At 72.7% G+C, this 56,568-nt stretch carries 48 protein-coding genes and 1 tRNA gene (2 of these 49 cut by a window edge); 25 read left to right on the top strand and 24 right to left on the bottom strand.

Annotated features, from left to right (window positions below; translation table 11 throughout):
- Nucleotides 1–614, bottom strand: the 5' portion of a protein-coding gene (locus ACWCYO_RS13915) for a maleylpyruvate isomerase N-terminal domain-containing protein (protein ID WP_449784366.1). The gene continues 16 nt to the left of window position 1, outside the view; 614 of the gene's 630 nt are visible here — the first part of the coding sequence; its start codon is at nt 612–614; its stop codon lies beyond the left edge, outside the window.
- 125 nt (nt 615–739) lie between these two features.
- Between ACWCYO_RS13915 and ACWCYO_RS13910 the strand changes: the two genes are divergently transcribed.
- Nucleotides 740–1,678, top strand: coding sequence for a DUF2797 domain-containing protein (locus tag ACWCYO_RS13910; protein WP_270149481.1), 939 nt, complete (start codon nt 740–742; stop codon nt 1,676–1,678).
- 5 nt (nt 1,679–1,683) lie between these two features.
- On the opposite strand, the gene ACWCYO_RS13905 is transcribed toward ACWCYO_RS13910, so the two are convergent.
- The 4 genes from ACWCYO_RS13905 to ACWCYO_RS13890 all read right to left on the bottom strand — a co-directional run bounded on the left by ACWCYO_RS13905 (nt 1,684) and on the right by ACWCYO_RS13890 (nt 5,756).
- A complete protein-coding gene (locus ACWCYO_RS13905) occupies nt 1,684–1,995 on the bottom strand; it encodes a hypothetical protein (protein WP_270149482.1) in 312 nt (103 codons plus the stop codon).
- Between the two features lie 382 nt (nt 1,996–2,377).
- The gene (locus ACWCYO_RS13900; protein ID WP_270149484.1) at nt 2,378–3,115 is read right to left on the bottom strand and encodes a succinate dehydrogenase/fumarate reductase iron-sulfur subunit; all 738 of its coding nucleotides are present in this window, start codon (nt 3,113–3,115) and stop codon (nt 2,378–2,380) included.
- Entirely contained in the window at nt 3,112–5,055 is a 1,944-nt protein-coding gene (locus ACWCYO_RS13895) for a fumarate reductase/succinate dehydrogenase flavoprotein subunit (protein ID WP_270149485.1), read from the bottom strand. The genes ACWCYO_RS13900 and ACWCYO_RS13895 overlap by 4 nt, the downstream gene beginning before the upstream one ends.
- A complete protein-coding gene (locus tag ACWCYO_RS13890) occupies nt 5,052–5,756 on the bottom strand; it encodes a succinate dehydrogenase cytochrome b subunit (RefSeq protein WP_270149487.1) in 705 nt (234 codons plus the stop codon). Before ACWCYO_RS13890 ends, ACWCYO_RS13895 begins: the two co-directional genes overlap by 4 nt.
- Before the next feature lie 96 nt (nt 5,757–5,852).
- Here ACWCYO_RS13890 and ACWCYO_RS13885 point away from each other — a divergent pair, with 96 nt between their 5' ends.
- On the top strand, nt 5,853–6,776 hold the full coding sequence (locus ACWCYO_RS13885; protein ID WP_270149488.1) for a LysR family transcriptional regulator: 924 nt from the start codon (nt 5,853–5,855) through the stop codon (nt 6,774–6,776).
- 220 nt (nt 6,777–6,996) lie between these two features.
- Here the strand turns inward: ACWCYO_RS13885 and ACWCYO_RS13880 are convergent, their stop codons facing one another.
- Nucleotides 6,997–7,671, bottom strand: a complete 675-nt coding sequence (locus ACWCYO_RS13880; RefSeq protein ID WP_449784365.1) for a formylglycine-generating enzyme family protein — start codon at nt 7,669–7,671, stop codon at nt 6,997–6,999.
- Between the two features lie 641 nt (nt 7,672–8,312).
- On the opposite strand from ACWCYO_RS13880, the gene ACWCYO_RS13875 reads away from it, so the two are divergent.
- Both ACWCYO_RS13875 and ACWCYO_RS13870 read left to right on the top strand, forming a co-directional pair.
- Nucleotides 8,313–9,452 carry a DUF3800 domain-containing protein gene (locus tag ACWCYO_RS13875; protein WP_449784364.1) on the top strand — a complete coding sequence of 380 codons (1,140 nt, stop codon included), beginning with the start codon at nt 8,313–8,315 and terminating at the stop codon, nt 9,450–9,452.
- Nucleotides 9,453–9,483: 31 nt separating this feature from the next.
- Nucleotides 9,484–9,924, top strand: a complete 441-nt coding sequence (locus tag ACWCYO_RS13870; RefSeq protein WP_270149491.1) for a hypothetical protein — start codon at nt 9,484–9,486, stop codon at nt 9,922–9,924.
- 221 nt (nt 9,925–10,145) lie between these two features.
- Here the strand turns inward: ACWCYO_RS13870 and ACWCYO_RS13865 are convergent, their stop codons facing one another.
- Both ACWCYO_RS13865 and gcl read right to left on the bottom strand, forming a co-directional pair.
- Nucleotides 10,146–10,634 carry a glutathione peroxidase gene (locus ACWCYO_RS13865; protein ID WP_270149493.1) on the bottom strand — a complete coding sequence of 163 codons (489 nt, stop codon included), beginning with the start codon at nt 10,632–10,634 and terminating at the stop codon, nt 10,146–10,148.
- A 183-nt stretch (nt 10,635–10,817) separates the two neighbouring features.
- Nucleotides 10,818–12,599, bottom strand: a complete 1,782-nt coding sequence (gene gcl, locus ACWCYO_RS13860) for a glyoxylate carboligase (protein WP_449784363.1) — start codon at nt 12,597–12,599, stop codon at nt 10,818–10,820.
- A 785-nt stretch (nt 12,600–13,384) separates the two neighbouring features.
- On the opposite strand from gcl, the gene ACWCYO_RS13855 reads away from it, so the two are divergent.
- Nucleotides 13,385–14,866 carry a SulP family inorganic anion transporter gene (locus ACWCYO_RS13855; RefSeq protein WP_449784373.1) on the top strand — a complete coding sequence of 494 codons (1,482 nt, stop codon included), beginning with the start codon at nt 13,385–13,387 and terminating at the stop codon, nt 14,864–14,866.
- A gap of 28 nt (nt 14,867–14,894) precedes the next feature.
- On the opposite strand, the gene ACWCYO_RS13850 is transcribed toward ACWCYO_RS13855, so the two are convergent.
- Nucleotides 14,895–15,560, bottom strand: a complete 666-nt coding sequence (locus ACWCYO_RS13850; protein WP_449784362.1) for a hypothetical protein — start codon at nt 15,558–15,560, stop codon at nt 14,895–14,897.
- A 131-nt stretch (nt 15,561–15,691) separates the two neighbouring features.
- Between ACWCYO_RS13850 and ACWCYO_RS13845 the strand changes: the two genes are divergently transcribed.
- The gene (locus tag ACWCYO_RS13845) at nt 15,692–15,988 is read left to right on the top strand and encodes an MTH1187 family thiamine-binding protein (RefSeq protein WP_449784361.1); all 297 of its coding nucleotides are present in this window, start codon (nt 15,692–15,694) and stop codon (nt 15,986–15,988) included.
- Nucleotides 15,989–16,168: 180 nt separating this feature from the next.
- On the opposite strand, the gene ACWCYO_RS13840 is transcribed toward ACWCYO_RS13845, so the two are convergent.
- Nucleotides 16,169–16,825 (bottom strand): SMI1/KNR4 family protein, encoded by a 657-nt coding sequence (locus ACWCYO_RS13840; protein WP_449784360.1) that lies wholly within the window; start codon nt 16,823–16,825, stop codon nt 16,169–16,171.
- A 189-nt stretch (nt 16,826–17,014) separates the two neighbouring features.
- Here ACWCYO_RS13840 and ACWCYO_RS13835 point away from each other — a divergent pair, with 189 nt between their 5' ends.
- Genes ACWCYO_RS13835 through ACWCYO_RS13825 form a run of 3 tightly spaced genes read left to right on the top strand, consistent with a single transcriptional unit; the run spans nt 17,015 to nt 20,270 of the window.
- Nucleotides 17,015–17,923, top strand: a complete 909-nt coding sequence (locus ACWCYO_RS13835; RefSeq protein ID WP_270149501.1) for a carbohydrate ABC transporter permease — start codon at nt 17,015–17,017, stop codon at nt 17,921–17,923.
- A complete protein-coding gene (locus tag ACWCYO_RS13830) occupies nt 17,920–18,819 on the top strand; it encodes a carbohydrate ABC transporter permease (protein WP_270149502.1) in 900 nt (299 codons plus the stop codon). The genes ACWCYO_RS13835 and ACWCYO_RS13830 overlap by 4 nt, the downstream gene beginning before the upstream one ends.
- Nucleotides 18,820–18,875: 56 nt before the next feature.
- Complete coding sequence (locus tag ACWCYO_RS13825; RefSeq protein WP_270149504.1) at nt 18,876–20,270, top strand: ABC transporter substrate-binding protein; 1,395 nt, start codon at nt 18,876–18,878, stop codon at nt 20,268–20,270.
- A 90-nt stretch (nt 20,271–20,360) separates the two neighbouring features.
- On the opposite strand, the gene ACWCYO_RS13820 is transcribed toward ACWCYO_RS13825, so the two are convergent.
- On the bottom strand, nt 20,361–20,630 hold the full coding sequence (locus ACWCYO_RS13820; RefSeq protein ID WP_270149505.1) for a helix-turn-helix domain-containing protein: 270 nt from the start codon (nt 20,628–20,630) through the stop codon (nt 20,361–20,363).
- Between the two features lie 98 nt (nt 20,631–20,728).
- Here ACWCYO_RS13820 and map point away from each other — a divergent pair, with 98 nt between their 5' ends.
- Nucleotides 20,729–21,496, top strand: coding sequence for a type I methionyl aminopeptidase (gene map / locus ACWCYO_RS13815; protein ID WP_270149507.1), 768 nt, complete (start codon nt 20,729–20,731; stop codon nt 21,494–21,496).
- Nucleotides 21,497–21,563: 67 nt separating this feature from the next.
- On the opposite strand, the gene ACWCYO_RS13810 is transcribed toward map, so the two are convergent.
- Nucleotides 21,564–22,847, bottom strand: a complete 1,284-nt coding sequence (locus ACWCYO_RS13810; RefSeq protein WP_405000756.1) for a YibE/F family protein — start codon at nt 22,845–22,847, stop codon at nt 21,564–21,566.
- 194 nt (nt 22,848–23,041) lie between these two features.
- Between ACWCYO_RS13810 and ACWCYO_RS13805 the strand changes: the two genes are divergently transcribed.
- The 7 genes from ACWCYO_RS13805 (at nt 23,042) to ACWCYO_RS13775 (ending at nt 30,926) form a co-directional block, all read left to right on the top strand.
- A complete protein-coding gene (locus ACWCYO_RS13805) occupies nt 23,042–24,520 on the top strand; it encodes an alpha/beta hydrolase (protein ID WP_449784359.1) in 1,479 nt (492 codons plus the stop codon).
- Nucleotides 24,521–24,689: 169 nt separating this feature from the next.
- Nucleotides 24,690–27,017 carry a transglycosylase domain-containing protein gene (locus ACWCYO_RS13800; RefSeq protein WP_449784358.1) on the top strand — a complete coding sequence of 776 codons (2,328 nt, stop codon included), beginning with the start codon at nt 24,690–24,692 and terminating at the stop codon, nt 27,015–27,017.
- Nucleotides 27,018–27,095: 78 nt separating this feature from the next.
- Nucleotides 27,096–27,392 (top strand): hypothetical protein, encoded by a 297-nt coding sequence (locus tag ACWCYO_RS13795; RefSeq protein ID WP_449784357.1) that lies wholly within the window; start codon nt 27,096–27,098, stop codon nt 27,390–27,392.
- 58 nt (nt 27,393–27,450) lie between these two features.
- Nucleotides 27,451–27,576, top strand: coding sequence for a hypothetical protein (locus ACWCYO_RS13790; protein WP_449784356.1), 126 nt, complete (start codon nt 27,451–27,453; stop codon nt 27,574–27,576).
- A complete protein-coding gene (locus ACWCYO_RS13785; protein ID WP_449784355.1) occupies nt 27,573–27,944 on the top strand; it encodes a fic family toxin-antitoxin system, toxin component in 372 nt (123 codons plus the stop codon). Before ACWCYO_RS13790 ends, ACWCYO_RS13785 begins: the two co-directional genes overlap by 4 nt.
- Before the next feature lie 220 nt (nt 27,945–28,164).
- On the top strand, nt 28,165–28,365 hold the full coding sequence (locus tag ACWCYO_RS13780; RefSeq protein ID WP_270149517.1) for a hypothetical protein: 201 nt from the start codon (nt 28,165–28,167) through the stop codon (nt 28,363–28,365).
- A 98-nt stretch (nt 28,366–28,463) separates the two neighbouring features.
- Complete coding sequence (locus tag ACWCYO_RS13775; protein WP_449784354.1) at nt 28,464–30,926, top strand: helicase C-terminal domain-containing protein; 2,463 nt, start codon at nt 28,464–28,466, stop codon at nt 30,924–30,926.
- A 201-nt stretch (nt 30,927–31,127) separates the two neighbouring features.
- Here ACWCYO_RS13775 and ACWCYO_RS13770 read toward each other — a convergent pair whose 3' ends face one another.
- The 3 genes from ACWCYO_RS13770 to ACWCYO_RS13760 form a co-directional block, all read right to left on the bottom strand.
- Nucleotides 31,128–31,565 (bottom strand): PPOX class F420-dependent oxidoreductase, encoded by a 438-nt coding sequence (locus ACWCYO_RS13770; RefSeq protein WP_270149521.1) that lies wholly within the window; start codon nt 31,563–31,565, stop codon nt 31,128–31,130.
- Between the two features lie 323 nt (nt 31,566–31,888).
- Nucleotides 31,889–32,578 carry a hypothetical protein gene (locus ACWCYO_RS13765; protein ID WP_449784353.1) on the bottom strand — a complete coding sequence of 230 codons (690 nt, stop codon included), beginning with the start codon at nt 32,576–32,578 and terminating at the stop codon, nt 31,889–31,891.
- A gap of 430 nt (nt 32,579–33,008) precedes the next feature.
- Nucleotides 33,009–33,368 carry a hypothetical protein gene (locus ACWCYO_RS13760; RefSeq protein ID WP_449784352.1) on the bottom strand — a complete coding sequence of 120 codons (360 nt, stop codon included), beginning with the start codon at nt 33,366–33,368 and terminating at the stop codon, nt 33,009–33,011.
- A gap of 131 nt (nt 33,369–33,499) precedes the next feature.
- Between ACWCYO_RS13760 and ACWCYO_RS13755 the strand changes: the two genes are divergently transcribed.
- From ACWCYO_RS13755 to ACWCYO_RS13740, 4 genes are all read left to right on the top strand, one after another.
- On the top strand, nt 33,500–34,837 hold the full coding sequence (locus ACWCYO_RS13755; protein WP_449784351.1) for a hypothetical protein: 1,338 nt from the start codon (nt 33,500–33,502) through the stop codon (nt 34,835–34,837).
- A 219-nt stretch (nt 34,838–35,056) separates the two neighbouring features.
- The gene (locus ACWCYO_RS13750) at nt 35,057–36,133 is read left to right on the top strand and encodes a hypothetical protein (protein WP_449784350.1); all 1,077 of its coding nucleotides are present in this window, start codon (nt 35,057–35,059) and stop codon (nt 36,131–36,133) included.
- A 237-nt stretch (nt 36,134–36,370) separates the two neighbouring features.
- Nucleotides 36,371–36,442, top strand: a tRNA-Arg gene (locus ACWCYO_RS13745).
- A gap of 3 nt (nt 36,443–36,445) precedes the next feature.
- Nucleotides 36,446–38,758 carry a hypothetical protein gene (locus ACWCYO_RS13740; protein ID WP_449784349.1) on the top strand — a complete coding sequence of 771 codons (2,313 nt, stop codon included), beginning with the start codon at nt 36,446–36,448 and terminating at the stop codon, nt 38,756–38,758.
- Between the two features lie 403 nt (nt 38,759–39,161).
- Here the strand turns inward: ACWCYO_RS13740 and ACWCYO_RS13735 are convergent, their stop codons facing one another.
- Nucleotides 39,162–39,422: a hypothetical protein gene (locus tag ACWCYO_RS13735; RefSeq protein WP_449784348.1), complete on the bottom strand. Its 261-nt coding sequence runs from the start codon at nt 39,420–39,422 to the stop codon at nt 39,162–39,164.
- A 495-nt stretch (nt 39,423–39,917) separates the two neighbouring features.
- Here ACWCYO_RS13735 and ACWCYO_RS13730 point away from each other — a divergent pair, with 495 nt between their 5' ends.
- The gene (locus tag ACWCYO_RS13730) at nt 39,918–40,505 is read left to right on the top strand and encodes a restriction endonuclease (protein WP_449784347.1); all 588 of its coding nucleotides are present in this window, start codon (nt 39,918–39,920) and stop codon (nt 40,503–40,505) included.
- Between the two features lie 18 nt (nt 40,506–40,523).
- Here ACWCYO_RS13730 and ACWCYO_RS13725 read toward each other — a convergent pair whose 3' ends face one another.
- The 6 genes from ACWCYO_RS13725 to ACWCYO_RS13700 form a co-directional block, all read right to left on the bottom strand.
- The gene (locus ACWCYO_RS13725; protein WP_449784346.1) at nt 40,524–42,701 is read right to left on the bottom strand and encodes a peptidase domain-containing ABC transporter; all 2,178 of its coding nucleotides are present in this window, start codon (nt 42,699–42,701) and stop codon (nt 40,524–40,526) included.
- On the bottom strand, nt 42,701–45,493 hold the full coding sequence (locus tag ACWCYO_RS13720; RefSeq protein WP_449784345.1) for a DUF4135 domain-containing protein: 2,793 nt from the start codon (nt 45,491–45,493) through the stop codon (nt 42,701–42,703). Before ACWCYO_RS13720 ends, ACWCYO_RS13725 begins: the two co-directional genes overlap by 1 nt.
- Nucleotides 45,494–45,573: 80 nt before the next feature.
- Entirely contained in the window at nt 45,574–45,762 is a 189-nt protein-coding gene (locus tag ACWCYO_RS13715) for a class II lanthipeptide, LchA2/BrtA2 family (protein ID WP_449784344.1), read from the bottom strand.
- 91 nt (nt 45,763–45,853) lie between these two features.
- On the bottom strand, nt 45,854–48,871 hold the full coding sequence (lanM, locus tag ACWCYO_RS13710; RefSeq protein ID WP_449784343.1) for a type 2 lanthipeptide synthetase LanM: 3,018 nt from the start codon (nt 48,869–48,871) through the stop codon (nt 45,854–45,856).
- An 89-nt stretch (nt 48,872–48,960) separates the two neighbouring features.
- A complete protein-coding gene (locus tag ACWCYO_RS13705; protein ID WP_449784342.1) occupies nt 48,961–49,209 on the bottom strand; it encodes a plantaricin C family lantibiotic in 249 nt (82 codons plus the stop codon).
- Nucleotides 49,210–49,374: 165 nt separating this feature from the next.
- Entirely contained in the window at nt 49,375–52,278 is a 2,904-nt protein-coding gene (locus ACWCYO_RS13700) for an AfsR/SARP family transcriptional regulator (RefSeq protein ID WP_449784341.1), read from the bottom strand.
- Nucleotides 52,279–52,573: 295 nt separating this feature from the next.
- Between ACWCYO_RS13700 and ACWCYO_RS13695 the strand changes: the two genes are divergently transcribed.
- Nucleotides 52,574–53,416, top strand: a complete 843-nt coding sequence (locus ACWCYO_RS13695) for a polysaccharide deacetylase family protein (protein WP_270149554.1) — start codon at nt 52,574–52,576, stop codon at nt 53,414–53,416.
- Between the two features lie 23 nt (nt 53,417–53,439).
- Here the strand turns inward: ACWCYO_RS13695 and ACWCYO_RS13690 are convergent, their stop codons facing one another.
- Both ACWCYO_RS13690 and ACWCYO_RS13685 read right to left on the bottom strand, forming a co-directional pair.
- Nucleotides 53,440–54,078: a hypothetical protein gene (locus tag ACWCYO_RS13690; protein ID WP_449784340.1), complete on the bottom strand. Its 639-nt coding sequence runs from the start codon at nt 54,076–54,078 to the stop codon at nt 53,440–53,442.
- A 4-nt stretch (nt 54,079–54,082) separates the two neighbouring features.
- Nucleotides 54,083–54,631: an RBBP9/YdeN family alpha/beta hydrolase gene (locus ACWCYO_RS13685; RefSeq protein WP_449784339.1), complete on the bottom strand. Its 549-nt coding sequence runs from the start codon at nt 54,629–54,631 to the stop codon at nt 54,083–54,085.
- 328 nt (nt 54,632–54,959) lie between these two features.
- Between ACWCYO_RS13685 and ACWCYO_RS13680 the strand changes: the two genes are divergently transcribed.
- Both ACWCYO_RS13680 and ACWCYO_RS13675 read left to right on the top strand, forming a co-directional pair.
- Nucleotides 54,960–55,526 carry a DJ-1/PfpI family protein gene (locus ACWCYO_RS13680; protein WP_270149558.1) on the top strand — a complete coding sequence of 189 codons (567 nt, stop codon included), beginning with the start codon at nt 54,960–54,962 and terminating at the stop codon, nt 55,524–55,526.
- A 179-nt stretch (nt 55,527–55,705) separates the two neighbouring features.
- A protein-coding gene (locus ACWCYO_RS13675) for a serine hydrolase domain-containing protein (RefSeq protein WP_449784338.1) crosses the window boundary here: on the top strand, nt 55,706–56,568 show its 5' portion. 472 nt of this gene lie beyond the right edge of the window; only the first 863 of its 1,335 coding nucleotides appear in the window; its start codon is at nt 55,706–55,708; its stop codon lies beyond the right edge, outside the window.

The raw sequence follows: 56,568 nt of genomic DNA, 5'->3' as shown, positions 1-56,568 counted from the left end.
GCGTACCAGCGCCAGTCGGTGCGGAGCGGGAGGCCGGGGAGGGTGGCGCGGCCGGTGGCCCAGAGGAGGGTCGGCCAGGGGTCCGCGAGGGGGACGTCGGGGAAGAGGCGGGTGAGGACGCGGGTGCAGACATCGGCGGGCGGGGTCCAGGGGACGCCGAGGCCCTGGGTGACGTCGTGGAGGTGGACCAGGGTCTCCACCAGGCTCATGGCCACGAAGCCGGAGGCGTCGGCGAGGCCCCACGGGTGGTGGGCCCGGGTGTCCGGCGGCGCGACCCGGGCGATGGCGACCATCAACCCGCCGCTGGCGTCCAGTACTTCGAGCAGACCCGGCACCCCGTCGGCCGGCTTGGCGCGGACGAAGTTGTTCGGGGCACCGGGCGAGCGGCGGGTCGCCTCGAAGGGCACGTACCGGTCGCGCGGCGGCCGGGCCGGGCCGAGCTGGGCGGCGTAGGCGAGGAGGTCGTCGGCGAGGTGTTCGACGGTCTCCCAGCAGCTCCAGTCGAGGGTGCCGGCGGGCCGCGACCAGTCCGCGTCCGCGGGGGCGCCGGCCAGGGTGTCGACGGCGAGGCGCAGGGTGCGGGCGAGGTCGTCCGGGGTCGGTGAGTCGATCATGGACGGGACGCTAGCAGCGGCGCGGGGCCACTGGGGTCCGGGTCCCCGCATTCTCCGGGATGCGGTCGTTGTCAGTGGCAGCGGGTAGCCTCACCTGGGTCGTGGACCTACAGGGAGGGCTGCCCGTGACGATCCCCGCACCCCAGCACCCGGAGCGGCCGGCCGGCTGGATCTCCACCGGCCTGAGCTGGCACGACGGCCGGGCCCTGCTCGGTGCCGTGCGCGGCACCCGGGTGCACGAGCGCGCCGTCGCACCGGGTACGGAGGTCGGCTGGCTGCTCGGCGGCCCGCGCCGCTGCACCGGGGCCTGGCTGGCCGGGGCGACGGAGCGCACGCCCTGCCCGCACCACGCGGTGATCGCCCCGGACGGCGGCGCCACCCAGTGCCCGGCCTGCCAGAGCGTGGACCGCGGCCTGGCGCTGGCCCGGGACCAGATCCTGGACGACGGCCGGACCTACCTGCTCTACCTCGCCTGGTTCGGCGAGGGCCTGCTGAAGGTCGGCCTGACCGCCGAGCAGCGCGGTGACAGCCGACTGCTCGAACAGGGCGCGCTGGCCTACGCGTTCACCGCACGCGGCGGCCTGCCCGCGGTGCGCCGCGCCGAACTGACCGTCGCCGCCTCGGGGTTGGCCCGGGAGCGGTACAAGTCCCGGCTGAAGACGGACCACTGGTGGGCGCACGGCGACGCCCCGCACCGCCGTGCCGTGCTCGCCGAGGCCCGCGCCCAGGCGCACCGGCTGCTGGACGGCCACGCGGTGGAACTGCTCGCCGACCGCCCGGTGGTGGACCACGTGGAGCGCTTCGGCCTGGCCGACGGCGCCCCCGAGGCCTACCGGGAGATCACCGGCCTGGCCGCCGGCGCGGTGATCGCGGGCACGCTGCGCCCGCCGGTGGGCCGGCACCTCTTCCTCGACCAGCCGGACGGCTCCGGCCCGCTGCTGCTGGACACCCGGCGGCTCACCGGCTGGACGCTCGTGCCCGTCACCGGCCGGCCCTGCGAGGGCCTCGCCCTGGAGGAGCGGAGCCGCCCGCCGGAGCCGGACACCCAGGAGGCACTGTTCTGAAGGCCCTAACCGAGCCGGCCGCGCACCCCGCCCGGCCCCGAGCGGGCCCGGCGGGACAGTGGCGGGCGGGACGGGCGGACGTCGCCGCGACCGGCGGCGACCGGCTCGGCGGCCTCGGCGGCGCGCCGGGCCAGGGCGGCCCGGGCGGCGGCCAGGGCGAGCCGGGCGAGCAGCGGGTCCTCCCGCAGGCCCGCCGTGAGCTTGGACGTCTGGCAGGGGGAGCACCAGACCGGCGAGGCCGGCCCGTCCGGGTACACCATGCCCTCCGGTGGCAGGTAGTGCCCACCGCACTCGACGCATTCGAAGACCAGTCTCATCCGACGATCACCGTCCCGGATCCGTGGCACCGACCGCAGGGTGACCAGAAGGTGTGAACCCTGGGCACCATGCTCCCTTCCTCGTCCAGTTCGACCGTTGCCTCGGTCTTCTGGGTCCCCCCGGACCCGCCGCAGCCGGAGCAGGACTGAACCTCGGGCATATGCCGTCCTTCCGTAGCGGAGCACCACCGTAGCGCGATTCTCCGTCGGGAAGCACCGCCCGCAGCCATCCACCACCCGTTCGGGTAGCGCGAACTCCCGTCGCGCGCCCCGGAGAAGGGCTCCGGAGAAGGGCTCCGGAGAAGGGCTCCGGTTAACGGCGAGACGGCGTCGGCCCCTCGCCTGAGCACCAGAGCGAGGGGCCGACCGATCAGGGGGAGTCTCAGCCGCGGGCGGCCCGCAGGAACTCCCGGTTCATCGCCGCGATGCTGGGCAGCGGGATGCCCTTGGGGCAGGCGGTGGCGCACTCACCGGTGTTGGTGCAGCCGCCGAAGCCCTCGGCGTCCATCGCCGAGACCATGTTCCGCACCCGGGCGGCGCGTTCGGGCGCGCCCTGCGGCAGCACGTTGAGGTGCACCACCTTGGCGGAGGTGAACAGCATCGCCGAGCCGTTCGGGCAGGCGGCCACGCAGGCGCCGCAGCCGATGCACTCGGCGTGCTCGAAGGCGGTGTCCGCGGCCTCCTTGGGGACGGGCGTGGCGTGCGCCTCGGGGGCGCTGCCGGTGGGGGCGGTGATGTAGCCGCCGGAGCCGATGATCCGGTCGAAGGCGGAGCGGTCCACCACCAGGTCCTTGACCACCGGGAAGGCCGCCGCCCGCCACGGTTCGACGTCGATGGTGTCGCCGTCCTGGAAGTGCCGCATGTGCAGCTGGCAGGTGGTGGTGCGTTCGGGGCCGTGCGCCTGGCCGTTGATGACCATGCCGCAGGCGCCGCAGATGCCCTCGCGGCAGTCGTGGTCGAAGGCGACCGGCTGGTCGCCGCGGGTGATCAGCTCCTCGTTGAGGGTGTCGAGCATCTCCAGGAAGGACATGTCCGGGCTGATGCCGCTGACCTGGTAGGTGGTCATCGAGCCGGGTGCGTCCGGGCCCGACTGGCGCCAGATGCGCAGGGTGAGGTTCACGCGTAGCTCCGCTGGGTGGGGTGGACGTGCTCGAAGTCGAGGTCCTCGCGGTGGAGGACGGGTGCCTCGCCGGTGGCGGTGAACTCCCAGGCGGCGGCGTAGGAGAACTCCTCGTCGCGCCGGGCGGCCTCGCCGTCGGGGGTCTGGCTCTCGGTGCGGAAGTGGCCGCCGCAGGACTCGGCGCGGTGCAGCGCGTCCAGGCACATCAGTTCGGCCAGTTCGAAGTAGTCGACCAGCCGGTTGGCCTTCTCCAGCGACTGGTTGAGCTCCCGGCCGGTGCCGGGCACCTTGATCCGGCGCCAGAACTCCTCGCGCAGCCGGGGGATCCGCTCCAGCGCGCGCTTGAGCCCGGCCTCGTCGCGGGCCATTCCGCACTCGTCCCAGAGGAGTTCGCCGAGCTCGCGGTGGAAGGAGTCCGGGGTGCGGTCGCCGTCGACGGAGAGGATCAGGTTGAGCCGGTCCGCGACCTCGGCCTCGACCTCGGTGAGCACCGGGTGGTCGGCGGGCACCGCGGCGACCGGGTTGCGGGCCAGGTAGTCGTTGATGGTGGGCGGCAGCACGAAGTAGCCGTCGGCGAGGCCCTGCATCAGCGCGCTGGCGCCGAGCCGGTTGGCGCCGTGGTCGGAGAAGTTGGCCTCGCCGATGGCGAACAGGCCCGGGATGCTGGTCTGCAGGTCGTAGTCGACCCAGAGCCCGCCCATCGTGTAGTGGATCGCCGGGTAGATCCGCATCGGCACCTGGTACGGGTCCTCGGCGGTGATCCGCTCGTACATCTCGAAGAGGTTGCCGTACTTGGCCTCGACGGCGTCGCGGCCCATCCGGCGGATCGCGTCGGCGAAGTCCAGGTACACGCCCTGCCCGCCGGGGCCGACGCCGCGGCCCTCGTCGCAGACGTTCTTGGCGGCCCGGGAGGCGATGTCGCGGGGCACCAGGTTGCCGAAGGAGGGGTAGATCCGCTCCAGGTAGTAGTCCCGCTCCTCCTCCGGGATCCGCGCGGGCGGGCGGGTGTCGCCCTGGGCCTTGGGCACCCAGATCCGGCCGTCGTTGCGCAGCGACTCGCTCATCAGGGTGAGCTTGGACTGGTGGTCGCCGGAGCGCGGGATGCAGGTGGGGTGGATCTGGGTGAAGCACGGGTTGGCGAAGTAGGCGCCGCGCCGGTGGGCCCGCCAGATCGCGGTGGCGTTGGAGTTCTTGGCGTTGGTGGACAGGTAGAACACGTTGCCGTAGCCGCCGGTGGCGAGGACGACGGCGTCCGCGGTGTACGAGCTGATCTCGCCGGTGACCAGGTCGCGGGCGACGATGCCGCGGGCCCGGCCGTCGACCACCAGCAGGTCGAGCATCTCGGTGCGCGGGTGGATCTCCACGTTCCCGGCGGCGATCTGCCGGGAGAGCGCCTGGTAGGCACCGAGCAGCAGCTGCTGCCCGGTCTGGCCGCGGGCGTAGAAGGTGCGGGAGACCTGCACGCCGCCGAAGGAGCGGGTGTCCAGCAGGCCGCCGTACTCGCGGGCGAAGGGCACGCCCTGGGCCACGCACTGGTCGATGATCTCCACCGACACCTGGGCGAGCCGGTGCACGTTGGACTCGCGGGCCCGGAAGTCGCCGCCCTTGACGGTGTCGTAGAACAGCCGGCGGATCGAGTCGCCGTCGTTGCGGTAGTTCTTGGCCGCGTTGATGCCGCCCTGGGCGGCGATCGAGTGAGCGCGTCGCGGGGAGTCCTGGAAGCAGAACTGGACCACGTGGTAGCCCTGTTCGGCGAGGGTGGCGCCGGCCGCGCCGCCGGCCAGGCCGGTGCCGACCACGATCACGGTGTGCTTGCGCCGGTTCGCCGGGTTGACCAGCTTGGCCTCGAACCGCCGCTGGTCCCAGCGCTGTTCGATCGGCCCGGCGGGGGCCTTGGTGTCGGCGATCGGCTCGCCGACGGCGTAGTCCAGGTAGCTCATTTGACGACTCCGAACATCACGGCCAGGGGGACGGACAGGAAGCCGGCCGTCAGCAGCAGCGCCAGGCCGTTGGCGGTCAGCTTCAGCGCCCGGTCGCGGCGGGCGTTGTTGGCGCCGAGGGTCTGCGCGGCGCTCCAGAAGCCGTGCCGGATGTGGAAGCCGAGGGCCAGCATCGCGACGATGTAGATCACGTCGCTGTACCAGCGACCGAAGGTGCCCACGACGTTCTGGTAGACGTGGCCGTGCTCGGCGACCGGGTTCACGGTGAGCGTGGTGAGGTCGAGGATGTGCCAGACGATGAACAGGCCCAGGATCACCCCGCCCCAGCGCATGGTCCGGGTCGCGTAGCTGGCGCGGCGGCGCTGGTGCACGTACTTGCTCGGGCGGGCGGCGAGGTCGCGGCGGCTGAGCTGGTACGCGGACACCCCGTGCAGGACGACGGAGGCCAGCAGGGCGGTGCGGGCGATCCACAGGAACCACTCGTGGCCCAGGAACGGCTGGCCGATGGTGCGCAGCCAGGCCGCGTAGCCGTTGATGTCGTCGGGGCCGAAGAACACCTTGAGGTTCCCCAGCATGTGCGCGACCAGGTACAGCAGCATGACCAGGCCGGTGACGGCCATGACCGCCTTCTTGCCGACGGTCGACCGCCACAGGGTCGCCAGGGTGGACGGATGCCGGCCCGTCCGAGTCGCGGTTGTCATGGCAGCAACGGTAGGGAGGGCGGCAAGGGGGCGTCCAAGACATGCTGCGGCTGGTGACGATAGCCGGGTCCTATCGTTGCGGCGTAGCCTGGTCGCGTGCAGCTGCAGCAACTCCGCTACTTCCTGGCCGTCGCCGAGACCCGGCACTTCACCCGGGCGGCCGAGGCCGCGCATGTCGCCCAGCCCTCGCTCTCGCAGCAGATCCGGGCGCTGGAGCGGGAGTTGGGGGCCGAACTGTTCCACCGCACCCGGGGCAACATCACCCTCACCGACGCCGGGGACGCCCTGCTGCCGCTGGCCCGGCGCATCCTCGCGGACACCGAGAGCGCCCGCCTCGCCGTCCAGGAGACGGTGCAGCTGCGCCGCGGCCGGGTCCGGCTGGGTGCGCCGCCGAGCCTGTGCACCAGCCTGGTGCCGGACGTGCTGCGGGTGTTCCGGGACCGCTACCCGGGCGTCGCGCTGGGGGTGCGCGAGGGCGGCTCGCGGGACCTGGTGCGCTGGCTGGCGGCGGGCGAGCTGGACCTCGCGCTGATCATCACCCCGCCCAGCGGGGAGGCCGCGCCCGCCCTGGCCGTCACCGAACTGCTGCACGAGGAGCTGGTGCTGGTCTCGGCCGCGGGGCGTGCCCGGCGCACCGTGCGGGTGGCCGAACTCAAGGAACGGCCACTGGTGATGTTCCGGGAGGGCTACGACCTGCGCGAGGCGACCCTGGCGGCCTGCCGGGCGGCCGGGTTCGAGCCGGAGTTCGCGGTGGAGGGTGGCGAGATGGACGCGGTGCTGGGCTTCGTGCGGGCCGGGCTCGGACCGGCCGTGCTGCCCGGCATGGTGGCGGCACGCTCGGGGCTCGCGGTGACGGCCTTCGCCGGCCCGGGCCTAGCACGCACCATCGCCGTGGCGCACGCCCACGACGTGCCGCTGACCCGCGCGGCGGAGGCCCTGCGTACGACCCTGCTGGCCCACCTGCGCGACGCCGCCCGCAGCGGCGAACTCCCGCCGGGCACCAAGCTGCTGCTGCCGTGACCCCCGTCCAGAACCTGCGCGTGGCGCGGGAGGAGGTGTGGGTTCGACGCGCGTGGGGTTCGACGTAGCGCGGCAGCACCGATCTCAGCCGTACAGCCCCGGATCGCGGAGGACCCCCGGCGTGGTCCGGGCCCTGCGTCAACGCCCGCAGGACTTCGAAGCCTCCACCAGCACGCCAGACGAGGGTGCCCGCAGCGTGCGGGCCGGGCATCACAAGCGATCAGCGAGTCGCAGTGCGCGCAACGCGGAATCCTACGTCGTCGACTCGGAAGGTCGGGTGGCTGCGGCGTCGGACGGAGGCCCTGCAGCTCCAGTGCTCGTCGAACCAGCCACCGCCGCGCAGTACCCGGTAGGTGCCGTACACCTCGGCGTCGTAGATGTCCCAGCACCACTCCCACACGTTGCCGAGCGTGTCGTGAAAGCCCCACGGATTGTGCCGCTTACGGCACACCTCATGGATGCGCTCGGTCGAGTTGCCTCGGTACCAAGCGATCTCGTCGAGGGGGCCGTACCGCGGTCCCGTGGTACCGGCGCGGCAGGCGTACTCCCACTCGGCTTCTGTCGGCAGTCTGTACCCATCGGCGGATGCGTCCCACTCGATTTCCTCACCGCCGGCCTGGAAGTGGTAGACGGGGGAGAACCCGTCGCGCTGGGACAGCGCGTTGCAGAATCGGACGGCATCCCACCAGGAAACGCTATCGACGGGTAACCGGTCCCCGTAGGCCGCGATCGGATGCTGGTCGGCGATCCGGGCGTAAAGCGCCTGGGTGATCGGATACGCCGCGAGCTGGTAAGGCGCAAGCTCAACCGCCCAGCTGCGCTGCGTGCGCCGGTCTGACAAGACGATCTGTCCGGCGGGAATGTCGATCATCTTGGGCTCTGCACTCGTATCCATACTTCGAGGACATTACCGGAATCTCCTGGACCGGATACGGCAGGCTGCGACCCGATGTGATCCACTTCTCTCGATTGGCCTGCCTGCCTTGCCCGTTGCCACCGCCCGTCCGATCACCTTGCACGCTGCCGAGCGCAAGCGGCTGAAACTGATGGCCTACGGCCACAAGACCGAGTACCGGCTGCGGATGCGCGCGCAGATCGTCCTGCACGCAGGCGGACACGCCAACGCGCGCATCGCCCGGGAGACCGGCCTGCACCTGGACACGGTCCGGTGCTGGCGCGGCAGCGCCCGCACTTGGCAAGGCGTCCCGCTCGGCGAGGACGAGTACGTGATCAGCGCGGACGAGAAGACCTCCATCCAGGCCCGCTGCCGCTGCCACCCCACCCTCGAGCCTTCGAAGACCGCTACAACGCCACGGCACAGCCGTTCCAGTGGAGGTTCACCACCTCCGACCTGGACGATCTGCTGGCCAGGCTCGATCAGCACACCACCGACCACCAGGAAGAATCCTCGCTCCGCCTCGCCGCATGATCAACCCCCGAAGGACTTCCGGAGCCGACCGCTAAGCTGCTGCACCGTGCGCGGTTCACGGCGGCGGGCGTGTCGGTCCGCGCTGCCGGGGCAGGAACGGGGGGCGGATGCGCGAGGATCAGCGGCGGGCGGAGGCTACCCGGCAGCAGGCGCTGCTTGAGCGGTGGGTTGCCCCGCGCCGGACACGGGCGGCGGGGAAGGCGCTCGATGCGTACCGCGCGAGTGGGCAACGGCTGACCGCTGCCCGCCGGGCCGGAGACCTGTCGGCTGCACAGGAGTCACTCGCCCAGCAGCTGGCCGCACAGCAGGAGTTGGGCGAGCTGATCGGTGCGAGGGAGGCGGGTTGGCTGCTGGACGCCGCCGACCGTCCGGCGGAGCTGGTGACCGTCTTCGTCGACGAGACCACCGTGCGCGCGCAGCACGTGCAGCGTGCCGGGTTGGGGACTCTGCAGGCGTACGGCGCGGTCGCGCTGCCGGGCGAGCTGCTGCCGGTCTTCGCTGCCCGCGCGGCCGGGATCCAGGCCGAGTTCGGGATCGGTGGCGAGGAGTTGAAGTGGTCGCCGGACCGGAAGCGGCAGCCGGCGCAGTTCGCACTCGGCGCCCGCGGGCGCGAGCCGGTGCAGCGGGCTCTGCTGGCAGTGGCCGCCGAGTGCGGGGCTTGGACGGCGACCGTGGTGTGGGACCAGGAGCGCGATCCGAGTCCGGATGCCCACCGAGAGAAGTGGATGCTGAAGCTGCTCTACGAGCGGATCAGCATGGGTCTGTCCGATCGGGACGGTCTCGGCACAGTGGTCTTCGACCAGAAGCACTCCCTGCGCGGGCACGACGCTGACTGGCTCGCTGCCACCCGGAAGCTGACGGACCATGGAACCGAGTACACCAGCGCCTCCCGGATCGTGAACCGCTTCGTCATGGGCCCGTCCGACCATCTGCCCGGCCTCCAGCTCGCCGACCTGGTCGTCGGCGCCACCACGGCCCTGGTCGCCGGCCAGAATAGCGGGCTGGCGCTGCGGGAACCGCTGCTGGAGCTGATCCACCGCCGCGAGGACGGGGATCTGTCCGGCGCCGGACTGAAGTTGTGGCCCAACTCGTTGGAGAACCTGTATTCCTGGATCCAGCACGGCCGGCCTGCCGAGCCGAAGGGTGAGCTGTACGAGCTGCTGCGGTCGTTCGGCGACGACTCCCTGGACTCGCTCCGGGACCATCGGCCGTTCGCCCGGGATGACGGCCTGACCGAACGTCATTGATTCTCCGTCGTGTTGGAGGCAGCATGCACTCATGGCTGACGAACGCTGTGATCACGGGCTGATAGTCGGGCAGTGCGGTCACTGCAAGCCGGTTCCCCCGGGTCTGACCGCATCCGTCTGGACCACCCGGGGCGGCTCCGTGTTCCACCGATCGGTGGCGTGCGACGCGCTCGCCGACGGACAGGCCCGCGCCGCCCGCACGGGCAGGGACGTGCACCAGCCGACCCGCGTCGCACTGGCCGACGCCATGGCACAGGGGCGCGGTGCCTGCATCCCCTGCTTCCCTGGCTACCGCCCGACCAGCACCACCAAGCCCTGCCTCGTCCGGGTGGGCACGCAATGGCTGGGCGGCCTGCTCACCGAGTGGCGGCGCGGCGCCGACGGGCGGTGGAGCGGGGTGGTCTCGTACGTCGCCGACGGCGAGCAGGTGACTGTCGTCAAGGACCAGGAGGATCTGCGCCCGGCGTCCTGAGGCCTCCCGTGCCGACTCCCGGCCGCCATCCTTGATCATCTTCGTGGTCGGCGTGCGGGTCGACCCGGCCGACCGGTGCGGTCGGGGCCAGCGTTTGCCCAGCTGGGCGGAGGCGGAGGATACGAGATTCGAACTCGTGAGGGGTTGCCCCCAACACGCTTTCCAAGCGTGCGCGAGCGCGAAGGCCCGGGGCTGGCCCCGGGCCTTCGTCGTGCGTGCGCTCAGGCCGGCAGCACGGCCTCGATCGCGGCGATCAGCTCCGCCGACTCCGGCTCGACGCGCGGACGCAGACGCGCGGCGACGGTGCCGTCCGGGGAGATCAGGAACTTCTCGAAGTTCCAGCTGACGTCCCCGGCCTGGCCCTCGGCGTCGGCGACCTGGGTCAGCTGCTGGTACAGCGGGTGCCGGTCGTCACCGTTGACGTCGATCTTCTCGAACAGCGGGAAGGTCACGCCGTAGGTGGTCGAGCAGAAGCTCCGGATCTCCTCGGCGCTGCCCGGCTCCTGCCCGGCGAACTGGTTGCACGGGAAGCCCAGCACGGTGAACCCGCGCGCGGCGTACCGCTTCTGGAGGTTCTCCAGACCGGTGTACTGCGGGGTCAGGCCGCACTTGGACGCGACGTTGACGATCAGCAGCGCCTCGCCCTTGTGGTCGCCCAGCGAGGTGGCCTCGCCGGACAGGGTGCGCAGCGGGATGTCGTACAGGCTCACGGTGGTGGTCCTTTCGGCAGGTCGGCGGGGGATGACGCCGGGGCACACGGTAGCGGGCCCCGGACGGCTCAACCGTGGCGGCACCGCCGGTGTTCCGTCCGGGCCCGCCGGTGTTCCACAGGTGCGGGGGCGTACGGAGCGGCTCGTACGCCCCCGCACCTGCAGGCTCGCGGCGTCGACCGGTCAGAGGGCCAGCGGCTTGATCGCGGTCGGCGCGTGCTCGGGCAGGGAGGCCAGCTCCTCGAACTCGTTGACCTTGTCGATGTCGGCGGCGGCCATCGAGATGTTGGTGACCCGCTCCAGGATCGCCTCGACCACGACCGGGACGCGGAACTCGGCGGCCAGCTTCTTGGCCTCCTCGAAGGCCGGCAGCAGGCCCTCGGGCTCGGTGACCCGGATCGCCTTGCAGCCCAGGCCCTCGGCGACCTTGACGTGGTCCACGCCGTAGACGCCCAGTTCCGGCGCGTTGATGTTCTCGAACTCCAGCTTGACCTGGAAGTCGATGTCGAAGTTGCGCTGCGCCTGGCGGATCAGGCCCAGGTAGGAGTTGTTCACCAGCACGTGGACGTACGGGATCCGGTGCTGGGCGCCGACCGCCAGCTCCTCGATCATGAACTGGAAGTCGTAGTCGCCGGAGAGGGCGACGATCCGGCCCTCCGGGTCGGCGGTGGCGACGCCCAGCGCGGCCGGGATGGTCCAGCCCAGCGGGCCGGCCTGGCCGCAGTTGATCCAGTGCCGCGGCTTGTAGACGTGCAGCATCTGCGCGCCGGCGATCTGGGACAGACCGATGGTGGTGACGTACCGGGTCTCCGGTCCGAAGGCCCGGTTCATCTCCTCGTAGACGCGCTGCGGCTTGAGCGGCACGTTGTCGAAGTGGGTGCGGCGCTGCAGCTGGGCCTTCCGCTCCTGGGTGGAGGCGGCCCACGCGCTGCGGTCCTTGAGCGTGCCGGCGGCCTTGAGCTCCTTGGCGACCTGGACGAACAGTTCCAGGGCGGCCTTGGCGTCGGAGGCGATGCCGAGCTCGGGGGCGAAGATCTTGCCGATCTGGGTGGGCTCGACGTCGACGTGGACGAACTTGCGGCCCGCGGTGTAGACGTCCAGGCCGCCGGTGTGGCGGTTGGCCCAGCGGTTGCCGATGCCGAGGACGAAGTCGGAGGCGAGGAAGTTCTCGTTGCCGTAGCGGTGCGAGGTCTGCAGGCCGACCATGCCGGCGTTCAGCTCGTGGTCGTCCGGGACGATGCCCCAGCCCATCAGGGTCGGGACCACCGGGACGCCGGTCAGCTCGGCGAACTCCAGCAGCAGTTCGGAGGCGTCGGCGTTGATGACGCCGCCGCCGGCCACGATCAGCGGGCGCTCGGACTCCTGGAGCAGCGCGATGGCCTTCTCGATCTGGATCCGGTTGGCGGTCGGCTTGTAGACCGGCAGCGGCTGGTAGGCCTCCGGGTCGAAGTCGATCTCGGTCAGCTGGACGTCGATCGGCAGGTCGATCAGGACCGGGCCGGGGCGGCCGGAGCGCATCAGATGGAAGGCCTGCTGGAACACGCCGGGGACCTGCGCGGCCTCCAGGACGGTGGTGGCGGCCTTGGTGACCGGCTTGGCGATCGAGGCGATGTCGACGGCCTGGAAGTCCTCCTTGTGGAGGCGGGCGACCGGGGCCTGGCCGGTGATGCACAGGATCGGGACGGAGTCGGCGATCGCCGAGTACAGGCCGGTGATCATGTCGGTGCCGGCCGGGCCGGAGGTGCCGATGCACACGCCGATGTTGCCGGCCTTGGCGCGGGTGTAGCCCTCGGCCATGTGGGAGGCGCCCTCGACGTGCCGGGCCAGGGTGTGCCTGATCCCGCCGGAGGCCTTGAGGGCGGCGTAGAAGGGGTTGATCGCGGCGCCCGGCACGCCGAAGGCGGCGTCGACGCCTTCGAGCTTGAGGATCTCCACGGCCGCGCGGGCGGCTGTCATACGAGGCATCGGGTCTCTCCTGCGTCGGCCCGCAGTGGCTCGGAGGGCTCATCTCCTGAATTCCACCATACGGAAGAGCGGTTTCTGTATGTGGAAACACGGTAGGGTCGGGTCCGGCGGGGAGTCAAGGGGGACTTCAACAGAATGTGTAACGCCGGATCGCGACCTCCCGGACGGCCGTGGTTCGTACACCAGAACCGCGTTCGCGCCGGTGTACCCGGGGAAGCGGAGCCTCCGGCCCGGAAAGCGCACCCGCCGTGCAGTGCCGGTGAAGGGACGGTGCCCGAGGTCGGCCCGCCCCGCGGAGCTGGGTACCGTCGGTGCCACGCCGGGCCCGTGGCGTCCGACCGGGGCCGCGGCAGGGGGATCCCGGGCGCGCCGGAACGGGGGGACACCGTCGGCGGGCCCGTCCAGGACCGGCGCCCGGTCCGCCGCAGCCTCCGGTCGTGAGACGCACCTCCCGACCGCGCCGACCCGAGACCCGTCGTCCGTCGTCCGTCGTCCGTCGTCCGTCGCCCGACACCCGTCGTCCGTTCGGACCCGGTGCCGTACCGCTGTCGCCTGCCGCGGTCAGCCCTCACCGCCGTCGTCCCACGCCCCATCCCGCCTCCCGCCTCCCGCCCCGCAACGGCGCGCCCGCAGCGGCGGGCGCGCGGAAGGAACGCCGCCATGCGCCGCACCCCTGCCCGACCCCCGGCGGTGACCGGGTGAACCGTCCGCCCCGCCGCCAGGGCCCGCCGGGCCGCCCCCGCAAGAACGCCCCGCCGGGCCGCCGCCGACCCCCGCTCGCCACGCTGCGCGCCGTCCCCTGGCGGCACGACCTGCCCGCCTCGCTGGTGGTGTTCCTGGTCGCGCTCCCGCTCTGCGTCGGGGTCGCCGTCGCCTCCGGCGTCCCGGCCGAACTCGGGCTGGTCACCGGCATCGTCGGCGGCCTGGTCGTCGGCCTGCTGCCCGGCAGCAGCCTCCAGGTCAGCGGGCCCGCCGCCGGACTGACCGTGCTGGTCGCCGAGGCCGTCCAGCGCTTCGGCATCGACGCGCTCGGCCCGCTGGTGCTCGGCACCGGCCTGCTCCAGCTGGCGATGGGAGCGCTACGGCTCGGCCGCTGGTTCCGCGCGATGTCCGCCTCGGTGGTGCACGGCATGCTGGCCGGCATCGGACTGACCCTGGTGTCCGGCCAGCTGTACGCGCTCGCCGACCGCCGCGCCCCCGGCACCGGCCCGCAGAAGCTCGCCGGACTGCCCGCCCTGCTGACCGACGCGGCCACCGCCGCCGCCAACCCGAGCGCCGTCGCCCTCGGCCTGGGCACCCTGCTGGTGCTCGTCGGCTGGAAGCACCTACCGGCCCGGGCGGCCCGCAGCGTTCCCGCGCCGCTCGCCGCCGTCGGCCTCGCCGCCGCCGTCACCACCGCGGCCGACCTGCCGGTCGCCCGGGTCCGGGTCGCCGGTCTGCTCGACGTCGTCCAGCTGCCCGAGCCCGCCACGCTCGGCGCCCTGGTCGGCACCGCCGGGCTCGGCACGGTCGTCGCCTTCACCCTGATCGCCTCCGCCGAGACGCTGTTCAGCGCCGCCGCCGTGGACCGGATGCACCACGGCCCGCGCACCGACTACGACCGCGAACTCACCGCCCAGGGCCTCGGCAACACCGTCTGCGGACTTCTCGGCGCCCTGCCGATGACCGCCGTGATCGTGCGCAGCGCCGCCAACGTCCAGGCGGGCGCCCGCACCAAGGCCGCGCGCTTCCTGCACGGGCTGTGGCTGCTGCTGTTCACCGCCCTGCTGCCCGGCGCGCTCGGCTTGGTCCCGCTCACCGCGCTGGCCGCGGTCCTGGTGCACGCCGGAGCCAAGCTGGTGCCGGTGCGCCGGATCGCCGCGCTGTGTCGCGGGCACCGCGGCGAGGCGTTGGTGCTGGGAGCGACAGCGGTCGCGATCGTCGCCACCGACCTGTTCGAGGGGGTGCTGATCGGCGTCGGCCTGGCCGTGGTCAAGTCCGCCTGGCAGACCTCCCACCTGCAGATCGCCGTGGAGGAGGTGGTGCTGACGAGTGGTCGGCCATTGCGCCGGGTCCGGCTCAGCGGCAACGCCACCTTCCTGCGGCTGCCCCGGCTGCTGGACACCCTGGAACGGCTGCCCGGCGACCGGCCGGTGGAACTGGACTGGTCCGGACTGCGCCACCTGGACCACGCCTGCACCCTGGCCCTCACCTCCTGGGCCGACCAGCACCGGGCTCGCGCCAGCGCCCCGCTGGCGGTGGAACCACCGCTGCCGACGGTCGTCTGAGGGCGGGTCGGGAGCCCCGATGCGGCGCTCAGGGCCGGCGGACCTGTGCCGGCAGCGAGAGCGAGGGCAGGTCCGCCGGCCTGCCGTCGTCATCCGTGGAGGTGCCGCCGGGGTAGCGGATGCACTCGGAGGACGCGCCGACGGCGAGCCGGCCGGTCGAGTCCGTGTAGCTGATGCCGATGGCGTAGGAGGCGGAACCGGGGGCGGTGTCCGGCGGGTTCAGCTGCAGCCGGAAGCCGTCGAACTCCTGGTAGGAGCCGACCGTCCAGCCCTGTTCGGTCAGGGCCTGGCGGGCCCGCTGGACTCCCTCCGCCGCCTGCTGGTGGGTGACTCCGCGGAGGGTGAAGCGCGCGGCGATCACGGCGGTGCGGGGTTCGAGGGGAGGACTGTCCGACAGGTCGCCTCCGAAGTGTGCCAGCCCGCGCCGGCGGCAGTTGCTCGGGCGGGCCTCGATGCCGGTGCCGACGTCCGGCTCCAGCACCGGCGCCTGCGGCAGGGCGAGGGCGTCGTAGGCGGTCACCGCCCGGTCGTTCAGGTGCCGGGCGGTGGCGGCCGGATCCGCCACCGGGAACGGATCCCCCTCCCAGGCCCGGCCGAGCCCCACCGCACCGAGCAGCACGGCGGCCGAGAGCACCGCGGCGGTGGACAGGACGGCCGCCTTGCGGCGCGGGGTGATCTGCTGCGAACTCTCCATGGCCCGCATCGTGCCGGGGGCCGTCGGGCCGCCGCATGAGTACGGGTACTCAACGGGCTGCGGGCCGATCCTCAGTGCAGGGCCTAGCCTGGCCGCGACCGGTGTCGTCGGGAGACAAGGAGCGCAGAACCGTGATCGCAGCATTTTCGGTGACCCCGTTGGGGATCGGCGAGGACGTGGGGGAGGCGGTGGCCGCGGCCGTCCGGGTGGTCCGGGCCAGCGGGCTGCCGAACCGCACGGACGCGATGTTCACCAGCATCGAGGGGGAGTGGGACGAGGTCATGCCGGTGATCAAGGCGGCGATCGAGGCGGTGAAGGCGCACAGCAACCGGGTGAGTACGGTCATCAAGATCGATGACCGGGCCGGGGTCACCGACGGCCTCACCGCCAAGGTCGCCTCGGTCGAGCGGCACCTCGCGGACGGTTAGGGCCTCGGGGTCGGCGTGGGCCGCGCGGCGGCCGGTTCGGCCGGCCCACCAGCCCGGCCTCGCCGGCGGCGGGCTGCACCGTCGGCGCGGACCTGGTGCTGGACGGCGGCGTCACCGCCTGAGTCCGCCCGAAGCAGCCTCAACGGTCGTTCAGTGAACGGCCGTTGAGGCAACTCACGATTACAGTGCGTCCAGCGCCTGTTCGGTGCGTGCCCGCGCGAACGCATAGTCGTCCGCCGCCACCAGCAGGACCAACCCCTCCGGCCCCGCGAACCAGCGGCAGCCGCGACCGAGCGCGGGCAACTCCACCAACTCGTCCGGAAGTTCCTCATCGGGCTCGAAGAAGAGGCTCAGCCCGTCGTCCTCCATCAGCTTCTCGCTCATCGCCATCACCGCCGCCGCCGTCGAGAAGCGCTCCTCCCAGGGCTCCCAGCGCTCCTGTGACTTGTCCGCGAGGTCCAGCCGTTCCACCGTCGGCGGGTCCGCCTGCGCCAGGTCGTCCAGCAGTACGCCCCAGCGCGCGCAGGCCTGGTTCTCCACCCGGTACACCAGCGCGCCGTCCAGCACGTAGAGCTCGTCCGGCGTCAGCAGCACGTCCTGGCAGCTGGTGAGGTCGGCCCGGCGCCCGAACAGCCGGTACGCCTCGCGCAGCGCCACCGGCAGCCGCAGCCCGAGCCGCTGCTCGGCCGCGTCCAGTTCGGCGTCGGTGAAACCGTCGGCCGGCGTCAGCGGCTCGCCCCAGTGCGCGGCGAAGCCCCGGACCAGGGCCCAGGCGCCCTCGCGGCCGCGCAGGGTTTCGGCCATCGCGGCCGGCATGTCGAAATCCGTGTCGTTCACCCGCGCACGGTACGACACCCCGCTGACATCGCCCCGGGTCCGAACCCTCGTCAGCGCACGACCGGCCGAATCTGACGCGAACGCGTAATCCCGAGGACACCGGTTGATCACCACGGGGTTTCCGCGCCGTCGTTCGGGCAAGACACGGTTTCGGCCGGAACCGACACACGAAAGGCGGACGCGCGACAGATGCCGACCGCACCGCACACCGCACGCCGGAACCGCTGGGGCGAGCACGGGCTCGCCTGGGCCTTCCTGCTGCCCTCCCTGGTGGTCTTCGCCCTGTTCATCGGCTATCCGTTGGGACGGACGATCTACCTGAGCGGGCACGCCAACGACCTCTTCGGCGCGCCCTCCCGCTACGTCGGGCTGAAGCACTACACCGACCTGCTGTCCTCGGCCGACTTCGGCCGGACGCTGGTCACCACGGGGCTGTTCACCCTGCTCACCGTGGTGCCCGGGGTGCTCGGCGCGCTGGTGCTGGTGCTGCTGCTGGAGAACCGGATCCGGGGCGTGCGGCTGCTGCGCTCGGCCTTCGCGCTGCCCTTCGCCTTCTCGGTGGCCAGTGCCTCGGTGGTCTTCGCGGTGTTCTTCAACCCCGCCAGCGGGGTGCTCAACGGCCTGCTGTCGCACGTCGGCCTCGGCCCGATCGGCTGGCTCACCGACTCCCGGTACGCGCTGGTCTCGGTGGCACTGACCACGGTCTGGATGAACCTCGGCTACAACGTGCTGGTGCTCTCGGCGGGCATCGGCTCGATCCCCGGCGAGATCGTCGAGGCGGCCCGCATCGACGGCGCCTCCGGCCTGCGGCTGGCCCGCTCGATCACCGTCCCGATGCTCGGCCCGAACCTGTTCTTCCTGACCGTGGTCTCCACCGTCCAGGCACTGCAGAGTTTCGGCCAGATCCACATCCTCACCAAGGGCGGGCCGGACGGCTCCACCCGGACCCTCGTCTACTCCGTCTACGAGAAGGCGTTCGCCTACAACTCCAGCGACTTCGGCACGGCGAGCGCCCAGGCCGTGGTGCTGCTGGTGGTCGTCCTCGCCTGTACGGGCGTCCAGTTCGGCGTCCTGGAGCGGAAGGTGCACTACGCATGAGCGTTCTCGCCACCGAAGTCGAGACGAAGAAGGCCGACGCGCCCCGCCCGCGCCCCCGGACCCTCGCCGGGCGCTCCCCGCGCGACCTGCTGGGCCGCGCCGTCGTCCACCTGCTGCTGGCCGTGGCCCTGGTCACCGTGGCCTTCCCGGTGTACTACGCGATCGCCGGTGCCTTCATGGGCCCCGCCGAACTCTCCTCCTACCCACCGGCGTTGGTGCCGCACTCGGTCACCGGGCGGAACTTCTCCGGCGCCGTGGACACCATCCCGCTGTTCCGGCAGTACGCCAACTCGGCGATCACCGCCACCGCGATCACCCTCGCCCAGCTGTTCACCTCGATCCTGGCCGCGTACGCCTTCGTCTTCCTGCCGCTGAAGGCGCGGGCGGTGGTGTTCGGGGTGTTCCTGGCCACGCTGATGGTCCCGTGGGAGGCCATCATCATCCCCAACTACCTGACGCTGTCGGACTGGGGCTTCGGCAACACCTACTTCGGCCTGGTCCTGCCGTTCCTCGCCTCCGGCTTCGGCACCTTCATGCTGCGCCAGGCCTTCCGGCAGCTGCCCGGCGAACTGCGCGACGCGGCCCGGATCGACGGCGCCGGCCACTGGCGCTTCCTGTGGCGGATCGTCGTCCCGCTGAACAAGCCGGCGCTGGCCGCGCTGTCGATCTACGTGTTCCTGTCCGCCTGGAACCAGTACTTCTGGCCGCTCATCATCACGCGCACGGCCGACATGCAGACCCTCCAGATCGGCCTCACCTCGCTGCGCGACTCCGAGATGGCCGACCCCGGCCTGATCCTGGCCGGAGTCGTGCTCTCCCTGTTGCCCACCCTCGCCCTGGTGGTCTTCGGTCAGCGCTTCATCGTCCGCGGCCTCACCGCGGGCGCCGTCCGCTGACCCACCCCGCTGACCCGTTCACGCCCGCCTCCCCTCCTCGGAAGAAAGAGAACCTCGTGAAGAAGAGTGCACGCGCGCTCGCGGCCCTGCTGGTGGCCGGCCTCTCCCTGACCGCCTGCGGCTCCGGCGACTCCGGCTCCGGCTCGGGCGGCTCCGCCGACGCGGGCGCCCCCGGGGCCCAGGCGCTCGACCAGGCCTCCGGCGTGACCACCGTCGAGTTCTGGCACTCGATGACCGGCAAGAACGCCGACGTGCTGAACGGGCTGGTCAGCCAGTTCAACGCCGCCCACCAGGGCAAGATCGAGGTCAAGGCGCAGTTCCAGGGCAAGTACGACGAGCTGGTCACCAAGTACAAGGCCGCGGTGCAGCAGAAGGGCACCCCCGCCCTGGTGCAGGTCTACGACATCGGCACCCGGTTCATGATCGACTCCAGGCAGACCGTCCCCGTCCAGGCCTTCGCCGACAAGGACGGCTACTCGCTGGACGACCTCGACCCCAACATCCGCAACTACTACTCGGCCGGCGGCAAGCTGGTCTCGATGCCGTTCAACTCCTCGATGCCGCTGCTCTACCTGAACACCGACGCCTTCAAGGAGGCCGGCCTCGACCCGGCGCAGCCGCCCAGGGACCTCAACGAGCTGGCCGACCTGGCCAAGAAGCTCACCAAGAAGGACGCCGACGGCAAGACCGTCCGCTACGGCTTCGGCGCGGCGATCTACGGCTGGTTCGTCGAGGAGCTGATCGCCGAGTCCGGCACCATGTACTGCGACAACGACAACGGCCGTGGCAACAAGGCGGGCAAGGCCGTGTTCGACTCCGCGCAGGGCGCGCAGATCGTCCAGTGGTGGGCGGACCTGGTCAAGGGCGGCTACGCGGCCAACACCGGCCGGGTCACCGACGACGCCCAGGGCGCCTTCAAGTCCGGCACGGTCGCGATGCACCTGGAGTCCACCGGTGTGCTGCGCGGCTACACCGAGGCCGCCAAGTTCACCGTCGGCACTGCGGCCTTCCCCAAGGTCACCGCCGCCGACCAGGGCGGCCCGGTGATCGGCGGCGCCTCGCTGTGGATCAGCGGCCCCGGCCACTCGGACGCCGAGAAGCGCGCCGCCTGGGAGTTCGAGAAGTTCCTGACCGGCCCCGCGCAGCAGGCCGCCTGGCACACCGGCACCGGATACTTCCCGGTGAACCGGAAGGCCCTGGACGACCCCGAGGACAAGGAGTGGGTGGCCAAGTACCCGCAGTTCCAGACCGCCATCGACCAGCTGAAGGCCACCAAGCCCACCCCGGCCACCGCCGGCTGCCTGCTCGGCGTGATGCCGCAGGCCCGCAAGGGCGTGGAGACCGCCATCGAGCAGACCATCGCCGGTGGCAAGACCGCCCAGCAGGCGCTCGCCGACGCGGCCAAGGAGCTCCAGCCCGCGATCGAGAGCTACAACAGCTCGGTCGGCTGACGCCCCGCTCCCCGCACGACGGACGGCCCGCCCGGCGCACCACGCGCCCGGCGGGCCGTCGCCGTCGCGCCGGGAGTGCCGGGAGCGCCGTCAGGCCGAGAGCGCCTCGCCGTCCTCCGGCAGCGCGCACGCGCCCGCCAGCTCGTCCAGCGACAGCCCGAGCGCGTAGGCCAGCGCCGCGATGGTGAAGAACGACGGCGTCGGCGCCCGGCCCGTCTCGATCTTCCGCAGCGTCTCCGCCGAGACACCGGCCACCGCCGCCACCTCGACCATGCTGCGCTCACCACGCGCCTCACGCAGCAGCGCCCCGAAGCGCTCCCCACGCTCGCGCTCCCACGGGGTCAGCGGAGTCCTCACCATGCCGTCGAGTCTAGGCCCTGCCCGTCCTCTCGAGGCCAGCTCCCTTGACCGTGATACAAATACCGGTATAAGAATTGGATCCAGGGGAGTGATTCACCATGGTCGAACTCAAGTCGGACGCCGCCCTCGCCGCGATGCGCGAAGCCGGGCGGGTGGTCGCCAACGCGCTGGCGGCCGTACAGCGGGAGGCCGCGGTGGGCGTCAGCCTGCTGGACCTGGACGAGGTGGCGCGGGGCGTCCTCGCCGCCGCCGGGGCGAGCTCGCCGTTCCTCGGCTACCGCCCGTCCTTCGCGCCCGTGCCCTTCCCCGCCGTCATCTGCGCCTCCGTCAACGACGCCGTCGTGCACGGCATCCCGACCGGCTACCGGCTGCGCGACGGCGACCTGGTGAGCATCGACTGCGGCGCCGTCCTGGACGGCTGGTGCGGCGACTCCGCCGTCAGCTTCACCGTCGGCGCCGCCCGCCCCGAGGACGACGAGCTGATCGCCGCCACCCGGCGCGCTCTGGAGGCCGGGATCGCCGCCGCCGTGGTCGGCAACCGGATCGGCGACATCGCCCACGCCATCGGCAAGGCCGCCCGGGCCCGGCGGTACGGGCTGCTCGACGGCTACGGCGGGCACGGCATCGGCCGCCGGATGCACGAGGACCCGCACGTGCCCAACGAGGGCCGCCCGGGCCGGGGTTACCCGCTGCGCCCGGGCCTGGTGCTGGCCATCGAGCCGATGCTGACGGCCGGCGGCCGCGACGACTACGACACCGACCCCGACGGCTGGACCCTGCGCACCACCGACGGCACCCGCGCCGCCCACGTCGAGCACACCGTCGCCATCACCGAGGACGGCCCGCGGATCCTCACCCTGCCGTAGGTGACGGACGCCACGCGGTGCCCCTCCGTCCGGCGGGAGTACCGTCCGGTGCCCGCCAGGGCCTGCCCTACGCGTGCCGGTGCCGCCCGACGGGGGCCGGCGCCGGGCGGGGGTGGTCGGCGGCGGCGATCAGGGCGGCCAGCCCGGTGGTCACCGGCACCGCGGCGACCAGCCCGATGCTGCCGACCAGGGTGCGGGCGATCTCCTCCGCGACCAGTTCGCTGGTGGCCACCGACACCACGGTCCGGTGCGCGACGGAGAACAGCAGGAGCAGCGGCAGCGCCGCGCCCGCGTACGCGAGGACCAGGGTGTTGACGGTCGAGGCGATGTGGTCGCGGCCGATCCGCATGCCCGTCCGGTACAGCCGGCCGGCGCCCATCGTCGGGTCGGCCTCGTGCAGTTCCCAGATCGCCGAGGTCTGGGTGACCGTCACGTCGAACAGCACGCCGAGCGAGCCGATCACGAACCCGGCCAGCAGCAGGCCGCGGATCTCGATGCCGGGGTAGAGGTCGTGGATGAGTCCGGTCTCCTCCGAGGTGTTCCCGGTCAGGTGCGCCCAGGCGGAGAAGACCAGGCTCAGCACCCCGATCAGCACCAGGGACACCAGTGTTCCGAGCACCGCCACCGAGGTGCGGGCGGACAGCCCGTGGCACAGGTAGAGGGCGATCAGCATGATCGCGCTGGCGCCGACGATCGCCACCAGCAGCGGGTCCGAACCGCGCAGGATGGCGGGCAGGATGAACAGCGACAGCACGGCGAAGCTGATCGCCAGCGCGATCAGCGCGGCCACCCCGCGCCAGCGCCCGATCACCACCACGACGACCGCGAACAGCCCGGCCAGCACGCCCATCGGCAGGTTCCGGTCCACGTCCACCACGCTGTACTGGAGGTCCGCGGGGGCGTCCGGCGCGTACGCCAGGACGACCCGCTCGCCGACCCCGTACTGCCGGGGTTCGTCGGGGTGGACGACCACGGTGAAGACACGGCCGCGGTCCGGGCCGTCGGTCACCTCGACGGTGTCCTGCCGACAGGTCCCCTGGTCGGCGGGGTTGACATCGGCGCAGGGCAGTTCCCGGACCGTCGTGACCCGACCGTGCCGGATCTGCTGGTCGAAGCCGACCCCGGTGTGCTGGTGGGCGGGGACGCCGTCCGGCCAGAGCACCACCAGGCCGACCACGACGGCCACCGCGAACGGGATCAGCACGGCCGCGATCACCCTGCGCAGATGCGCGGAGACCGGCGCGGCCGGCCCGTGGGCATGCGAGTGCCCCACCGGCGCGGAGTGCGCCTCGTGACCATCGCCGTGCTCCGGCCCGTTCCCGTTCCCGTCGTCCGGTGTCCCTGCGTCCACCTCACGCCTCCTCAGCTCTCCCGTGCGGCACCCGAAATCATCGACGCCCGGTGCTCCGTCACCCCGCAGGGCACGCGCCGTCGGCGTGCCGCGAGCGGGGCGCAGGGTGCACCCCGGGCCGGGGGATTACCCCACCCGTCATCGTGCGGCTGCCCGCATGGGCCCAAGTCCAGCGCCGCAGCAGACTCTTGGGCATGTCAAAGCTCACCGGTACCACCCTCGCCGCGCTGGCCGTCACCGTGCTCAGCGCCCTGCCCGCTGCCGCCGCCCCGGAGCACCACGGCGACGACGGCCTCAACTGGTCCGCCTGCCAGGGCCAGGTCGACCCCCGTCAGCAGTGCGCCTCCGTCACCGTCCCCCTGGACTACAACGACCCGGACGGGCAACAGATCACGCTCGCGATCTCCCGCATCCCCGCCGCCGAGTCCGGCCTGCGCCACGGCGTCCTGCTGACCGTTCCCGGTGGGCCGGGCGGCTCCGGGCTCAACCTCCCCAGCAGTGCGGCCAAGCGCCTCCCGCCGTCCGTCCGGGACCGGTTCGACCTGGTCGGCTTCGACCCGCGCGGCGTCGGCCGTTCCACGCCGGTCAGTTGCGGTCTGGACCACGCCGACCTGGCCATGGTCGACCTGCGCCCCTGGCCCGCCGCCGACGGCTCGATCGACGGGAACATCGCGACCGAACGGCGGATCGCCGAAACCTGTGCCCGCAACGGCGGCCCGGTGCTGCGCAGCATCTCCAGCGCCAACGAGGCCCGCGACATCGACCGCATCCGCCAGGCCCTGGGCGAGCGCCGACTCTCCGCCTGGGCCACCTCGTACGGCACCTACCCGGGCGCCGTCTACGCCACCATGTTCCCCCGGCACACCGACCGGATCGTGCTGGACAGCAACGACGACCCGGACCCGTCCCGGGTCGGCCGGGGCTGGTTGGCCGCTTTCGACCAGGGCGCCGAGGACCGTTTCCCCGACTTCGCCAAGTGGGCCTCGGCGCCGGACAATCCGGACCGGGTCGCGGACACCCCCGAGCAGGTGCGCCCGCTCTTCCTCGACCTCGCCGCCCGCCTGGACCACTCGCCGCTGCCCTGGCCGGGCGCCAACCCGGCCGAGCTGAACGGCAACGTACTGCGCGAGACCATGCTGGAGAGCCTGTACGCGGACGCCAGGTTCCCCGATCTGGCCCGCCTGATGCTGGCCGGCCTCGGCCGCCGCCCGTTGCCCACTCCGGTCCTGCCGCCCGAGCAGGCGCTGCAGAACACCACCGCCGTCTCCGTCGCCACGCTCTGCAACGACGTCAGCTGGCCCTCGGACCCGACCGGTTACGCCGAGGACGTCGCCGCCGACCGCGCCGCCCATCCGCTCACCGCCGGCTTGCCGGTGAACGTGATGCCCTGCGCCTTCTGGCCGTTCAAGCCCGCCGAGCCGCCGGTGCGGGTGACCGACCGCGGCCCGGCGAACGTCGTGCTGGCTCAGAACCTGCGCGATCCGGCCACCCCGTACCGGGGCGCGCTCAAGCTCCGCGCCGCCTTCGGCGACCGCGCCCGGATGGTCACCTTCGACACCGGCGGCCACGACGCCTACCTGGCGAACGGGAACGCCTGCGGCGACGCGGCGGTGACGGACTTCCTGGTGACGGGCCGTCGTCCGGCCGAGGACGTGTTCTGCCCGGCCGACTGACGTCCAGCTGGTCACACGGGGGAGACAACGGGCTGTAGGCGAACGGCCCTTGTCCCTTCGTGGACCTCCATTCGATCCCCGCACATGAGTCGAACCTGTCGCGATTTTGTGACAATAGTTCGCCAACCTGCCCCCCATCGTGGGGATTCGCGGCCGTAATGTTCGAACTATGTCACCGAAGAGCCGCCGTGCCGGCATACCTGCCCCGGACCCGGGCGACACCTGGGTGCCACGCCCCCGGCGCCGCGAGACCCCGCTCGGAATCCTGCGCCATGCGGCCACCTTCCTCGGCTCCAGCGTGCTCGGCGGCGTCCTGCTGGCGGGCCTGATCCTCCCGGCCGCCGGCGCGGTCGGCCTCGGGGCGAAGAACGGCGCCGAAGGCTTCGAGAGCATCCCCGACGACTTCAAGACCCCGCCGCTCACCCAGGCCACCCAGATCTACGACGCCAAGGGCGGCCTGATCGCCAAGGTCTACGAGCGCGACCGCACCGTGCTGACCGCCGAACAGATGTCACCGCTGATCCGCAAGGCCCAGGTGGACATCGAGGACGCGCGCTTCTACGAACACGGCGCGGTGGACCTCAAGGGCATCCTGCGGGCGATCACCAAGAACGCCGAGAGCGGCACCGCCGTGCAGGGTGCCTCCACCCTCACCCAGCAGTACGTGAAGAACGTCAACGTCGAGATGGCCGGCGATGATCCGGTGGCGGTGCGCGAGGCCCAGCGCAAGACCCTCGGCCGCAAGATCCAGGAACTCCGGTACGCCATCAAGCTGGAGGAGGACCTCCCGAAGGAGCAGATCCTCACCAACTACCTGAACATCACCTTCTACGGCCACCAGGCGTACGGCATCCAGGCAGCCTCCCAGCGCTACTTCAGCAAGGACGCCAAGGACCTCACCCTCCCCGAGGCGGCGATGCTCGCCGGGCTGGTGCAGAACCCGTCCCAGTACGACCCGAAGCTGCACCCGGTGGCCGCGCAGAAGCGCCGGGACACCGTCATCGACAAGATGCTGGAGAACAAGCACATCACCGCCGAGCAGGCCAAGGCGGCCAAGGCCGCCCCGCTCGGCCTCGACTACCGCGACCCGCAGAACGGTTGCATCACCGCCCAGGCCGGCATGGGGTTCTTCTGCGACTACGTGCGGCACGTCGTCAAGCAGGACCCGACGTTCGGCAAGACCGCCGCCGAGCGCAAGAAGCTCTGGGACACCGGCGGGCTGAACATCTACACCACCCTCGACCCGGACAAGCAGGCCGCCGCGCAGAACGCCGTCTCCACCAAGGTGTACGTCACCGACCCGGTCTCGGCGGCGATGACGATGGTCGAGCCGGGCACCGGCAAGATCCTCGCGATGGCCCAGACCCGCCCGTACGGCCTGGCGAAGGAGAAGAACCAGACCGTCGTCAACCTCAACGTGGACGCGGCGATGGGCGGCGGCATCGGCTTCCAGCCCGGCTCCAACTTCAAGCCGATCGTGGCCGCCGCCGCCCTGGAGGCCGGTCTGCCGCCCACCCAGCAGTACGACTCGCCGAACCGGATGGACTGGCCGACGATGAAGACCTGCGACGGCACCTGGAAGAACCTCAACAAGGGCAAGAAGGAGGGGGTCATCCCCAACGAGAGCCCGCGGGAGAAGGGCCCGTACGACCTCAAGGAGGCGATGGCCCTCTCCGTCAACACCTACTTCGTGCAGATGGAGCAGGAGATCGGGCTCTGCGCCGTCAAGCAGATGGCCGACAAGCTGGGCGTGACCGGCAAGGCCAGTGGCGACCCGCTCCAGGAGGTGCCGGCCCTCGGCCTCGGCACCCAGGAGGTCAGCCCGCTGACCATGGCCGACGTCTACGCGACCTTCGCCGCCCGGGGCAACTACTGCGCACCGCTGGCGATCAACCGGATCACCACGGTGGACGGCAAGGACGTCCCGGTGACCCCGGTCCGCTGCAACCAGGTGATGTCCCAGGACACCGCCGACGTGATCAACAGCGTGCTGCTCGGAGTGACCGAGAAGGGCGGCACCGCCCGCGACCTGCGACTGGACGACGACCGCCAGATCGCCGGCAAGACCGGCACCTCGGACGAGAAGAAGTCCGCCTGGTTCACCGGCTACACCGGCAACCTGGTCGGCTCGGTGTGGCTGGGCAGCCCGGGCACCAAGGTGCCGATGCGCAACATCCGGATCGGCGGCGAGTACCAGCCCGAGGTGTTCGGGGCGACCGGCCCGGGGCCGATCTGGCAGAAGGCGATGAGCGACGCCGTCCGCACCATGCCGGACAAGGAGTTCACCACCGTCTACATCCCGGACCCGGTCAGGCACGACCAGGGCTGCGGCACCCCCGGCAGCCCGCCCGGCACGGCCACCTGCACCGGATCGCCCACCCCGGGCAGCACCGGCAGGCCGCGCGCCACCAACCCGTCCACCGGCGGCCCGACCGGCCGCTACGCCCCGACCACCCCGCCGGACCGCTCGGACCCCTCGGACCCCTCGGGCCAGTGAGGGCCTGCACGGCCGCCGGCCCCGCATGAGTACCCGTACTCATGCGGGGCCGCGCCCCGTCGGCGGACGATGGACGCCATGCCGCACAGCTTCCCCGGCGTCCCCGCCGTCCGCTGGCCCTCGACCGGCTACCTGGCGGTCTGCCTGCTGCTCATCCCGGCCGCCGCCCGCGAACTGCGGGCCGGCGTCGCGGCCGCCCACTCCGTCCGGCAGTGGCGGGCGGTGTTGCTGACCATGCCGACCTTCCTGCTCACGACGATCGTCAACCCCTTCCCGGACGGCACCCCGGCCCGCTTCCTCTCCGCCACCATCCGCGGCGCGGCCGGCAACGCGGCCCTGCTGGCGCTGGCCGCCCACGCCCTCGGACTGGGGTAGCCGCCGTGCGTGGCCGCCGTGTTGGTAGCACCCGCTACACCTCGCTACGCTCACGCCCATGAAGCAGCTGACCGCGCGCCCGGAGACCGTCGCGCACGAGGCCCCGAATCCCACGCAGGCCCGGCGGCCGAAGTCCGCAGCGGAGCCCGGCCCGTACCCCGCCGACGCGGCGGCCGCGGCGTGATCCTCCGGATCGACCGGGCCTGGCTGCTCGACATCGCCCACCAGTTCGTGCCCGGCGACCCGGACGTCATCGACTACGGCACCCTCGCCGCCGCCGTCGCCCGGCATGCCGACGAGGTCATGGACGTCCCCGTCTACGAGGCCGTGAACCAGCGCGCGGCCGCCCTGATGCACCAGCTGATCCGCGTCCCGGCACTCGAGTCCGCCAACGAACACTTCGCCGCCGTGGTCGCCGCCTCCTACCTCGCCGCGTCCGGCGTCATCGTCACCGCCGGCCCCGAACAGGCCGTCGAACTCGCCGCCAGCATCCGCGCGGGCACCGCCGACGTCCGCGAGGCCGCAGCCGTCATCCGCACCTGGTACCGCTGACGCCCGCCCGCGACCGCCGAACGGGCACGCCGGGTACCGCGCGCCGGGGGCGTGCGCCTGGCGGGCGGTGTTGCCCTGCCCGTCAGTGCCCGGTGCGGAATCGTTCGCGTCCGCCTGATTTCGCCGAATCGCCCCCGGGCCGTCGGCTGCTCTGGCATGCTCACTCGAACGGCAGCAGACATCGGGTGACCGATGCGTGACTCGGCGTCAAGGGTGGGCAGTGCAGTACACGATCAGCGCGACCGCGTTCCTCGCGATCCTCATCGTCATCCGGCTCCGCCGCCGCACCGAGGCCCGCAGCCGTACCGACGAGGTGTTCACCGTCTTCACCGCGGTCGTGTTCGGAGTCCTGATCGCCGCCACGTCCTTGGGCCACGCCATCCTCCAACTCGTCGGCGCCGCCGTCGAGGCCACCCACTGACACCACCCCGACGCCGATGAGCGCCCCCACCAGGGCGGACGCAGCACGATGTCAAGCGCGTTCGTCACCGCCCCTGTCGGTAGGCCATCCTGGTGTCCTTGGCCGTCCTCGTACGTCGTGAGGTGTTCCCCATCGGTAAGAAGAGCGGATCGACACTGGCCGCATGGCTGCGCGGTCTCGACTCGGCCGCGTTGGAGCGCGTCCTGGCGGCGCGCCCGGACGCCGCGTCGGCTCCGGAGCCGCGCTCGGTCGGTGAGTTGGCGGAGCGTCTTCAGCGCCCGGCGTCGGTGGCGCTGGTCCTGCCCCGGCTCACGCTGCCGTGCCTGCAGGTGGCGGAGGCCCTCGCCGCCCTGGCGTCCCCGTCCCGGGAGGACCTGGCAGGCCTCCTGGACGCGACGTACGGCGAACGCGCCCACGGCCTGGCCGCCGTCCTGGAGGTGCTGGCCGATCGCGCGCTGGTGTGGCCGGACGGCAACGGCCGGCTGCACACGGCGGGGCCGCTGCGGCAGGCCTGGGGCTCACCCCTGGGCCTGGACCCCTCACTGACCCAACTCGTGGCGCACGTCACCTCGGACGAACTGGCGCGCCTCCTGGCGAAGCTCGGCATCAAGCCGACCGGCAACAACAAGCAGCAGCGGCTGGCGGCGCTGGTCGACCACCACGGCGATCCGGACCGGGTCGTCGCGCTGGTGGCGAAGGCGCCCGCGGCCACCCGGGAGCTGCTGGAGCGGCGGGCGCTGCGGGCACCGAGGCAGCCGGGCTTCATCATGTTCGGGGCTCCGCCGGACGCCTCCGAGCCCGGCCTCCGATGGGCGCTGGAGCGTGGGTTGCTGATCGAGGACCGCCACCGGTACGGGCCGGCCCGGATGCCCGCGGAAGTGGCCCTCGCCCTGCGCGGCCCCGAGTGGCACGCCCCGTTCATGCCCGTCGCACCCCTCGTGCGGTCGGTGCCCGTCACCGTCCCGGAGGTCGAACGGGAGGCCGCGGCCGCCTCGATGGCGTTCGCCGCCCACGCCGTCTCCGTCCTCGGGGTGTGCGCGGCCGCGCCACCGGCCCGGCTCAAGGCCGGAGGGATCGGCGCTCGCGAGCTGTCCCGGATCGGCAAGGCCGCGCAGTGCGACGAGCTGCCGGTACGCCTCGTACTGGAGACGGCGAGCGCCGCCGGACTGCTGGCCCGGGACCGCGACCGGGTCGCCGCGACCGCCGCCTACGACACCTGGGCCGAGGAGGAACCCGCCGAGCAACTCGCCGTCCTGCTCCGGGCTTGGTGGGAGCTCCCGCTGACGCCCGGCGGAAGCCGCGACGAGGACGGCAAGGCCCTGCCGGCCCTCGCCGGGGCCCCGCCCTGCGGCGGCTGCGTCCAGGCCCGGCACGCACTGCTCACGGCCGCGTCCCAGCTCCCCACCGGCGAAGGCGCGGCGCACCCCGCGGACCTGGGGGCGCTGATCGTCTGGCTCCGCCCGCTCGTCGACGAACTCCCGCAGGACACCGCGCCGTTCGCCACCCTGACCCGGGAGGCGGAACTGCTCGGCGCACTCGCCCTCGGGGCCGTGACCCCGATCGGCGCAGCCCTGCTCGCCGACGACGCCGAAGCCCTGACCGCCGCCTGCCGACGGCTGCTGCCCGCCGCCAGCGGGACGGCCCGCTTCGGCAGCGACCTCACGGCCGTGGTCTCCGGCACACCGTCCGCGGCCCTCGCCGCCCTGCTGGACTCCGCCGCGGACCGGGAGAGCGCCGGCGCGGCCTCCGTCTGGCGGTTCAGCCCGGGCAGTGTCCGCCGCGCCCTCGACGCGGGCCTCACCCCCGACGCCCTCACGGCCGACCTGGCCGCCGTCGCCGCCGAACCGCTTCCCCAGCCGCTCTGCTACCTGATCCACGACACCGCGCGCAGCCACGGCCGGGTGCGCGTCGTCGCCGCGGCCTGCGTGATCCACGGCCAGGAACCCGCCCTGCTGGCCGAGTTGGCCGCCCACCGCAAGCTCGCCCCACTCGGCCTGCGGCAGCTGGCACCCACGGTGCTGATCAGCCGGACCCCACCGGACAAGACCCTCGCGGCCCTGCGCGCCGCGGGCTACGCCCCCGTCGCCGAGAAGCCCGACGGGACCGTACGGATCGAACGGGCCCAGCACCACCGCGCGGCGCACCCGCTCCCGTCCCCGCGCCCGCCCCGCGGCAGCTCCCGCACGCAGCGCACGGACGCCGGCACCGCGAACGCGGCGCCGCCCGTCGACCTGCGCGCCCTCGCCACCCGGCTCCGCGACGGGCCGCAGGACGTCCCGGAGCCCGACCCGTACGACGGCCGTCCCTTCGCCAGCGACACCGAGGAGATCATCGCCGGGCACGCGCGCAACCTGACCTTCACCGACGTCCGCCAGCTGGCCCACGCCGTCGACGAACGGCAGGCCATCACGATCGAGTACGTCGCCACCTCGGGCAACGCGACCGTCCGCACCCTCAGCCGGCTCGAACTCGACGCCCCCTACCTGAACGCCTGGTGCCACCTGCGCGACGACGAGCGCGTGTTCACCCTCTCCCGCATCCACGGCGTGATGCCCGGGTAGCCCGGGGCGGGAAGGGGCACCCTCGTCGACCGCGCCACACCACCTGCCCCCGTCGTCCTCGCTCTCCTCGTCCTCGGGCTCGTCGTCTTCGGATCCGGCGATCTCCGTGAGGTGGGCGTCGGAGTCGTACACCTCGATCAGGCCGTGGTCGGGCCTGGCTACGGTGTCGAAACCATGCTTACGCCCCCGAGCGCAGCGAGGTCAACCGGCGGCCCGGGCGGCGGCCGGCAGCGGTTCGACTCCGACGATGCGGCGGATGCGCGTGGGCTCGATGAACACGGTGACCCGCCGCTCGCCGGGAATGCGCCAGCCGTACTCCTCGACGCCGAGGTACTTGTGGGCGAGGCGGTCCATCTGCCGGTCGGCCTGCTCACCGGTCACGAACTCGACCGCCCGGCCGTGGATCTGGACGCGGTCGTACGGATCGGCCGGGTCGGCGTTGGAGAGGCAGACGCGCGGGTCGTGACGCAGGTTGCGTTCCTTGACCCGGCCGATGGAGGTGTTGAAGAACACCCGGTCATCCTCCAGACCGATCCACATCGGCGTGACGTGCGGGGCGCCGTCCGCCCCGGTGGTCGCCACGAACCAGATCCGCGCCTCCGCCACCCGTGCCCGGATGTCCTCCGTCCACATGCCCATTCGGCCGCCGTCCCTTCGCCTCGTTCTCGTAGCGGCCCCCGTCCGGTGCCCGCCCTCAGGTGATGTTGCCCCAACGCGGCGAGCCCGACCCGGATGAACACGGGACCGGGCCGAGTGTGCACCATCCCCGTTGTTCGCCGGCGTCGCCCCACGCACCCTCACCGTCGGAGGCGGCGAGCCGTTCACCCGCAGCGGCGCGGCCGGCGCCGGAGCGGCCCTGCGCGCGGCCCGAACGGCCGCGGTCGGGCCCGGTCGAACCGGCCCCGACCGGATGGCCCGTCCTACTGGGCACAGTCGGCGAGCCCTCCGCCACAGCGGTACCGTCAGCTCGCCTTCCAGGCCAGCGGCTTGCCGTCCTTGTCGATCCACAGCAGGTACGTCAACGGCTTGTCGGCCGGCGCCAGGTAGATCGCGCACTCGTGCTCGCTCTGTCCCTTGACGAAGTCCTTGCCGCCCTGCGGGACATCGCTCTCGCACTTCGGGAAGCTGCTGAGCAGGTCGACCTTGCGGGCCTGGGCGGTGTCGCTGACCATCGCCCGCAGCTGCCGGTTGAAGTAGGGCTCGAAGATCCCGTTGCCGCCGGTGTGGGTGTAGGTGACGTTCACGTAGTACGGCGTCTTCCCGGCCATGTCCTCCGGCTTGAGGAACTTGGCCAGATCGCCGATGTCGCCCTTCACCACACCCGTCGGGGCGATGCTGAGGGAGATGTCGCCCTTCTCGTTGTCGGGGTAGGTGCCCTGGGCCTTCGCTCCGACGGCCAAGGCACCCGGGAAGCGACTTCCTGCCGTGGAACCCGAGGACGGGCTCGAACTCGATCCGACCTGCGCGGGTGCGGAGGCCGAAGACGTGACGGCCGGCGCAGTCGTGCCGATCGGGTCACCCGCGGAGGTGGTCGCCGAGGGCCCGGCAGCGGAGGCGTCGGCGCCGCTCTGGTCCGGCCCGCAGGCGCTCAGCAGGAGGGCGAGCGCCGCAGTCGTCGGCACGGCCGCGCGCAGCAGGAGGTCGGTACGCATGCAAGGACTCCGTGGAGGGTGGCGTAGGGACGGCAGGAGCTCCGAGGGAGCCGGGCTGCCGTGGCGGATGGTCGGACCAGCCGGACAACTGCCCGTGGCGACTTCGCCCTTGACCCGTCGCGATGTGAGCCGGCAAACGATGTGAGCCGGCAAACCGGAAGACGGGAGGTGGTGAAGCGCGTGCTCGGAGTTGCTGCTGGGCACATGCCCCCATGCTCCGGTGGCCACGGCCGGGCCGGCGTGAGTACGGGTACCCAAACTGACCCGCGCTGTTACTCAATCACGCCCGTGCAGGAGGAAGGTCGCCGGAGCGGCCGTTCACCGTCTCGCCGGCCTTCGAACCCACGCGCCCGGCTCGTCGAACGCCCAGAGGTCCTCGCGGCGTGACCCGGTGGCCGCGAGGAACGGCCCGATGTGCGACGGCGGGGGACTACTGCCCGATGTGGACCCGCAGCGCCGCCGCGAACCACGCGAACACCGGCGCCAGGCTTGGCGGAACGGGCCATCCGTTGATGACCGCCAGCAGGTGCCAGTACCGTTCCGCGCGGGGGTCGCCGGCGATCTCCAGGCGGGTCAGCAGCCAGTGGCGCAGGTCGGCGTCGTCGGCGCGGCCGAAGGTCTGGGCATAGCAAGCGGTCAGGGCGTCGAGGATGTGTGCGGCCTCGGCAGAGGTCGGGGCGATGCCGGACTCGAGCGCGTGGCCGATCCTGTCGCGCACGGTCTCGGTGAGGTCGTGGTGCAGCCCGGTGGAGTCGCCCCGGGCGCGCTCCGCCGCTTGGTACTGCGCCATGCGGCGGACGGCGGCGCGGAAGTCCGCCCTGCTGGAGGCTCAAGCTCCTTCGCTGGTCCCGATCCGGCGATCGGTGCGACCCGGCGGTCCGTTGTCGGTGAGCGTGTGCAGAATGGCCGACCATGAACCGGATGCCCACTCTCCCCCTGACCGTGCCGCGCTCGCTGGCCGACGCCCACGGTCTCGATCCGGCCGGCGACGGGTGGGTCCTCCTCCCGAAGCACGCCGTGGCCACACCGGCTGGCGACACCTACACGCTCTCGACCGTGTGGCGCTACTGGCGCGGCAGCGGCGACCCGACCTCGGCCGCTCACTGCAACCTCAACTACCAGGTGATCACCCGCCACGACCCCGACGGCACACCCGTCGCCACCGCCCTGTACGGGCACCCGCGACCGGACGGCACTCCGTCGGCGATCCCGTACGCGAACAGCGAGACGCTGGCGCTCCTTCCGGACGGGACGGTCGCCGCCAGCGGGCACCCAGGAAGCACCCACCTGTTCCCGCCCGACCTCAGCCGGGTCCTGGCCACCTGGCAGACGCCGCACGACCGGCAGTACGAACAGGATGAGCAGCAGCCCGAGCAGGACGGTGGCGACCTGTTCGCCTCGTCGATCGCGGTCACGCCCTCCGGCCGGCTGCTCTGCGCGACGTCCGAGTACGGCCTGGCCAACTGGGCCGACGCGCACCTCAACGTCGTCGCGCTCTCCGAGTCCGGCAGCGCGCTCGCCCCCGGCTCGAAGGCCACCCTGCGGGCGCTGACGGCCCTGGAGACGCGCGCCGACCGGCAGACCGACGCCCACCGGCAGCCGCACGTCGTCCACGACGGCGCGCCGCTCTGGCGGGACAACCGCCCCTCGCCCTCCCTGATCGACCTCCTCTCGGAGCTGACCGGCACTTCCGGCACGCTGGGCGGCCACCAGGACGGCACGATGACCCGCCCCAGCGCCCTGGCCGACGACCTCTTCGTCGTCCCGGTCTTCGGCCGGACCTACCGGTCGAGCAACCGCGGCCAGCAGTTCAGCTTCGCGCTCGTCGACGACCAGGGCGGGCTGCGGGGCCGGCTGGAAGGACTCGACCTCAGGGAGGACAGCCCGTTCACCGGCTTCGACTTCACGGTCGTGGCCGACCCGTACCGCGGCAGGGCCTTCCACCTCAACCGCTACGGCTTCTACGCCTGGACCGCCGACGGGAAACCGCGCTCCCGGATCTCCACCGCGGACAAGCCGTTCAAGTCCCTCGTCCACTTCGCGCTGCTGGAGTGCACCCCGGCCGGTGAGGTCCTCCTCGTCCACCGCAAGCAGCACCTGCTGCTGCGCGTCCCGGTGCCGCAGGACCTCGACGCCCTGCCCGCCGCCGTCGAGACCGCGCTCAAGGGGTACGGCTCCGGGCGCCTCGCGCTGAAGAAGCAGTACGCGCCGGTCAACTGGACCTGGCTGGACAGCGCGGCACCGGTGTTCCATCACTGAGCCAGGGCCCGGCCCTGGATACGGGGGCGGTGCACCGGGCCGGTACGATCCTGCTCGCCGCGCACGCAGGTGCGCGGGCGGGGGGTTGGGGCGCGGTGCGCCCGCGCTGTGTTCTGTCTTCTGCCTTCTGCTTTCTGTTCTTCGTCCGTGCCCGGTGCCCGCTCAGGGACCGCTCGGGTACGGGTGGCGGCCCCTCCCCGTCCGCTAGGAAAGCAGTTCATGGTCTTCTTGTCGCTCGTGGTGCTCGTGGTGCTCGTGGTCGTCGCGGGTAGGTTCGTCGTCTCGCGGGTCGCCCGGGAACGGCGGAGCCTCCGGGAGACCGAGCTGCGGCGCAGGCTGGTCCCGCGCGAGCAGCTCGTGCTTCGGGGGGACGAGCCGTCCGCGGAGTTGGCGACCGCGCTCGACGCGGCCGAGGGCGGGGACTGGCGCCCGGTGGCCGAGTACCTGGCCGAAGCCGACGCCGACCGCGACCGCGACGCGAACCGGCGCTGGATGCGGATGGAGCCGCTGAGCACCGCGGCGGCGAAGGAGGACCACTGGCTGCGGCTGTGGCGCGAGGAGGAGCCGCGCAGCGCGGTGGCCGCCCTGCTGCAGACCGACGCGCTGGTCGGGCTCGCCTGGGAGATCCGTACCGACAGGTACGCCTCCGAGGTGACCATGGAGCAGGCCCGCGGGTTCCACCGCGTCCTGCGCGAGGCGGAACAGGCCGCCCGGGAGGCCGTTGAACTGGCACCGGCGGAGGACCCCAACCCCTGGGTGGCGCAGATCGCCATCGACATGGGACTGGGCTGGTCGCACGAGGACTTCCGTGAGCTCTGGGCCGAGGTGACGGCCCGTGACCCGCACCACCTGCGGGCCCACGAGGGCGCGTTGCAGTACTGGTGCGCCAAGTGGCACGGCAGCCACGAGCTGATGCACGCCTTCGTCGATGCCGCGCTCGTCGACGCGCCGGCCGGCAGCCTGCTGACCACCCTGCGGGTGCGGGCGTACCTCGAACAGAACACCCGCGACAAGGCAGGGGCGGCCGCCTACCGGACGCCCGAGTTCACGGCGGCCGTGGACGCCCTGCTGGCCGACCTGGAGCAGGCGGATCCGGCGCATCCGCAGCTCCAGACTGCCCGGGGCTGGGCTGCCTGGTCGCTGGTCATGAACGCCCGGGTGGCGCTGGCGTTCGAACAGTTCCAGCTGATGGGCCGTGAGGTGGCCGGCCCCTGGCTCAACTACGACGATCCGCGGACGGCCTTCGACCGGATGCGTGAGATCACCGTGCAGGCGATCGGCCGGGCGAAGGTCTGACACCTGACCGCCTGACGGGCCGGTGCGGCTGCGCGCGCCGCACCGGCCCGGCCCCTACGGCCGCAGGATGAGCGAGCGGCCCACCGGCGTCCACTTCATCGCCTACAGCTTCGGGCCCGTGCCCGATCCCGCCCGCCTCGTGCTCGTCGTCCAGCATCCGTCAAGGTGCACCGGCACCGGCAGCAGCCCGAAAGCGCGTTGCACGGCCGCCGGAGCGACGACTACTCTCACTCGCATCGACGTGTAGCTCAGCAGTAGAGCACCGGGCTCCTAACCCGGAGGGCGCAGGGGCAGGACCTGCCACGTCGGCTTATGGACGACGACGCTGAGCAGCAGCACTCCACCGGAGCCGGGGCAACCACGCAGTACCCGCAGCACCAGCTGGCCCGGGCACTCCTCACCTCAGTGGTCCACGGCGACGGCCGGACCCGGCTGCGCGCCGAGGCCCGGGCGGACCGCTGGCGCGCGGTACTCGCCGGGATGGCCGAGGGCCGCCTGGTCATCGGCTCGGGCACCCCGGTCGCCGGCCTGCCGGCCTGGGTGACGCCCGAGGTCGTACGCGGCGGCTTCGCCACCTCCGCCGCCAGTGCCGAGGGCCCGCTCCAGCCGTACGAACGCGAGGCCGCGACCCGGGCGAGGATCCCGGCCGAGCGCGGGGCGCTCTTCGCGTACTGCCTCACCGAACCCGGCCTGGCCCGGCTGTACGAGTTGCTGGACAGCGGCCGCTACCAGGTCACCGTGCCCGAGGAGGCGGCGCTGCTGACGGTGGCCTGGCTGGTGCGCGCCGGGGACACGGCCGCCGCGCTGGACCTCGTCGACACCCTCGAACCGTTCGCCGGCCGGCTGCGCTTCACCCCCCGCCCCGCCGCGCTGCCCGCACCGGACGCCGACGCCGTACACCGTCGCACCGCCGGCGACGCCCACGCCGCCCTGACCCGCCGACGGCCCAACCCGGCCGTCGAAGCGCAGCGCGAGGCCCTGACCGTCTGGCAGCCCTTCGGCGATCGACTGCTCGCCCACTGGCTGGAGACCGCCACCACCGGACCGGTGCTGGAGCACGCACCCGACACCTCCTGGCTCCAACGCGGCGCCCTCCTGCTCCGCCAGTACGAGGAACTCGCCGCCGTCCACACCCGCTGCACCAAGCACCGCAACCCGAAGGAGAACCTCGGCATCCTCCGCGGCGCCCTCGCGGAAACCCTTGCCGGCCGGACCCTGGACCCGCGCCGACTCGGACTGCTGCGCCACGCCGTCGAGTCCATGCTGCGCCGCCGCGGCCGACCGGGCTCCGCCCCGCACACCGAACTGCGCGCCCGCCAGGCCGTCCAGGCCGCCCGGCTCTCCCACCACCACCTCGCCCAACTCGTGCTGCGCCGCCTCGACGGGCTGCGCCCCGACACCGGCATCGCCGACGTCCAACCGCTGATCGCCGACGTCTCGCCACGCGAAGCACAGGAGACCGGACTGCCCGCGGGCGAACCCGTACCCCCGGCGATCCGCCGCGTGGTGGAAGCCGCGACGAGCGCCCCGCTCGGCACCCTCGTCGAACGCGGCATCGTGCCCTCCGCCGAAGCCCTGGCCGAACTGGTCCCCCAACTGACCGCCGCCACCAGCGCCCAGGCCCACCAGGACGACGCGCTGCGCACCCTCGCGGCCGCCAACTACCGGGCCTTCCGCAACCGCCGCTCGCTGCTCCTGTACAACCTCGCGGCCCAGGTACGGGTCGACGAACTGCCCTGGGTACGGGCAGTGGCCGCGCACCGCGCCGACGAGGACGGCCGCGAACCGGCCCGGGTCGCACTGCGCCGCCTCGGCGAACTGGCCGTCCAGGCCTTCCCCGGCACCCTCCTGCCCAACCCGCTGGTGCGCGAACTCGCAGTCCTCGCAAGCAAGTCAGGCCTCGAGGCGCCGCTCGTCGAGGAACTCGCGGCGGACATCTTCATGGGCACCTTCACGCCGAAGTTCCTCGAAGCGGCGAACGTCGCCGCGGACCTGCTCGACGGCACCCTGTACGAGCGCTACTACGCCATCGACTACGCGGCCGTACGCGACCTCGCGGCAGCGGCAGCGGCAGCGGCAGCGCCAGCGGCGAGCGGCGGGCCCCGGACCCGTGCGACCCGCACCTCCGGCGGATTCGCCGAGCTGTGCGTCCAGCGCGCCGGGGAGTTCGCGGGCCGGTCGGTCGCCGCCAACGGCAAGATCATCGAACAGTCCCAGATCCTCACCACCCACAACCTGGCCACCCTGGTCGCCCGGGTCGGCATCAACCCCCGACCCGGCTGGGAGGACCTGGCCCGCCGCAGCTTCACCACCGTCTGCCGCACCACGGCCCGCATCCACAACAACCCGCGCCCGCTGCCCACCATCAAGGACACGGCCTACGCCTGGCGCCAGATGGTCTTCCAACTCTCCCTCTGCGAACCCGCGGTCCAGGCCCGCGTCATCGCCGCACTCGACGACGAAGCCGCCCGCCACCCCAGCCACGTCACCGCCCGCCTCGCCCCCGCCCTGACCGGCCTACGCCAGGCCGCAGCCGGCCGCCCGGCGGACGCGGGCGCCGGCCGACTCCTCCTCGGCTGGACCACGGGACCACACTGGCTGCGCAACGACGCCGGCCGCGCCTGACTTTCGCGCCTGGGAACTACGTCGGGAAGGACGGGCGACGGTTCGTGCGCTGCCCCCCACCTGTGCCGATCGTGTACTGCCTGCCCCTGTGCTCGCTATCGAACTGATGGGCGTGCTGTGTCTCAGGTGACGCAGGGGCTGGCGACGGCCGGCGGCCGGTGGGATCGCGTTGGGGCTGTACCCGGTGGACGATGCGTGCGGACTGTCGTGGTCCCCGAAGGAGGGCGGGTCGTACGGGGACGTTTCGGAGTCGTGCAAGATGCAAGTGGCTGACCGTCAGCCGATGTCGTGGCTGATGACCATCGGTGGTGCGGCCGTCGTGGTGGGTGCCCTGGTGACTGGCCGTGAGCCGCTGCCGGATCCGGCGCCGATCCCGCCAGCACCGGCCGGACCGGAAAGGCTCTCAGCTGGCCCGGCCCAAGGCGACGGTGCGGGATCCGGGTGCGAAGTCGTCGAAGGACTGTTGCCAGGACTCACCGGGCCAGTAGTACGTCACACGGCCCTCGACGGGCTGGTAGCGGGCTGTGTAGAGCGTTCCCCACCCCTGCTCGTCGACGGATCGATACAGCGGCGGTTTGAGCATCGCAGCTACGTCCGCACCCGCGGTGCGAATGGCAAGCAGCCGCTCCTGCGTCCGCAAGGCCCGCTCCTGCTCGTCGGTCACCGGCAGGTGCTGGTGATTGGCGGCGCAGGCAGTCGGCGCGTACTACTCGCTCGACACCGGCGCGGTGGAAGTCCTCTCCGGCGCGCCCTAAGAGGTCGGACGGGCCGGGCCGGCTCGGCTGTACGGGCTCCAGCAGCCGGGCGGCCCTGAGCGCCGGGAAAGACCCTGCGGAAGAACCACCGAGGGGGCGCACGCTCCGGTGGGAAGGCACGCCGGAGGCTGCCGGCCTCGTGGCGGCGGAGGGTGATCGTCACCGGGGCTCCCTGGGCGTGCCCGGGGTCGGTCCGATCTCGCGCAGGTGGCGCCCGGTACTGGCCGTCTGCCGCTGGGATCCGGACAACTCGACGGCGGAGCCGGGGGAGTTCGCCCGGATCGTGGGCGCTCGACCGGCGTCGGCTTCTACGCTCGCACGGACACCGTGGTGCGAGGGGGAACGCCGTGGCCCGCAGGCCTGTTCGACGACGTCGGTCGAGTGCTGCCCGCCGGGTGCGGCAGGTGAGGGAGAACGCGCTGCTGGTGGGAGTGGCGGCGGTGGTCGTGCTCGCCGTGGTGTCGGTGGTGGTGCACTGGCTGGTTCAGCACCTGCTGTTGGTGGCCGGGTTGCTGGCGGTGGCCGCAGGGGCGGGTGTTGCGGTGCTGCGCTCGCGGGTGCGGGCGCGGCAGCGGGAGTTGGCGGTGCGGGCCGCGCAGTTGCGGCACATCGGGCCGTTCCTGACGATGAGTCCGAAGGCGTTCGAGCACGCCTTGGCGGACCTGTGCCGGCGGGACGGCTGTACGAAGGTGACGGTGGTCGGCGGGGCCGGGGACCTGGCGGCGGACGTGCTGGCCACGACGCCCACCGGGCAGCGGATCCTGATCCAGGCCAAGCGGTACGGGCCGAAGACCTTCGTCGGTTCCCGGGACGTCCAGACGGTCAACGGCACCTACCGTGACGTGCACCGCTGCGACCTGGCCGCCGTGGTGACGACCAGCTCGTTCACCAAGGCCGCGGCCGCGTTCTGCGCTCAGGTCGGCATCCGGACCGTCGACCGGCGGGCGCTCGCGCTGTGGGCGGAGGGGACGGGCGGACCGCCCTGGGCCTGATTCCACCCGCCGCCGCGCTCACACCGGCTGGACGCTCACCTGCGAGCGCACCAGCTCCTGGTACGGCCCCGGCACGGCCAGGAGTTCGTGGTGCCGGCCGGTCTGGACGACCCGTCCGTCCTGGAGGACGACGATCAGGTCGGCGTTCATGATGGTGGACAGCCGGTGGGCGATGACGATGCGGGTGCACTCCAGGCCGGCGAGCGCCTCGGCGATCCTCGACTCGGTCACCGTGTCCAGGGCGCTGGTGGCCTCGTCGAGCACCAGCACGCCGGGCCGCCGGGCGAGGGCGCGGGCCAGGGCGACGCGTTGGCGCTGGCCGCCGGACAGGCTTCCGCCCATCTCCCGGATCTGGGTGTGGTAGCCCAGCGGCATGGCCTCGATGTCCTGGTGGATCTGGGCCTGCCGGGCGGCCTCGCGCACCAGTTCCCGGTCCGCGTCGGGTACGCCGAAGGCGATGTTCTCCTCGATCGACCGGTTGCTGAGGACGATGTCCTGGGGCACGTAGGCGACCCGGCGGTAGAAGGAGTCCGCGCTGATCTCGCCCAGGGGCAGGCCGTCGAAGGCGATGCTGCCGGTCGCGGCCGGGTAGAGGCCCATGAGCAGCTTGCCGAGGGTGCTCTTGCCCGAGCCGGAGCCGCCGACGATCGCCACGCTCTGACCGGCCCGGACGTCGAAGCTGACGCCCCGCAGGGCCGGGGTCTTCGCGCCGGGGTAGGTGAAGCCGACCTCGCGCAGCGAGACGTCGCCCCGCAGGTCGGCCGCCAGGTCGCCGAACACGGCCGGGGCCGGGGGCTGGTGGAGGATGTCGCCGACCCGGGACACCTGGGCGTTCACGACGACGAGCTGGGAGAAGGCGCCGGACAGCGAGGTCACGGTGCCCAGGCTGGTGGCCGTCATGGCCTGGACGGCCACCGCCGTGCCCAGGTCGAGGCGCCCCTTCCAGACCATCCACAGGCCGGCCGTCAGGACCAGCAGCGGGCCGAAGACCTGGAACACGCTCTGGCCCGCGGAGGCCGCGCCCTGCAGGAGGATCCGCCGGCGGGTCCGGTCCATCACCCCGGCGTAGACCTTCGACCAGTCGGCGAGGAAGGAGTCCGTCATGCCCGAGACCTTCAGCGTCTCGATCGAGGCCAGCGCCTCCATCTGCAGGGAGGACGACTCGGCGGTCCGGTCGATCTCCAGGGCCGTCGTCCGCCGGATCGGCCGGTACGCGACGGCGGCGACCGCGACCATGCACAGCAGCACCGCCGAGGCGATCAGCCCGAGGGGCACGGAGCCCAGGAAGACGTAGGTGAGCACCACCACCAGGCTGCCCAGGTCCAGCAGGACGGCGGCGACCTGACTGGAGATCATGTCCCGCACCGCGGCGATGCTGGACAGGCGGTACATCAGCTCGCCCTGGGAGCGGTTGGCGAAGTACTTGTAGGGAAGACCGAGCAGGGTGCGGAAGGTCCGGCCCATCATCAGCTCGCCGAGGCTCCGGATGACGGAGGAGAGGCAGACCGACCGCACCAGCGAGACGGCCAGGTAGGCCGCCATCGGCGCCAGGAGCGCGGCCAGCACCAGGGGCAGCGACAGCTCGGTGAAGTAGCGGGCGAAGCCGTTGACGGCCCGCTCGATCGCCATCGGCATGACGACGGTGAAGGCGTAGAGCAGCAGCGACATCAGGAAGGCGCCGGCCAGCGGCCCCTTCGTACCGCTCAGGGCCCGCAGGAACTCCCGCCACACGCTCGGCTCGTGGTGGCGCACCGGGGTGTAGGCGTCGGTGGGCGTCGCCTCCATCGCCAGGCCCGAGTAGTGGCCCTCGAACTCCTCGACGGTGACCTTGCGCCGGCCGCCGGACGGGTCGACGACGGTCGCGTGGCGTTCGGTGAGCTTCTCCAGCACCACCAGGTGGCTGTCGTCCCAGTAGGCGATGAGCGGGAACGCCAGCTTGCGCAGGCCGCCGGTGCCCGCGCGGAAGGTGCGCACCCGGAAGCCGTGCCCGCGCAGGATGTCCGCGGTCTCCCTGATGGTCAGGCCGTCCCGGCCGGTCTCGTGCTCCCGGCGCAGCCGCGCCACCGAGTCGGTCGAACCGTGCGCCGAGAGGATCATCGCGATGCAGCACAGCGCGCACTCGGTGGGTGCGAACTGGTGGACCTCCTTGACCCGCCGTACACGGCGCGGCAGCGGTATCCGAGGTACGCGCGACATCAGCGGCCTCCCAGGCACAGGGGCAGTTCGACCCGGCGGTCGGAGAGCATCAGTTGGGCGTAGTACCAGCCGGACCGGCCGTAGAGGAAGGACGGCAGGTCCGTCACCGAGCCGATGCCGAAGGACCAGCCGCCCTCGCCGTAGCGGTCGAGGAAGCGGCCGTGCAGGGCGGCGGCCTCGACGCGCAGGGCGGGCCAGTCGAGGCGGTCGGCCAGCCAGCAGAGCATCGCGAGGCGGCCGGCGGCGCCGTGGCAGAAGCTGATGTCGCCGCTGATTGCGTTGTTGATGATGTGCTCCACCTCCGGCGCGAGGGCCTCGCGGGCCTGCTGCGCCGAGTACCCCACGGCGCGCAGCAGCTTCGCGGCGGCGAAGGCGACACCGGTGTAGCCCTTGCACCAGCTGCTCCGGCTGGCGGCGTCCCGCAGGGAGTCGTCCTGCCAGCGGTGGCGCAGGTACGCGGAGGCGAAGGCGTCCAGGTGCTCGCGCACCCTGCCGCTGTCGTCCGTGCCGCTGTCGTCGGCGCCGCTCAGGGCGAGCGCGCTCAGCGCGGCGATCCGGCCGAACCGGCCATGCGCCAGGCCGAGTTCGCCCTCATGTCCGGTGGGTGGGCCGTCCAGGTCCAGGAGGCGGTCGAGCAGCGGGCCGACGGCCGGGAGGCCGTCGTCGTCGGTGTACTCCGCGCGGTGGAGCAGGTAGCCGGCGAAGCCGTTGAGGTAGTCGAAGTCGTCGATGGACAAGCTGCGGACGTCGATGTCGGTGGCCAGGGTGGGCGGTACGACCCGAGCCGGGTCCGCGCCGCGCCTCCGCAGTTCCAGTCCGGTGACGACGGCGGAGAGCGCCCCCGTGAACGGCGAGAGAGCGGCCGCGGTCGTCGCCGTGGGCAGCTGCGGAGGCATCGCGGCGGCGTAGACGGCGGCGGGGTCGGCCCCGATCACGGACGTCCCGTGGGCGCGCCCGGCCTCGGCGAGGTAGAGCAGTAGTCCGCCGCCCTCGTGCAGCGCCGGGTCTACGGCGCCCAGCCGCAGGCCGTCCCCGTCCAGCCGGGGCATAAGCCAGGTCGGGTGGCCGGCCTCGCCGACCACGAGCTCGGCGAGGCCCGCGCGCCAGCCGGGCGCGTCGGTGAGCGCCGGACCGGCGTGGACGGGCGGGCGGCGGACGTCCCAGACGTCGTCCACCGAACTGCCGAGCGCGTAGCCGAGGTAGGTCAGGTCGCGGCCCGCGGGGCGGTCGAAGAAGGCGGCGATGCTGCGCAGCGCCGCCTGCCGGGGGGTGCACCTCAGCTCGGCGGGCTGTCCGGACGCGGTGACGACCGGTCGGCCGTCGCTGCCGCGCAGCTGCCGGGAGTCGCACGTCACGTCGTAGAACGGCACGTCGAGGTCGGCCAGCGCGGCCACCTCGTCGCGGAGCACGGCGGCCGAGGCCTCCGGGCTGTCAATGCCGCGGTGGCGCGGGGGCAGCTTGGCGAGCAGGTCGGTCCGGGCTGTCGGGCTCGCGAGGTGGGCCGGGTGGAGGGAGGCTTCGAGGAAGCGGGCGTAGAGGTAGGTGGGGCGGAGCACCTGGCGGACCGACCAGCCAGCGTGCCGCTCCACCACGCGTTCGATCGCGGCGCGGTGGTTCGAGAGCCGTTCGCGGGCCTCGTCGTACCCGGCGGTGACCTCGCCGGCCCACGGCCGGGGGTCGACCTGCTCGCCCTGCACCGTGGCCATGTTCGTGCGGTGCTGCGGGACGGCCGGGACCTGGTCGAACCGGATCCGGTCGGTGCCCGCGTCGACTAGGCCGAAGGACTGCAACCGCCGCGAACCGCCCGGCCGGATGCATCCGATGCCGGACAGGTCGACGTCGATGGTGGCCCCGCTGAAGCGGGTGGGGAGGAGCATGGTGTTGAGGACGGACTCCTCGATCTCGCGGTTCATGGCCGTGGCGTGCGCGGCGGGCAGGGACACCAAGGTCTCGGTGTCGATGACGACCGGGCCGTCCGCCGTGGCGATGACATTCTCGTGGTGCAGGTCGGTGGCACCGAGCATGCTCAACAGCGCGGTCACCCGGCCGAACCGCCGGAAGTACCGGGCCGGGCCCTCGGGTTCGTCGAGGTCGGTGTGCTGGACCCGCTCCTGCCACAGGTGGGTCGCGCGGGCGACCGTTCGGGGGTGGAGCGGCCCGAAGAAGGCGCCGTCCGGGTCGGCCAGGAGGCGCACGGCCTCCAGGAGTGGTTGCATGCTGTCCTGCTGCGGCTTGTAGACGGCGGTCGCGCCGTTGTCCCAGGCGACGAACGAGACGGTGCGGCCGCCGCGGTGCGAGTCCCCGAGGCCGGGGACGAACGACACGACGCGCCCGCCGGTGCCGAAGGCGTCCCGGAGCCGGTGCCGGTCCTCCCAGGCGGCCTGGAGAACGCGCTGCGCGTGTTCGACCCGGCGCTCGGCCGTAAGCCGCAACAGCCGCCCCAACTCGGGGAATCGGCCCATCAGTTCCTTGCTGCCGTCTTCCTCGGCGGCCCAGGCGTGGAACTCTCCGTAGCCCATGCCTGCGAGGGCCGGATCGCCGCCGCGGGAGCGGAAGGCCGTGACGAGGGTGCGGACGGCGGTGGCGGAACAGGCGTCCATGACGCCCTGAAGGAGCGTGTCGGTGACGCGGGGAACATCGACGAAGTCCGCGAACTCGGGATTCCTCAGCCGGTCCCAGTTGGTGAACCGCCGCGCCGACTCCTCAAGAAGTGGGCGATGGAAACCACCGAAGACGTCGCCCATCTCCTCGGTACGCCGCCGCAGCAGCCCTTCGAGGGATTCCTCACTCAACTTCACTGCGGTTCCTCGCTGTTCGGTCGTCGATGGGACCGGCCCCGGGTGCGCCCCGGGGCCGGTGTGTCAGGCAGGGATCAGATGCAGCGAGTGGTGCAGCCGCTGGTCGGGCAGCCGCCCTGCAGCGCGGCGCTCGCGCCGACGATGACCGCGGTGGCGCACCACACGCCGGTGCCGGCAGCCAGGTCGTCCGGCTCCTCTGCGAGCAGGACCAGCTCGTCCGCGGAGACGAAGCCGGTGCTGGCGTCCATGAGGATGTCGCTCATGTTTCTTCCTTTCATTGGCTGTTGATCACAGCAAGGTTCCCGGAGAGTCCGGAAACCCCGTTCAGGGGCGGTCGGCATTGACCGACCGGTCTTATTCGAGACGGAGCACGCAGGGGTAGGCGTCGGGATCGAGGTGCCGAAGGATGGACCAGACAAACCCCGCCCGGCCGACCAGCAGGCTGCTGCTGTGGCCGTACTTGGTGTCGGCGCGCTCCTCGTAGCGCTCGACCACCTCGGTGAACAGGCGCGGGTAGAGGTCCTCGGCGAGGCGCCCGCCGAACAGGCCGGGCAGCTCCCGCTCCGCCATGACCGCGATCTCCGTGCTCGCCAGGTCGCCGTGGCAGTACGTCGGGTTGTTGCCGAAGCCGCGGTGCAGGGTCAGCTCGGCGAGCCGTTCCAGCCGCGGGCGGGGCATCGCACCGGGGGCGTGGCGCTCGACGGTGAGCGCGCCCAGCAGCATCCCGGGCGCACCGTGGCACCAGGCGTACGAGCGCTCGTCGCCGCCCCAGACCCGCGGCCAGTCCCGGTCGCTCGGGTCGTAGGCGTCGAGCACCGCGCCGAGGATGCCGAGGCCGAGATCGCGCGCCTCCGCGTCGCCGAGCAGCGTGCCGTACTGGATGAGCACCGGGGCGATCCCCATCGCGCCGTGGGCGTACCCGGTGTACGGAGTGACCTGCCCGGACTCGGCCTGGAGGCCGCGGAGCAGACGCACCTCCTCGGCAGCGATCGTCCGGGCGGCCTCCTCGACGAGCCGCCGGTCGGCGCCCTCCTGCGCGTCGCGGTGCAGGGCGAGGCAGACGGCGAGCGTGCCGGCCATGCCGCTGACGAAGTCGCAGCCGACCGCCGGTTCGGCGCGCCGGGAGAGCTCGCCGGCCAGTTCGCCGAGCGTCATGGCGCCGCCGGTGGTGCCGGTGGCGCCGGTGCCCAGCAGCCGCCGGGCCGTGGCGATCGCGTACACGGTGCCGGCGAGGCCGGTCATCCCGCCGAGGGAGGTCTTCGGGCCGGCCAGCGCGTCGCTCCGGAGCTGGTCCTCCAGGGGACCGAGCACCCTGGTCGCCGCGGCGGCGTACTGCTTGTCCCCGGTCTCGCGGGCGAGCCCGGTGAGGACGAGGGCGAGGCCGGGGCTGCCGCCGTAGAGGTCGAAACCCAGCGTGCCGGGGCACCACTGGCTCTGTTCGGCCGTCATGACCTGGGGAGCGATCCAGGTGGCCGGGTACCGGTCGTCCCGACCCACGACCATGCCCTCGACCAGGTCGTCCCCGATGCGGACGGCCTCGGCCAGCAGCCGCGCCCGGTCCACGCTCACGGGTGCCGCGCTGACGGGCCGGAGCGGCGCGAAGCCGGTCGGCTCCTGGTCCACCGGGAGCTTGTGGACGAAGGCGAGGTCGACCAGGAGCAGCTCGCGCTCGATCGTCTCCGGGCTCAGCGCGGCGATGCGCGCCCGGACCGTCTCCAGGGCAGGCTCCTGGAACGCCCCGGCCCGGACGACCGAGGTGGCGCCGGTGCCGACCCCGGCGAACACGGCGGTGGAGCGCGGCGTGTAGGAGAAGTACGGGACGTCCCAGGCGGCGAGCTGCCGGACCTCCTCGTCGGCCAGCTCGGCCGCCTCGCCCGTCCGCAGCACCACCCGGTTCAGGACGGCCGCCCGGACGAGCGGGTCGCGCAGCGCGGTGGGGTGGGTGGCCATCCTCAGGAGCTGGGTGTAGAACATCGTCGGGTTGTTGACGTACCGGAAGGGGACGTCGCCGAGGTGGGTCTCGATCGCCATCATCACCTCCTCGCGGTGCGCGCTCGCGTACTCCAGGACCCGGCGCAACTCCCGCTTGATGACGTCGCGTTGCACCGGCACTGGCACGGCGGTGGCGCCGAGCACCGAGAGGTTCGCGTTGGCGGCCACCGTCCGCCCGGCCGCGAGTTCCACGAACATGTCGTCGCGGCCCGGATTGCGCACGGCCAGCGTTCGGAACGGGATGTCCTGGCCCGGGTCGTAGCCGATGGCACCGATGTCCAGGCCCCGGTCGGCATCGCCGGGCTTCAGGAGCGTCGGCAGGATGCCGATCGCCGCGACCGATTCACGGATCGCGGTGGCGGCCTCGTGCGCGGCGGACCGGCTGCCGTCACCGGACGGCACGTCGAGCCGCGGGGTGAGCAGCGTCTCGGTGTCGATGACGACCGGACCGGCCGCGCCCGTGACCACATTCTCGTAGTGGATGTCGGTGGCCTTGAGCAGGTGGAGCACCCCGGTGAGCCGGCCTATGTGTGCGAAGTACTCCTCGGCGTCGCCGGTGAACTCCTCGGTGCGGACGTACTCGACGAACCCGCCGTCCCCGGTCGGCACCGCGCTGATCGTGCGCAGACCGGTGCCCAGACGCTCGTTGATCCAGGCGACGAAGGCGTTGTACCCGATCTCGGCCTCGATCGGATGCGGCTTGTAGATCACCCGGCTGCCGTCCGCGAAGCGGATCCGCACCGTCGACCTCCCGCCGTTGTGGGTGTCGCCCTGGCTCAGCGAGATCGCGGTGACCAGCGGGTCCGGGCCGATGCCTGGGATGCGGGCGGCGAGCTCCTCGCGGTGGCGTCCGGCCGCGTCGATGACCTCCAGCAGGTAGTCCTCCGCCGACCTCACGCGCAGTCGCACTGCGCGGAAGAGCAGGGGGTACCGCTGGAGCATTTCGGCGTGCCCGGCGGCGCTGTTGGTCCAGGCCCGGAAACCGCGGTAGCGCTCCTCCGGGGTGTCGCCCGACAGCGAACCAGCGGCCCGGAGGCGGTGGAGCTCCTCCAGCAGGGCACGCAGCATCAGGGCGGAGACCGCCTCGGTCTGGGCCTGGACGAAGTCCCGGACGATCGTGTTCTCCGCCGCCACCGCCGGCGAGGCGGCCACGGCGTCCTCGATCCGCCCCGCCCAGGCCCGGACGAAGTGGGCGAAGTAGTCCCCGAACAGGCCCTCGGGGTCGGCTGCCGGGTGGTAGGCCCCGGGCGCGGGAACGTCCGGACCGGCGGCTCCGGCGTCATCGCCGCGCGCGGCTTCGCCGAGCAGGGTTTCGAACAGGCGGTCCCGGGCCGCGCCGTCCGGCAGCTCCGGAAGATAGGTGTGCAGGATTTCCGCCACTGCACTCGACGTTGGTGCACGCATGATGAGAGTTCCGGTTTCGCGCAGGGGTGTGCCGGGCGCTCGGCACCCGGCACACCCCGGAGGGATCAGTGGTGGCAGTTCGTCTGGCACTCAGCGGTGACGGTGCAGATGTAGCCGTTGTTTCCGAGCACCCAGCTGGCGACCGTGTACTCGATGGGCCCGGTGAAGATGGTTCCCGCGCTCAGGCCGTCGAGGTTCTGCTCGCTGATCTCTTCGAGAATGTCAACATTGGGATTGCGCATGGCAGTTGGCTCATTTCGAGATTCGGGCAGTCCCGGTTGGGACCGCTCTGGAGCCAGCGTTGCAGCGGCCATCAACAGCCGCTCAACAGGCCGTCAACGGGCGATTCACACTGCCCGTTGACCGGTACGCGAAGGCCCGTCCGTACGGCTCCGTGGGAGTGAGCCGGTACGAACGGGCCTTGGTGAAGGGGCGGGCCGTTGTGAAAGGGGCGGGCCTTGGTGAACGGGCGGCCGCTCTCAGCGGTCCGCGGGCCAGGTGCTTTCGATCACGCCGAGTTCGATCATTTCGTGGACCTCACGCGCCTCGTGGAGCCAGGACCCCAGGTGGTGGCGGTCGGCGACGTCGATCGCCTCGTGGATGCGGGCGCGGCCCTGCGTCCACTCGTCGAAGCGGGCGTGGGTGCGGGCCATCGTGACCAGGCACTCGGCGGTGAGGGCGGCGTTGCCGATGCGCCGGAAGGTCGCGAGGGCCTCGTCGAGGGCCGCGAACGCGTCGTCGCGGCGGCCGAGTTCGCGCAGCACGTCGCCGTGGTTGGTCAGGACGACGGCGGTGCCGTTGGCGTCCCCGTGGTCGCGCCACAGCACGATCGCCTCGCGGTAATGCAGTTCGGCCTCGTCGAGGTGCCCGGACACCCGCAGGGCGTCGGCCATGGTGCTCATGAAGATCGCGGTGCGGTGCCGGTTGCCGCCGCTGCTCAGGTGGAGGTCGAGGGCCGCGCGGGCGTGGGTGAGGGCCTGGTCGCCGTGGCCGGCCGCACCGTGCGCCACCGACAGGTAGGCGAGGGTGGCGGCCTGGCTCTCGGGGTCGTCGAACAGCGTGAGGGCCTCCTCGAAGGCCTCGATGGCGCGGTCGGGGCGTCGGGACATGCCGTGGCAGGCGCCCAGGCTGCGCAGCAGCCAGGCGCGGCCGAGCCGGTCGTCGTGCTGTGCGGCGTGCTGTTCGTCGTGGCGTTCGGCGCGTCCGTGGGCGATGTCGAGCGCCTGCTGGAGGTAGCTCTCCCAGTGGCCGGTCCACCAGGAGGTCCGCATGTAGCCGAGGAGCCAGACGGCCATCCGCCAGGCGAGGTCGAAGCGGCGGCTCTCCCCGGCCTGCCGGATGGCCTCGCCGATGCCGGCGAGTTCGCGCCGGCACCAGGCGAGGGCCTGGGCCTCGTCGGTGAAGACGGGCAGCGGGGCGGGCGGCTCCTGGCCGAGCCGGGGCGGCAGCTGGCCGCCCTCGGGAATGGCCAGGCGGGCGTTCTCCAGGGCGAGCGCGTACCAGACGCACATCCGCAGCCGCGCCGCCTCGCGCTCCTGCTCGCTCTCGTCGGCCTCGGCGCATTCGACGGCGTACTCGGCGAGCAGGTCGTGGAGGCGGTAGCGCAGCGGGGCCGGGGTCTGGAGCAGGTGGGCGTCGACGAGCTGTTCGAGCAGCTCCTCGGCCCGCGCGGGGTCGCGGTCGAGGAGGGCGGCGGCGTCGGCCGGGCCGACCGTCTGACCGGGCCACAGACCGAGGAGGCGGAAGGCGCGCGCGGCCTCGCGTTCGCCGGGCGACTCGCTGTCGCGCAGGGCGAGGTAGCTGGCGGCGAAGGTGGCGCGGACCTGGAGGTGCCCTGCCGCCAGGGTGCTCAGGCGGCCGGGCCCCTCGGGGGCGAGCCGGTCGGCGAGGGTCGCCAGCGGCCAGGCCGGTCGGGCGGCCAGCCGGGCGCCGACGATGCGCAGGGCCAGCGGCAGGCCCCCACAGGCCGCCAGGATCCGCAGTGCGGCGTCGAGGTCCTGTTCGACGCGGTCGCTGCCGCTCAGCGCGCACAGCAGGGCGCGCTGCTCCTCGACGTCCATGGGGGCGAGCGACAGGTGGTGGGGGGTCGGCAGGTCGGTGAGGGTGGAGCGGCTGGTGACGATCGCCGCGCTGTGGCCGGTACCGGGCAGCAGCGGGAGCACCTGCCCGCTGTCGCGGGCGTTGTCCAGGAGCAGCAGCACGCGCCGCTCGGCGAGCACCGAGCGCAGCAGCGCCGCCCGGTGGCCGGTGTCCTCGGGCAGGGCTACGGCGAGGTCGGTCAACACGGACGCGAGCAGCTCGTGCGCGGTGCGCGGGGTCGCGGTGCCGTGGCCGCGCAGGTCCAGGTGGAGCTGCCCGTCCGGGAAGCGGTCGCGCAGCAGGTGGGCGGCGTGGACGGCGAGCGCGCTCTTGCCGACGCCGCCCATGCCGGTCACGGCCACCACGCCCGGGCCGTTCCCGTCCGCGGCCTGCTCCAGCGCTGCGCGCAGCCGGCGCAGTTCGTTCTTGCGTCCGGTGAACAGCGTTGCGTCCAGCGGCAGTTGGGCTGGTGCCGACGGCGCGGGCGGCGCCGTCACGAGGCCGGCTTCGGGGACCGGCCGTGCCTTCCGTTGTTCCTTCGACTGCTCCTTCAACAGGAGCGGGTCGGCGGTCAGCACCCGTTGGTGAACGGCCCGCAGGGCCGGGCCCGGATCCACGCCCAGCTCCTCGGCCAGCGCCGTGCGCACGGTCTCGAACACCTCGAGCGCCTCGGCCTGGCGCCCGCCGCGGTACAGCGCGGTGACGAGCAGGACGTGCAGCGACTCGTGCAGCGGGTGCTCGGCCGCCCAACGGCTCAGCTCCGGAGTCACCTCGGTGTGCCGCCCCAGCTCCAGCTCCGCCTCGAAGTACCACTCCAGGGCCTGCAGATGCGCCTCGCACAGGTGCCTGACCTCGGCCTCCAACGTGTGCAGGACCGGAAGGTCCGACAGCGGCCGACCGCGCCACAACGCCATGGCCGCGCCGGCGTGCCCGCTCACGGCCGGCCAGTCCCGCCGCCCACGGGCCTCGCGGGCGAGGGTGAGCAGACCGGTGAACTCCCGGACGTCCAGCTCCCCCTCGTCCACCCGCAGCAGCGGCCCGTACGGGGTCGCGGACAGCCGCGACCCATCCTCGGCCTCGGCCTCCAACGCCCGCCGCAGCCGCATCACATGATTGGCCAGCGAGGACGCCGCGGTCACCGGCGGCTCCTCGCCCCACAGCGCGTCCTGAAGACTGCTCGGCGACACCGCCCGGTTCGCCTGCAACAACAACGCAGCCAGCAGCGCCCGGACCTTCGGCCCGCCCACCGGCACCACCCGATCGCCCCGCCGCACCGCGACCGGGCCGAGCAAACTGAAACGCACGACTCCCCCAAGACCGACCGGCAGAGCCGGCCGGGTCGATCACCCCGTTGCAGCGATGCTATCCACCGCGCCCGACCTTCGGCTCCCAGCCCGGATCAAGCGCATGCCCAGCTCAGTACGGCCGCGGCGGCCCGCCATCGGGGCGGAACCACGGGATGCGGTCTCCGGCCCGGGATCTCACCGGTGAGGCGCCACCCGCCTGCTACGCGCGTCGAACCGAGGGAACCCTTCCGGCCCGGTTGGCGTCATGGACCTCGGAGACAGCAGGCAGGTGTAGTCGGGGGGAGTGTCGTCGATGGACTTCAGGGCGCGCATGGGGAAGCTGGGCAACGGTTCGCGGGTGGCCATAGCGGTGGCGGTCGTCGCCGTGGCGGCGACCGCCTGGGTGGTGCCGACGGTCACCGAGTCGACCGCCGCTCCCCATCAGAACGTCGCGCAGCAGGGGGAGTCGAACGACGGCGACCACAGCGGCCAGGACGGCGCCCAGGGCAGCGGCGGTGGCGGCGGTACGCAGCAGGGGCGCATACCGGAGGGCATAGCCCACGCCTCCGAGACCGGGGGCAACGCCGTCAACATCACCATCGACGACGGCCCGGACCCGGTCTGGACCCCGAAGGTCCTCGACGTGCTCAAGCGGTACGGCGTGAAGGCGACGTTCTGCATGATCGGGCCTCAGGCCAAGGCCCACCCCGACCTGGTCAAGCAGGTCGTCGCGGCCGGCCACCGGCTCTGCGACCACACGGTGGACCACGACACCACCATGGACAAGAAGCCCGTCGCCTACCAGGAGAAGGAGATCCTGGACGCGAAGAAGATGATCGAGCAGGCCGCGGGCGGCGGTGCCGAAGTGATGTACTACCGGGCCCCCGGCGGCGCGTTCACGCCCGACAGCCGACGCATCGCCGCGGCGAACGGCATGCGCCCGCTCGGCTGGAACGTCGACTCGAAGGACTTCAGCAAGCCCGGCACGGCCGCCATCGTCGACACCGTCAAGAAGGAGATCGGCAACGGCCCGACCATCCTGTTCCACGACGGAGGCGGCGACCGTCAGCAGACCGTCGAGGCCCTCGGCCAGGTGCTCGGCTGGCTGAAGGCGCAGGGCCGTCCCACCGGCTTCCCGGTCCAGACCACCCCGTGACTGCGGGGGCTGAGGGATCAGCCCTACCGCGCCTCTACCGGTTCGCCGGTGTCCTGGTCGAGGTTGAACACCCGCCGGTAGGAGTCGGTGACCACGGTGATCTGTGCCCGCCCGGTCCAACTCGCCTCCACCAGGCGGGCCTCGTCCGGGGCGCCGCCGACGTCGGCGAGCAGCCAGCGCCGGGCCGACCAGCCCTCGCCGCTCTCCAGCAGCACCTGCCAGTGCTCGCCGGCCTGCGGCCCGGAGTCGTACGAGCGGTGCACCACCACCAGGGCCCGTGCCGCGCCGGCCGGGGCGTCCTCGCGGCTGCGGGTCTCGGCCGCGGACACCTTGTGCGCGGCCAGCACGCCGAGCAGGAACACCACCCCGGCGGTCACCGTGACCGCCCGGGTGGCCGCCCGTACGGCGGTGCGGCGGTCGCTCAGCCAGGCGGCCGCGATCAGCGCGGCCAGCGCGCCGCCGAGCAGCAGTTCCGGTCGGTTCAGCAGGTCGGCGACCAGCATCAGGCCGCCCGAGCGGCTCTCCCACTGGCCCTCGGTGTACAGCAGGACGGCCGCCGCGCCGAGCGCCAGCAGCACCCGGACGAGGGTGCGCCTGCCCCGCGGCGTCCGCCGGTTCCAGCGCTCGTTCATCGACCCCCCGGTCATCGTCCCCCCGGTCATCGGCTCACAGCTCCGCGAGGAGTTTCCGGCCCTCCGGCCAGTCACCCAGCCCGGAGTCCGAGTTGACGTGCCCGTAGGCGCCCGGCTCGACGTACCGCGCGCCCCAGGCCTCGGCGAACTGCCGGGCCCGCTCGGGGGTCACCCACGGGTCGTCGGTGGAGGCGACCACCAGGGTCGGGAACGGGAAACGCTCCAGCGCCACCGGCCGGAAGCCCAGCAGCTCCGGCACCTCGGCGGTGTCGACGTCCGCCGGGGCGACCAGCAGCGCGCCCCGCACGGCGGCGGTCCGCTCGACCGACGCACCCGCGACCCAGCGGGCCGCCGTGATGCAGCCCAGGCTGTGCGCGACCAGCACCACCGGCCCCTCGGCGGCGGCCGAGTGCACCGCCGCGTCCAGCCGGGCCACCCAGTCCTGCTGCTCCGGGTGGTCCCAGTCCGCCTGCTCGACCCGGCGGAAGGTCTCCGGCTCGGCGGCCTCCCAGCGGGTCTGCCAGTGCGCGGGGCCGGAGTTCTGGTAGCCGGGCAGGACGAGGTAGGTGACGCGGTCGGGCATGGGCTCCTCCGGGAGGCGGTCGGGCTGCGGACGGTGGACGTCCGGTGGTCAGGCAGCACGAGAGTCTAGGCCGCGCACGCCCCGGCGCCGCAGCCGGGCGCCGCACCCGCCGCCGGGCCCACAGTCGTATCAGCCGCCGTGCGCCGCCGGCCCCGGCGCGCACGGCTCACGACCGGCGCCCGAGCAGGGCGGTGCGCCGCCGCACGCCCGGTGCGCCCCGTTGCCAACGGCGGCGCCGGTACGGGAGGTTGGACCGGGCCCGAGCGCGGCGGCCGCCGCCCAGGCCCGCACCAGGCCTGATGCTCGATCACGTGGAGGGATGTCGGCGATGACATCGAAGATCCTGCTCGTCACCGGGGACGCCGCCGAGTCGCTGGAGGTGTTCTACCCGTACCAGCGGCTGCGCGAGGAGGGCTACCAGGTCGACATCGCGGCCCCGACCAAGAAGCGCCTGCAGTTCGTGGTGCACGACTTCGTGGACGGCTACGACACGTACACGGAGAAGCCCGGCTACACCTGGCCCGCCGACCTCGCCCTGGCCGACGTCGACCCGGCCGACTACGTCGCCCTGGTCATCCCCGGAGGCCGCGCGCCCGAGTACCTGCGAAACGACCCGGACGTGCAGCGGATCGCCCGGCACTTCTTCGAAGGGGACAAGCCGGTCGCCCAGATCTGCCACGGCCCGCTGATCACCGCCGCCGCCGGGGTGCTCGACGGCCGCCGCACCTCCGCCTACCCCGCGCTCGCCCCGGACATCAAGGCGGCGGGCGCCGAGTTCGTGGAGGGCGAGGCGGTGGTGGACGGCGTGGTCGTCTCGGCCCGGGCCTGGCCCGACCACCCGGCGTGGCTGCGGGCCTTCATCGAGGTCCTGCGCACCAAGGCCCCGCTCTCCTGACTTCTTCCGTCCGTACCCCGAGACTTCTCGGGGTACGGTTCCGGGTCCCGGTCAGGGTAGCGGGCCCTCCTCCGGGTTGACGACCGTCGCCGACCGCTCTGCCATGGTGTCAACCACCATGGAAAAAGCTGGAGTTGTCGGCCCCGGGATCCCGGCGGCCCCGAACCAGGGAGCACGGCATGACCGCCGATCCGACCGTCCCCCGCCGCGGACGCCGCCGACCCGCCCTGCGGGCCGCCCTCACGATCGCCGCGGGCGCCGGCCTGCTGGCCACCCTCGCTCCGGCCGCCGTCGCCCGGCCCGTCGGCAGCTCCTCGGCGTCCGGCTGCCACGGCGCCGTCCACCTCACCGCCGCCGACCGCGCCGACCGGACGGACTCCGCCGAGGGCCGGGCCGACTGGGCGGCCGCGGACGCCGCCCTGGCCGGCCTCACCGGGCCCGGCTACGGCACCTCCGCCCTCGGCGCCGTCCGGGAGAACGGCCGGCTGGTCTGGCGCAACGCCACCGGCGTCGCGGACCTCGGCACCGGCCGGCCCGCCGACCCGGACGGCCGCTTCCGGATCGGCAGCACCACCAAGACCTTCGTCGCCACCACGCTGCTCCAACTCGTCGGCGAGCGGCGGCTGGACCTCGACGACCGGCTGGAGTGCCTGCTGCCCGGCGTCGTCCCCAACAGCACCGCGATCACCGTCCGGCAACTGCTCAACCACACCAGCGGCATCGCCAACTACACCCAGGACCCGGCCTTCGAGTTCACCGACCAGGACTGGCTGACCGACCGCCGCTTCCAGCCGTACTCCCTCCAGGCCCTGGTCGACATCGCCGACAGGTACCCGCCGGCCTTCCCGCCGGGCCGGGACTGGGGCTACTCCAACACCAACTTCGTGCTGATCGGGATGATCATCGAGAAGCTCACCGGCCACAGCTGGCAGGAGGAGGTCACCCGCCGGATCATCCGCCCGCTCCACCTCACCGGCACCTCGATGCCCGGCAACTCGCCCTTCATCCCGGGCCCGCACGCCCACGGCTACCTCAAGACCGA

The sequence above is a fragment of the Kitasatospora sp. NPDC001683 genome, assembly GCF_053596495.1.
This window is presented reverse-complemented; position numbering and strand designations above follow the sequence as displayed.

What these genes read in the sequence shown, in the direction of transcription:
- ACWCYO_RS13905 (WP_270149482.1), bottom strand. Translation starts at nt 1,995, where the DNA reads ATGAGACTGGTCTTCGAATGCGTCGAGTGCGGTGGGCACTACCTGCCA.
- ACWCYO_RS13895 (WP_270149485.1), bottom strand. Translation starts at nt 5,055, where the DNA reads ATGAGCTACCTGGACTACGCCGTCGGCGAGCCGATCGCCGACACCAAG.
- ACWCYO_RS13890 (WP_270149487.1), bottom strand. Translation starts at nt 5,756, where the DNA reads ATGACAACCGCGACTCGGACGGGCCGGCATCCGTCCACCCTGGCGACC.
- ACWCYO_RS13880 (WP_449784365.1), bottom strand. Translation starts at nt 7,671, where the DNA reads ATGGATACGAGTGCAGAGCCCAAGATGATCGACATTCCCGCCGGACAG.
- ACWCYO_RS13875 (WP_449784364.1), top strand. Translation starts at nt 8,313, where the DNA reads ATGCGCGAGGATCAGCGGCGGGCGGAGGCTACCCGGCAGCAGGCGCTG.
- ACWCYO_RS13870 (WP_270149491.1), top strand. Translation starts at nt 9,484, where the DNA reads ATGGCTGACGAACGCTGTGATCACGGGCTGATAGTCGGGCAGTGCGGT.
- gcl (WP_449784363.1), bottom strand. Translation starts at nt 12,599, where the DNA reads ATGCCTCGTATGACAGCCGCCCGCGCGGCCGTGGAGATCCTCAAGCTC.
- ACWCYO_RS13850 (WP_449784362.1), bottom strand. Translation starts at nt 15,560, where the DNA reads ATGGAGAGTTCGCAGCAGATCACCCCGCGCCGCAAGGCGGCCGTCCTG.
- ACWCYO_RS13835 (WP_270149501.1), top strand. Translation starts at nt 17,015, where the DNA reads ATGCCGACCGCACCGCACACCGCACGCCGGAACCGCTGGGGCGAGCAC.
- ACWCYO_RS13830 (WP_270149502.1), top strand. Translation starts at nt 17,920, where the DNA reads ATGAGCGTTCTCGCCACCGAAGTCGAGACGAAGAAGGCCGACGCGCCC.
- ACWCYO_RS13820 (WP_270149505.1), bottom strand. Translation starts at nt 20,630, where the DNA reads ATGGTGAGGACTCCGCTGACCCCGTGGGAGCGCGAGCGTGGGGAGCGC.
- map (WP_270149507.1), top strand. Translation starts at nt 20,729, where the DNA reads ATGGTCGAACTCAAGTCGGACGCCGCCCTCGCCGCGATGCGCGAAGCC.
- ACWCYO_RS13805 (WP_449784359.1), top strand. Translation starts at nt 23,042, where the DNA reads ATGTCAAAGCTCACCGGTACCACCCTCGCCGCGCTGGCCGTCACCGTG.
- ACWCYO_RS13800 (WP_449784358.1), top strand. Translation starts at nt 24,690, where the DNA reads ATGTCACCGAAGAGCCGCCGTGCCGGCATACCTGCCCCGGACCCGGGC.
- ACWCYO_RS13795 (WP_449784357.1), top strand. Translation starts at nt 27,096, where the DNA reads ATGCCGCACAGCTTCCCCGGCGTCCCCGCCGTCCGCTGGCCCTCGACC.
- ACWCYO_RS13790 (WP_449784356.1), top strand. Translation starts at nt 27,451, where the DNA reads ATGAAGCAGCTGACCGCGCGCCCGGAGACCGTCGCGCACGAGGCCCCG.
- ACWCYO_RS13770 (WP_270149521.1), bottom strand. Translation starts at nt 31,565, where the DNA reads ATGGGCATGTGGACGGAGGACATCCGGGCACGGGTGGCGGAGGCGCGG.
- ACWCYO_RS13765 (WP_449784353.1), bottom strand. Translation starts at nt 32,578, where the DNA reads ATGCGTACCGACCTCCTGCTGCGCGCGGCCGTGCCGACGACTGCGGCG.
- ACWCYO_RS13760 (WP_449784352.1), bottom strand. Translation starts at nt 33,368, where the DNA reads ATGGCGCAGTACCAAGCGGCGGAGCGCGCCCGGGGCGACTCCACCGGG.
- ACWCYO_RS13755 (WP_449784351.1), top strand. Translation starts at nt 33,500, where the DNA reads ATGCCCACTCTCCCCCTGACCGTGCCGCGCTCGCTGGCCGACGCCCAC.
- ACWCYO_RS13750 (WP_449784350.1), top strand. Translation starts at nt 35,057, where the DNA reads ATGGTCTTCTTGTCGCTCGTGGTGCTCGTGGTGCTCGTGGTCGTCGCG.
- ACWCYO_RS13740 (WP_449784349.1), top strand. Translation starts at nt 36,446, where the DNA reads ATGGACGACGACGCTGAGCAGCAGCACTCCACCGGAGCCGGGGCAACC.
- ACWCYO_RS13725 (WP_449784346.1), bottom strand. Translation starts at nt 42,701, where the DNA reads ATGTCGCGCGTACCTCGGATACCGCTGCCGCGCCGTGTACGGCGGGTC.
- ACWCYO_RS13715 (WP_449784344.1), bottom strand. Translation starts at nt 45,762, where the DNA reads ATGAGCGACATCCTCATGGACGCCAGCACCGGCTTCGTCTCCGCGGAC.
- ACWCYO_RS13705 (WP_449784342.1), bottom strand. Translation starts at nt 49,209, where the DNA reads ATGGCCGCTGCAACGCTGGCTCCAGAGCGGTCCCAACCGGGACTGCCC.
- ACWCYO_RS13695 (WP_270149554.1), top strand. Translation starts at nt 52,574, where the DNA reads ATGGACTTCAGGGCGCGCATGGGGAAGCTGGGCAACGGTTCGCGGGTG.
- ACWCYO_RS13690 (WP_449784340.1), bottom strand. Translation starts at nt 54,078, where the DNA reads ATGACCGGGGGGACGATGACCGGGGGGTCGATGAACGAGCGCTGGAAC.
- ACWCYO_RS13685 (WP_449784339.1), bottom strand. Translation starts at nt 54,631, where the DNA reads ATGCCCGACCGCGTCACCTACCTCGTCCTGCCCGGCTACCAGAACTCC.
- ACWCYO_RS13680 (WP_270149558.1), top strand. Translation starts at nt 54,960, where the DNA reads ATGACATCGAAGATCCTGCTCGTCACCGGGGACGCCGCCGAGTCGCTG.